General features: G+C 72.3%; 48 protein-coding genes, 2 tRNA genes and 1 pseudogene (2 of these 51 cut by a window edge). 9 read left to right on the top strand and 42 right to left on the bottom strand.

The window, feature by feature from the left end; translation table 11 throughout:
* The 5 genes from ACIBK8_RS05405 to ACIBK8_RS05385 all read right to left on the bottom strand — a co-directional run.
* Positions 1-159, bottom strand: the start of a protein-coding gene (locus ACIBK8_RS05405; protein WP_399040208.1) for an AAA family ATPase. It extends 645 nt beyond the left edge of the window; only the first 159 of its 804 coding nucleotides appear in the window; it begins with the start codon at positions 157-159; its stop codon lies off the left edge, out of view.
* Between the two features lie 113 nt (positions 160-272).
* Entirely contained in the window at positions 273-1,610 is a 1,338-nt protein-coding gene (locus ACIBK8_RS05400) for a hemolysin family protein (RefSeq protein ID WP_399040206.1), read from the bottom strand.
* Positions 1,611-1,623: 13 nt separating this feature from the next.
* Positions 1,624-2,121 (bottom strand): rRNA maturation RNase YbeY, encoded by a 498-nt coding sequence (ybeY, locus tag ACIBK8_RS05395; protein WP_393680189.1) that lies wholly within the window; start codon positions 2,119-2,121, stop codon positions 1,624-1,626.
* 51 nt (positions 2,122-2,172) lie between these two features.
* Entirely contained in the window at positions 2,173-3,180 is a 1,008-nt protein-coding gene (locus ACIBK8_RS05390) for a PhoH family protein (protein ID WP_399040204.1), read from the bottom strand.
* A gap of 151 nt (positions 3,181-3,331) precedes the next feature.
* The gene (locus tag ACIBK8_RS05385) at positions 3,332-4,480 is read right to left on the bottom strand and encodes a carbohydrate kinase family protein (RefSeq protein WP_399040203.1); all 1,149 of its coding nucleotides are present in this window, start codon (positions 4,478-4,480) and stop codon (positions 3,332-3,334) included.
* A gap of 66 nt (positions 4,481-4,546) precedes the next feature.
* Here ACIBK8_RS05385 and ACIBK8_RS05380 point away from each other — a divergent pair, with 66 nt between their 5' ends.
* On the top strand, positions 4,547-5,884 hold the full coding sequence (locus ACIBK8_RS05380) for a 6-phospho-beta-glucosidase (RefSeq protein ID WP_399040202.1): 1,338 nt from the start codon (positions 4,547-4,549) through the stop codon (positions 5,882-5,884).
* Between the two features lie 12 nt (positions 5,885-5,896).
* Here ACIBK8_RS05380 and ACIBK8_RS05375 read toward each other — a convergent pair whose 3' ends face one another.
* From ACIBK8_RS05375 to bla, 4 genes are all read right to left on the bottom strand, one after another.
* Entirely contained in the window at positions 5,897-6,526 is a 630-nt protein-coding gene (locus tag ACIBK8_RS05375) for an MBL fold metallo-hydrolase (RefSeq protein WP_399040201.1), read from the bottom strand.
* Complete coding sequence (locus ACIBK8_RS05370; protein WP_399040199.1) at positions 6,526-7,611, bottom strand: S-(hydroxymethyl)mycothiol dehydrogenase; 1,086 nt, start codon at positions 7,609-7,611, stop codon at positions 6,526-6,528. Before ACIBK8_RS05370 ends, ACIBK8_RS05375 begins: the two co-directional genes overlap by 1 nt.
* A gap of 149 nt (positions 7,612-7,760) precedes the next feature.
* Positions 7,761-9,119: an enolase C-terminal domain-like protein gene (locus ACIBK8_RS05365; RefSeq protein ID WP_399040197.1), complete on the bottom strand. Its 1,359-nt coding sequence runs from the start codon at positions 9,117-9,119 to the stop codon at positions 7,761-7,763.
* Positions 9,120-9,228: 109 nt separating this feature from the next.
* Complete coding sequence (bla, locus tag ACIBK8_RS05360) at positions 9,229-10,152, bottom strand: class A beta-lactamase (protein ID WP_399040196.1); 924 nt, start codon at positions 10,150-10,152, stop codon at positions 9,229-9,231.
* Positions 10,153-10,292: 140 nt separating this feature from the next.
* On the opposite strand from bla, the gene ACIBK8_RS05355 reads away from it, so the two are divergent.
* Positions 10,293-11,123 carry an HAD family acid phosphatase gene (locus ACIBK8_RS05355; protein WP_399040195.1) on the top strand — a complete coding sequence of 277 codons (831 nt, stop codon included), beginning with the start codon at positions 10,293-10,295 and terminating at the stop codon, positions 11,121-11,123.
* Positions 11,124-11,153: 30 nt separating this feature from the next.
* Here the strand turns inward: ACIBK8_RS05355 and ACIBK8_RS05350 are convergent, their stop codons facing one another.
* The 4 genes from ACIBK8_RS05350 to ACIBK8_RS05335 all read right to left on the bottom strand — a co-directional run bounded on the left by ACIBK8_RS05350 (position 11,154) and on the right by ACIBK8_RS05335 (position 15,582).
* Positions 11,154-12,320 (bottom strand): FHA domain-containing protein, encoded by a 1,167-nt coding sequence (locus ACIBK8_RS05350; protein WP_399040194.1) that lies wholly within the window; start codon positions 12,318-12,320, stop codon positions 11,154-11,156.
* A 34-nt stretch (positions 12,321-12,354) separates the two neighbouring features.
* The gene (locus tag ACIBK8_RS05345; RefSeq protein WP_399040193.1) at positions 12,355-14,193 is read right to left on the bottom strand and encodes a serine/threonine-protein kinase; all 1,839 of its coding nucleotides are present in this window, start codon (positions 14,191-14,193) and stop codon (positions 12,355-12,357) included.
* A gap of 108 nt (positions 14,194-14,301) precedes the next feature.
* Positions 14,302-15,207: a ribonuclease Z gene (locus ACIBK8_RS05340; RefSeq protein ID WP_399040191.1), complete on the bottom strand. Its 906-nt coding sequence runs from the start codon at positions 15,205-15,207 to the stop codon at positions 14,302-14,304.
* An 18-nt stretch (positions 15,208-15,225) separates the two neighbouring features.
* Positions 15,226-15,582 (bottom strand): histidine triad nucleotide-binding protein, encoded by a 357-nt coding sequence (locus tag ACIBK8_RS05335; RefSeq protein WP_393680211.1) that lies wholly within the window; start codon positions 15,580-15,582, stop codon positions 15,226-15,228.
* Positions 15,583-15,797: 215 nt separating this feature from the next.
* Between ACIBK8_RS05335 and ACIBK8_RS05330 the strand changes: the two genes are divergently transcribed.
* Complete coding sequence (locus ACIBK8_RS05330) at positions 15,798-16,226, top strand: OsmC family peroxiredoxin (RefSeq protein ID WP_393680212.1); 429 nt, start codon at positions 15,798-15,800, stop codon at positions 16,224-16,226.
* Positions 16,227-16,298: 72 nt separating this feature from the next.
* On the opposite strand, the gene ACIBK8_RS05325 is transcribed toward ACIBK8_RS05330, so the two are convergent.
* The 4 genes from ACIBK8_RS05325 to hrcA all read right to left on the bottom strand — a co-directional run bounded on the left by ACIBK8_RS05325 (position 16,299) and on the right by hrcA (position 20,425).
* On the bottom strand, positions 16,299-17,042 hold the full coding sequence (locus tag ACIBK8_RS05325) for a 16S rRNA (uracil(1498)-N(3))-methyltransferase (protein WP_399040189.1): 744 nt from the start codon (positions 17,040-17,042) through the stop codon (positions 16,299-16,301).
* A complete protein-coding gene (locus tag ACIBK8_RS05320) occupies positions 17,039-18,133 on the bottom strand; it encodes a nitronate monooxygenase (RefSeq protein ID WP_399040187.1) in 1,095 nt (364 codons plus the stop codon). The genes ACIBK8_RS05325 and ACIBK8_RS05320 overlap by 4 nt, the downstream gene beginning before the upstream one ends.
* A 138-nt stretch (positions 18,134-18,271) precedes the next feature.
* Positions 18,272-19,408, bottom strand: a complete 1,137-nt coding sequence (gene dnaJ, locus ACIBK8_RS05315; protein ID WP_393680218.1) for a molecular chaperone DnaJ — start codon at positions 19,406-19,408, stop codon at positions 18,272-18,274.
* Positions 19,409-20,425: a heat-inducible transcriptional repressor HrcA gene (gene hrcA, locus ACIBK8_RS05310; RefSeq protein WP_393680352.1), complete on the bottom strand. Its 1,017-nt coding sequence runs from the start codon at positions 20,423-20,425 to the stop codon at positions 19,409-19,411.
* A gap of 186 nt (positions 20,426-20,611) precedes the next feature.
* Here hrcA and ACIBK8_RS05305 point away from each other — a divergent pair, with 186 nt between their 5' ends.
* Both ACIBK8_RS05305 and ACIBK8_RS05300 read left to right on the top strand, forming a co-directional pair.
* Entirely contained in the window at positions 20,612-21,346 is a 735-nt protein-coding gene (locus ACIBK8_RS05305; protein WP_399040186.1) for an MBL fold metallo-hydrolase, read from the top strand.
* A 116-nt stretch (positions 21,347-21,462) separates the two neighbouring features.
* A complete protein-coding gene (locus ACIBK8_RS05300; RefSeq protein WP_399040184.1) occupies positions 21,463-22,296 on the top strand; it encodes a DUF3097 domain-containing protein in 834 nt (277 codons plus the stop codon).
* Here the strand turns inward: ACIBK8_RS05300 and ACIBK8_RS05295 are convergent.
* From ACIBK8_RS05295 to lepA, 5 genes are all read right to left on the bottom strand, one after another.
* Positions 22,274-22,861, bottom strand: coding sequence for a Uma2 family endonuclease (locus ACIBK8_RS05295; protein WP_399040183.1), 588 nt, complete (start codon positions 22,859-22,861; stop codon positions 22,274-22,276). The genes ACIBK8_RS05300 and ACIBK8_RS05295 overlap by 23 nt on opposite strands.
* Before the next feature lie 110 nt (positions 22,862-22,971).
* Positions 22,972-24,204, bottom strand: a complete 1,233-nt coding sequence (hemW, locus tag ACIBK8_RS05290) for a radical SAM family heme chaperone HemW (RefSeq protein ID WP_399040182.1) — start codon at positions 24,202-24,204, stop codon at positions 22,972-22,974.
* A gap of 103 nt (positions 24,205-24,307) precedes the next feature.
* The gene (locus ACIBK8_RS05285) at positions 24,308-26,482 is read right to left on the bottom strand and encodes a SpoIIE family protein phosphatase (RefSeq protein WP_399040181.1); all 2,175 of its coding nucleotides are present in this window, start codon (positions 26,480-26,482) and stop codon (positions 24,308-24,310) included.
* Positions 26,483-26,873: 391 nt separating this feature from the next.
* Positions 26,874-28,763 (bottom strand): AMP-dependent synthetase/ligase, encoded by a 1,890-nt coding sequence (locus ACIBK8_RS05280; RefSeq protein ID WP_399040180.1) that lies wholly within the window; start codon positions 28,761-28,763, stop codon positions 26,874-26,876.
* A gap of 344 nt (positions 28,764-29,107) precedes the next feature.
* Positions 29,108-30,979 (bottom strand): translation elongation factor 4, encoded by a 1,872-nt coding sequence (lepA, locus tag ACIBK8_RS05275; RefSeq protein WP_399040178.1) that lies wholly within the window; start codon positions 30,977-30,979, stop codon positions 29,108-29,110.
* Positions 30,980-31,203: 224 nt separating this feature from the next.
* On the opposite strand from lepA, the gene rpsT reads away from it, so the two are divergent.
* A complete protein-coding gene (gene rpsT / locus ACIBK8_RS05270) occupies positions 31,204-31,470 on the top strand; it encodes a 30S ribosomal protein S20 (protein ID WP_393680231.1) in 267 nt (88 codons plus the stop codon).
* Positions 31,471-32,025: 555 nt separating this feature from the next.
* On the opposite strand, the gene holA is transcribed toward rpsT, so the two are convergent.
* Positions 32,026-33,009: a DNA polymerase III subunit delta gene (holA, locus tag ACIBK8_RS05265; RefSeq protein ID WP_227044989.1), complete on the bottom strand. Its 984-nt coding sequence runs from the start codon at positions 33,007-33,009 to the stop codon at positions 32,026-32,028.
* Positions 33,010-33,143: 134 nt separating this feature from the next.
* Here holA and ACIBK8_RS05260 point away from each other — a divergent pair, with 134 nt between their 5' ends.
* Positions 33,144-33,389, top strand: coding sequence for a hypothetical protein (locus ACIBK8_RS05260; RefSeq protein WP_399040175.1), 246 nt, complete (start codon positions 33,144-33,146; stop codon positions 33,387-33,389).
* Positions 33,390-33,484: 95 nt separating this feature from the next.
* On the opposite strand, the pseudogene ACIBK8_RS05255 reads toward ACIBK8_RS05260, so the two are convergent.
* From ACIBK8_RS05255 to ACIBK8_RS05225, 7 genes and pseudogenes are all read right to left on the bottom strand, one after another.
* Positions 33,485-36,064, bottom strand: a pseudogene (locus tag ACIBK8_RS05255) (ComEC/Rec2 family competence protein); the annotation flags it as partial.
* Positions 36,061-36,804 (bottom strand): helix-hairpin-helix domain-containing protein, encoded by a 744-nt coding sequence (locus tag ACIBK8_RS05250; protein ID WP_399040174.1) that lies wholly within the window; start codon positions 36,802-36,804, stop codon positions 36,061-36,063. The pseudogene ACIBK8_RS05255 and the gene ACIBK8_RS05250, both read right to left, overlap by 4 nt.
* Positions 36,805-37,597: 793 nt before the next feature.
* Positions 37,598-38,443 (bottom strand): DegV family protein, encoded by an 846-nt coding sequence (locus ACIBK8_RS05245; protein WP_393680238.1) that lies wholly within the window; start codon positions 38,441-38,443, stop codon positions 37,598-37,600.
* A 99-nt stretch (positions 38,444-38,542) separates the two neighbouring features.
* Positions 38,543-39,298, bottom strand: coding sequence for a hypothetical protein (locus ACIBK8_RS05240; RefSeq protein WP_399040173.1), 756 nt, complete (start codon positions 39,296-39,298; stop codon positions 38,543-38,545).
* A gap of 280 nt (positions 39,299-39,578) precedes the next feature.
* Entirely contained in the window at positions 39,579-42,494 is a 2,916-nt protein-coding gene (locus ACIBK8_RS05235; RefSeq protein ID WP_399040171.1) for a leucine--tRNA ligase, read from the bottom strand.
* 255 nt (positions 42,495-42,749) lie between these two features.
* Positions 42,750-44,708, bottom strand: coding sequence for a protease pro-enzyme activation domain-containing protein (locus tag ACIBK8_RS05230; protein ID WP_399040170.1), 1,959 nt, complete (start codon positions 44,706-44,708; stop codon positions 42,750-42,752).
* A gap of 627 nt (positions 44,709-45,335) precedes the next feature.
* A tRNA-Ala gene (locus ACIBK8_RS05225) sits at positions 45,336-45,408 on the bottom strand.
* Positions 45,409-45,560: 152 nt separating this feature from the next.
* On the opposite strand from ACIBK8_RS05225, the gene ACIBK8_RS05220 reads away from it, so the two are divergent.
* Positions 45,561-46,931 (top strand): glycosyltransferase 87 family protein, encoded by a 1,371-nt coding sequence (locus ACIBK8_RS05220; protein ID WP_399040168.1) that lies wholly within the window; start codon positions 45,561-45,563, stop codon positions 46,929-46,931.
* A 381-nt stretch (positions 46,932-47,312) separates the two neighbouring features.
* Here the strand turns inward: ACIBK8_RS05220 and ACIBK8_RS05215 are convergent, their stop codons facing one another.
* The 9 genes from ACIBK8_RS05215 to ACIBK8_RS05175 all read right to left on the bottom strand — a co-directional run bounded on the left by ACIBK8_RS05215 (position 47,313) and on the right by ACIBK8_RS05175 (position 52,515).
* On the bottom strand, positions 47,313-47,546 hold the full coding sequence (locus tag ACIBK8_RS05215) for a hypothetical protein (RefSeq protein WP_393680246.1): 234 nt from the start codon (positions 47,544-47,546) through the stop codon (positions 47,313-47,315).
* A gap of 3 nt (positions 47,547-47,549) precedes the next feature.
* On the bottom strand, positions 47,550-47,795 hold the full coding sequence (locus tag ACIBK8_RS05210; RefSeq protein WP_393680248.1) for a hypothetical protein: 246 nt from the start codon (positions 47,793-47,795) through the stop codon (positions 47,550-47,552).
* Positions 47,796-48,133: 338 nt separating this feature from the next.
* Positions 48,134-48,206 (bottom strand) — tRNA-Ala (locus tag ACIBK8_RS05205).
* Positions 48,207-48,319: 113 nt separating this feature from the next.
* Positions 48,320-48,973, bottom strand: coding sequence for a histidine phosphatase family protein (locus ACIBK8_RS05200; protein WP_393680354.1), 654 nt, complete (start codon positions 48,971-48,973; stop codon positions 48,320-48,322).
* The gene (rsfS, locus tag ACIBK8_RS05195) at positions 48,970-49,404 is read right to left on the bottom strand and encodes a ribosome silencing factor (protein WP_393680250.1); all 435 of its coding nucleotides are present in this window, start codon (positions 49,402-49,404) and stop codon (positions 48,970-48,972) included. Before rsfS ends, ACIBK8_RS05200 begins: the two co-directional genes overlap by 4 nt.
* 185 nt (positions 49,405-49,589) lie before the next feature.
* On the bottom strand, positions 49,590-51,422 hold the full coding sequence (locus tag ACIBK8_RS05190; protein WP_399040167.1) for a LytR C-terminal domain-containing protein: 1,833 nt from the start codon (positions 51,420-51,422) through the stop codon (positions 49,590-49,592).
* A 24-nt stretch (positions 51,423-51,446) separates the two neighbouring features.
* Entirely contained in the window at positions 51,447-52,058 is a 612-nt protein-coding gene (gene nadD / locus ACIBK8_RS05185) for a nicotinate-nucleotide adenylyltransferase (RefSeq protein WP_227044962.1), read from the bottom strand.
* A gap of 45 nt (positions 52,059-52,103) precedes the next feature.
* Positions 52,104-52,253, bottom strand: coding sequence for a hypothetical protein (locus ACIBK8_RS05180; protein WP_393680253.1), 150 nt, complete (start codon positions 52,251-52,253; stop codon positions 52,104-52,106).
* A gap of 118 nt (positions 52,254-52,371) precedes the next feature.
* Positions 52,372-52,515, bottom strand: coding sequence for a hypothetical protein (locus ACIBK8_RS05175; RefSeq protein ID WP_393680254.1), 144 nt, complete (start codon positions 52,513-52,515; stop codon positions 52,372-52,374).
* Between the two features lie 131 nt (positions 52,516-52,646).
* Between ACIBK8_RS05175 and ACIBK8_RS05170 the strand changes: the two genes are divergently transcribed.
* Positions 52,647-53,762: a M48 family metallopeptidase gene (locus tag ACIBK8_RS05170; RefSeq protein WP_399040166.1), complete on the top strand. Its 1,116-nt coding sequence runs from the start codon at positions 52,647-52,649 to the stop codon at positions 53,760-53,762.
* Here the strand turns inward: ACIBK8_RS05170 and ACIBK8_RS05165 are convergent.
* The 3 genes from ACIBK8_RS05165 to ACIBK8_RS05155 all read right to left on the bottom strand — a co-directional run.
* The gene (locus tag ACIBK8_RS05165) at positions 53,725-54,843 is read right to left on the bottom strand and encodes a hypothetical protein (protein ID WP_399040164.1); all 1,119 of its coding nucleotides are present in this window, start codon (positions 54,841-54,843) and stop codon (positions 53,725-53,727) included. The two genes, ACIBK8_RS05170 and ACIBK8_RS05165, sit on opposite strands and share 38 nt — an antisense overlap.
* A gap of 165 nt (positions 54,844-55,008) precedes the next feature.
* On the bottom strand, positions 55,009-55,659 hold the full coding sequence (locus tag ACIBK8_RS05160) for a hypothetical protein (RefSeq protein ID WP_399040163.1): 651 nt from the start codon (positions 55,657-55,659) through the stop codon (positions 55,009-55,011).
* Between the two features lie 61 nt (positions 55,660-55,720).
* Positions 55,721-56,818: the 3' portion of a glutamate-5-semialdehyde dehydrogenase gene (locus ACIBK8_RS05155; protein WP_399040162.1), read on the bottom strand. The gene runs 171 nt beyond the window's last position; only the last 1,098 of its 1,269 coding nucleotides appear in the window; the start codon falls outside the window, past its right edge; the stop codon is at positions 55,721-55,723.

The following is a 56,818-nucleotide window of genomic DNA, read 5'->3' as shown; positions in this document are numbered from 1 at the left end:
CAGTCCGGAGACCACGACGACGGCGCCCGGCGGGTAGCTGAGGGTGGCCGGGACGGTGTCCGCGGCGCGCAGGTCCCGCAGGCCCTGCGGGCGGGCATCCGGCGCCGGTGACGCGGCGGCCCGCGAGTCTGCCGCGCCCGCTCCTTCGGTGCCCGCCACCTCGAACTCCCCCCGCTCGCGCTCCCCTTGCCCGCCTTCCCCCACCGCCAGCTTGGCACAGGCGCCCGCCCGGCCCCAGGCCCGCGTCCTGGCGCGCGCACCGTCCGCGCGGTTCAGCCGGCCGACGCCCCGCCGACCGTGCCGTGACGGCTGTCCGCGGTGGCGCGGACCGGCTCGCACAGCACGGTAATGATCTTGTTGCGGCGGCCGGCCGTCGACTCCGCGGTCAGCCGCAGCGCGGTCAGGTCCGGGTCGTACCTGTCGTCGGAGAGATCCACCTCGGCCGTCGCACCGGCGATCGGCACCCGGCCCAGCAGCTTGGCCAGCAGCCCGCCGACCGTCTCGACGTCCTCGTCGTCCAGCTCCGCCAGGCCGTACAGCTCGCCGAGGTCGCCGATGTCCAGGCGGGCGGTGACGCGGTAGCGGCCGTCGCCCAGCTCCTCGACCGGCGGCAGCTCCCTGTCGTACTCGTCGGTGATCTCGCCGACGATCTCCTCCAGGATGTCCTCGATCGTGACGATGCCGGCCGTGCCGCCGTACTCGTCGATGACCACCGCGACGTGGTTGCGGTCCTGCTGCATCTCGCGCAGCAGGTCACCGGCGTTCTTGGTGTCCGGCACGAAGACCGCCTGGCGCATCGCGGAGGAGACCAGCTCGGTCTCCGCGTCCCGGCTGATGTGCACCTTGCGGGCGAGGTCCTTGAGGTAGACCATGCCGACGATGTCGTCCTCGTTCTCGCCGGTCACCGGGATCCGCGAGAAGCCGGAGCGCAGCGCGAGGGTCAGCGCCTGCCGGATGGTCTTGTACCGCTCGACGGCCACCAGGTCCGTACGCGGCACCATCACCTCGCGCACCAGGGTGTCGCCGAGCTGGAAGACGGAGTGCACCATCCGGCGCTCCTCGTCCTCGATCAGCGACTCCTTCTCGGCGAGGTCGACCAGCGACCGCAGCTCCGCCTCGGAGGCGAACGGCCCCTTGCGGAAGCCCTTGCCCGGGGTGAGGGCGTTGCCGAGGAGGATCAGCAGCTGCGGGACCGGGCCCATGATCCGGGCCAGCGGCAGCAGGACGTACGCGGCGGCGGTGGCGGTGTTCAGCGGGTGCTGGCGGCCGATGGTGCGCGGCGAGACGCCGACCGCGACGTACGAGACGAGCACCATCACGCCGATGGCGACGGTCAGCGCCTCCCACGTCACCGCGAACGAGCGGACGCAGGCGTACGTCACCAGGACACCGGCCGCCATCTCGCAGCCGACGCGCACCAGCAGCGCGACGTTCAGGTAGCGGGTGGGGTCGGCGGCGACGGCGGCGAGCTTGGCGCTGCCGCGGCGGCCGGAGCGGACCGCCTCCTCGGCGCGGAAGCTGGTGGTACGGGCCAGTCCGGCCTCCGCGCAGGCGGCGAGCCAGGCGATCACGACGAGCAGTACCGCTACCGCGATCAGTTGGGTGGTCATTCCCGTCGCCCGGTCAGGTCAGGGTGGGGGCCGGGGACGGGCCGTCCAGGCCCCGCTCGGCGCGCCAGCCGTCGATGATGGCCGCCTGGAGGCCGAACATCTCCGCCTTCTCGTCCGGCTCTTCGTGGTCGTACCCCAGGAGGTGCAGCACGCCGTGGACGGTGAGGAGTTGGAGTTCCTCGTCCATGGAGTGCCCGGTCGGGGCCGCTTCGCCCTGCTGCTTGGCGACCTCGGGGCAGAGCACGATGTCACCGAGGAGCCCCTGCGGGGGCTCCTCGTCGTCCTTGGCCGGCGGACGCAGTTCGTCCATCGGGAAGGACATGACATCGGTCGGGCCGGGGAGGTCCATCCACTGGATGTGGAGCTGCTCCATGGCCTCGGCGTCCACGACGATCACGGACAGCTCGGAGAGCGGGTGGATGCGCATCCGGGCGATGGCGTAGCGGGCGACGTCCAGGACGGCCTGCTCGTCGATGTCCGTTCCGGACTCGTTGTTGACGTCGATCGACATGAGGGGGCTGACTTCTCGCTTCTCGTCCGCGGGCCGGACCGGCCCTGAGGGCTAGCCGCTGTTGCGGCTGTCGTACTTCTCGTATGCGTCGACGATACGGCCCACGAGTTTGTGCCGGACGACGTCCTGGCTGGTGAGGCGGGAGAAATGCACGTCGTCGACGTTCTCCAGGATCTCCTGGACCTGCCGCAGGCCGCTCTTGCCACCGCCTCCGGGAAGGTCGATCTGGGTGATGTCACCCGTGATGACGATCTTCGAATCGAAGCCGAGACGGGTGAGGAACATCTTCATCTGCTCGGGGCTGGTGTTCTGCGCCTCGTCGAGAATGATGAAGGCGTCATTAAGGGTGCGGCCCCTCATATAAGCCAGCGGCGCGACCTCAATCGTCCCCGCTGCCATCAGGCGTGGGATCGAATCCGGGTCGAGCATGTCGTGCAGCGCGTCGTAGAGGGGGCGCAGGTACGGGTCGATCTTTTCGTAGAGGGTGCCGGGGAGGAAGCCCAGGCGTTCGCCCGCCTCGACGGCGGGGCGGGTGAGGATGATGCGGTTGACCTGCTTGGCCTGGAGCGCCTGTACCGCCTTGGCCATCGCGAGGTAGGTCTTGCCGGTGCCCGCGGGGCCGATGCCGAAGACGATGGTGTGCTGGTCGATGGCGTCGACGTAGCGCTTCTGGTTGAGGGTCTTGGGGCGGATGGTGCGACCGCGGTTGGAGAGGATGTTCTGGGTGAGGACCTCGGCCGGTGTCTCGCCTTCGGTGCCCTCGCCGTTCTCCGCCGCGCGCAGCATCGCGATGGAGCGTTCCACGGCGTCCTCCGTCATCGGTTGTCCGGTGCGGAGCACCAGCATCATCTCGTCGAACAGGCGCTGGATGAGGGCGACTTCCTCGGCGTCGCCGACAGCGCTGACGTCATTGCCCCGGACATGGATGTCCGTCGCGGGGAACGCTTTCTCGATCACGCGCAGAAGCGAGTCTCCCGATCCCAGAACCGTCACCATGGGGTGCTTGGCCGGGACGGTGAACTGGGCGCTCGCCTGCGGTTCGCTGGGTGTCTGAGTCATGGGCCGGCGCTGTGGCCTGCTCAACCCCCGTCCTTTGCTGCTAAGAGGTGCCTGCGGCTCGACTCCTTGGATCTCCAGAGTACGACGGTGCACTGACAACCCCGAAAGTTTTTCCGGACCGCGGGGGAAACCGGCCCCGGGCGCCCCGCGTTCAGGCCGGCCGGCGGAAACCGATGGTCGGGACGGCGCGGGCCAGCGGTGAGCAGCGGTCGGCGGCGGGCAGCACCGCGTCCAGGAAGGCGTACTGGCGGCGCAGGGCGGCCGATGCGCCCGCCGTGCAGCCGCGCACCTGCTGCCACCAGGCGGCGATCTCCGCCCAGCCGGGTGCGGAGAGCGAGCCGCCGAATTCCTGCACGGACAGGGCGGCGGAAAGACCGGCGAAGGCCAGCCGGTCGGCGAGCGGCCACTCGGCGAGGGTGCCGGTGACGAAGCCGGCGACGAAGACGTCACCGGCGCCGGTCGGGTCCAGCGCCTCGACGGCGATGGCGGGTACCTCGGCGCTCTCGCCGGTGCGTCCGTCGACGGCGCAGGCGCCCTCGGAGCCCATGGTGACCACGGCGAGCGGCACCCGCTCGGCGAGCTTGCGGGCGGCGGCGCGCGGGTCGGATGTGCGGGTGTAGCGCATCGCTTCCTCGGCGTTGGGGAGGAACGCCTCGCAGTGTTCGATGCCGTCGAGGTCGGCGGGATCCCACCGGCCGGTGTCGTCCCAGCCGACGTCGGCGAAGATGCGGCTGCCGCGGGCGGCGGCGCAGCCGAGCCAGCCCTCCCGCCTGCCGGGCACCAGCGACGCGACGCAGGCGCGGGAGGCGGGCGGGCAGCCCGGGGCGTGGCCGCCGTCGAAGGCGTTCTCCGGCTGCGGTGCCTCGTGGCCGTGCGAGACCATCGTGCGCTCGCCCTCGTAGGCCATGGAGACGGTGACCGGGGAGTGCCAGCCGGGGATGGTGCGGGACAGGGTGAGGTCGATGCCCTCGCCCCGGTCGAGCGCGTCCCAGCAGTACTCGCCGTACATGTCGTCGCCGAACGCGGCGGCCAGCGAGGTCCGCAGGCCGAGGCGGGCCAGTGCGGTGGCCATGTTGGCGACGCCGCCGGGGCTCGATCCCATGCCGCGGGCCCAGGATTCGGTGCCGCGTACCGGCGCGGAGTCCAGTCCTGTGAAGATGATGTCGAGGAAGACCGTGCCGGTGAGGTAGACGTCGGTGGCGGGGTCGCCCGGGGTTCTCAGTGCGGCCAGCGGGTCGAGTGCCGCCGTGGCGGCTCCCGGCCGCGTGGGCTGCTGCTTCTGTCGTCGGCCACCGATCACCGTGCTCGCCCCTCTCGTCCCGGCAGGTGCCGCCAGTGTGCCTGATGCTGCGGTACGTTCCGCCCCATGAGGCTCACGATTCTCGGCGGTGGCGGTTTCCGGGTGCCGTTGGTGCACCGCGCGCTGCTGGACGACCCGGCGCACTCCGTCTCCGAACTGACGCTGTACGACACCGATCCGCGGCGGCTCTCGGTCATCGCCGAGGTGCTGGCGCGGCAGGCCGAAGGGCATCGGGCGCCGGTGCGGGTGCGGCTCGCCGACAGTCTCGACGACGCGTTGGCCGGGGCCGATTTCGTGTTCTCCGCGATCCGGGTGGGCGGCACCGCGGGGCGAGTGCGCGACGAGCGGATCCCGTTGGACGAGGGGGTGCTCGGGCAGGAGACGGTGGGCGCGGGCGGGGTGCTCTACGGGCTGCGGACGATCCCGGTGGCGCTGCACATCGCCGAGCGGGTCGCGGCCCTGGCGCCGCGGGCCTGGGTCATCAACTTCACGAACCCGGCGGGCATGGTCACCGAGGCGATGGCGCAGGTGCTGGGCGACCGGGTGGTGGGGATCTGCGATTCGCCGGTGGGTCTGGTGCACCGGGCGGCCCGCGCCGCGGGGGCCGATCCGTCGGCGTTCGGCACGCCGGGCCGGGTGACGTACGACTACGTCGGCCTCAACCACCTCGGCTGGCTGCGGTCGTTGGCGGTCGACGGCCAGGAGCTGCTGCCGGGGCTGCTGGGGGACGCGGCGGCGCTGGGGTCCTTCGAGGAGGGCCGGCTGTTCGGCGCGGACTGGCTGCGGGTCCTGGGTGCGCTGCCCAACGAGTATCTGCACTACTACTACTTCCGCCGGGAGACCCTGGCGTCGGTGCGCGGGGCGCGGGAGACCCGGGGCGAGTTCCTCGACCAGCAGCAGGGCGGCTTCTTCGAGCGGGCGGCGGCCGGTGGCCACGGGGATGCGCACGCGCTGTGGGAGCGGACCCGGCTGGAGCGCGAGGAGACGTATCTGGCCGACAGCCGCAAGGCGAGCGGCGGTTGGCAGCGGGACAGCTGTGATCTGGAGGGCGGCGGCTACGACCGGGTGGCGCTGGCGCTGATGCGGGCGCTGGTGGACGGCGGCGGCACCCGGCTGATCCTCAACGTGCGCAACCGCTCGACGGTGCCGCAGCTGGCGCCCGACGCGATCGTGGAGACGGTGTGCGAGGTGGGGGCCGACGGTCCGCGTCCGCTGCCCTGCGCGCCGCTGCGCGCGGACCAGTTGGGGCTGATGCTCCAGCTCAAGGCGGTGGAGCGGGCGGCGGTGGAGGCGGCGATGTTCAAGGACAGGGACGCGGCGCTGCGTGCGCTGGCGCTGCATCCGCTGGTGGACTCCCCCGCGGTGGCCGCCCGCATTCTGGAGCGGGCGGCCGGGGAGGCGTGAGCGGGAGCCGGCTCAGTGGCCGCGCTTGATCCACTCCTCCAGGTGCGGGGCCTCGTCGCCGATGGTGGTGGGGTCGCCGTGTCCGGTGCGGACGACGGTGTGCGGGGGCAGGGACAGCAGCCGGTCGCGGATCGAGCCGACGAGGGTCGGGAAGTCCGAGAAGGACCTGCCGGTGGCGCCGGGGCCGCCCTGGAAGAGGGTGTCCCCGGTGAAGACCGTCTCCAGGGCGGGTGCGTGCAGGCAGACCCCGCCGGGTGCGTGACCCGGTGTGTGCAGCACCGTCAGGTCCACTCCCGCGATGGTCAGGACCTGCCCGTCGGCGAGTTCGCGGTCCGGCGGGGTGCCGGGGTGGGTCTGCTTCCACAGCGGCAGGTCGTCCGGGTGCAGATGGATCAGGGCACCCGTACGGGCCGCGAGGGCGGGTGCCGCGTCGATGTGGTCGTTGTGCGCGTGGGTGCAGATGATCGCGCGCAGGGTGCGGTCGCCGAGGGCTTCGAGGATGGCGTCGGCGTCGTGGGCGGCGTCGATGACCAGCGCTTCGTCGTCGTCGCCGACGATCCAGACGTTGTTGTCGACGTCCCAGGTGCCGCCGTCGAGCGAGAAGGTGCCCGAGGTGACGAGGTGGTCGATGCGGGCCGTCATCAGAGCGTCACCACCGAGCGCAGGACGTCGCCCGCGTGCATCCGCTCGAATGCCTGCTCCACGCCGTCGATACCGATGGTCTCGGTGACGAAGGCGCCGAGGTCGATGCGGCCCTGCTGGTGCAGGTCGACGAGCATCGGGAAGTCGCGGGACGGCAGGCAGTCGCCGTACCAGGAGGACTTGAGGGCGCCGCCGCGGCCGAAGACGTCCAGGAGGGGGAGTTCCAGGGTCATCTCGGGGGTGGGGACGCCGACCAGGACGACGGTGCCGGCCAGGTCGCGGGCGTAGAACGCCTGCTGGTAGGTCTCGGGGCGGCCGACCGCCTCGATGACGACGTCGGCGCCGAAGCCGCCGGTCAGTTCCCGGATGGCTTCGACGGGGTCGGTGGTGCGGGAGTTGACGGTGTGGGTGGCGCCCATGGAGCGGGCGGTCGCCAGCTTCCGGTCGTCGACGTCCACCGCGATGATCTTCGCGGCGCCGGCCAGCCGGGCGCCGACCACGGCCGCGTCGCCGACGCCGCCGCAGCCGATGACCGCCACGCTGTCGCCGCGGCCGACGTTGCCGGTGTTGATGGCGGCGCCGATGCCGGCCATCACGCCGCAGCCCAGCAGGCCGGCGACGGCGGGCGAGACCTCCGGGTCGACCTTGGTGCACTGCCCGGCGGCGACCAGCGTCTTGTCGGCGAACGCGCCGATGCCGAGGGCCGGGCTCAGCTCCGTGCCGTCCTTCAGCGTCATCTTCTGCTTCGCGTTGTGGGTGTCGAAGCAGTACTGCGGGCGGCCCCGCAGGCAGGCACGGCACTGCCCGCACACCGCGCGCCAGTTGAGGACGACGAAGTCACCTGGCGCGACGTCCGTGACGCCGGCGCCGACCGACTCCACCACACCCGCGGCCTCGTGGCCGAGCAGGAAGGGGAATTCGTCGTTGATGCCGCCCTGCTTGTAGTGCAGGTCGGTGTGGCACACCCCGCACGCCTGGATCGCCACCACGGCCTCGCCAGGACCCGGGTCCGGGACCAGGATCGTCTCCAGCCGGACCGGCTCGTTCTTCCCTGGCGCAATGACGCCGCGCACTTCCTGTGCCATCGGTACAGCCCCTCTCAAAAGATCACGTACGGGACCACTGTGGCGTACCGCCACCGAGCCGCGCCACACCGTACGCGCGCGGCGGCCCCGCGCGCGAGATCACGGCCGTGATCACAGCCGTATCCATGATCCCCGGCTCCGGGCCGCGGTCACCAGCGCGGCACGGCGGGGGTGACCCAGGCGGGCTCGGCGACGCGCATCGCGGCGGCGTCGTCGCGGGAGCGCAGCCCGCCGTCGTCGGCCAGCCAGCGGCGGTGCAGCGCGGCCAGCCGGTCGCGGTCGACGGTGACGCCGAGCCCCGGCGCGTCGGACACGTCGAGCCCGCCGTCGCGGAAGGCGAGCCGCTCGGTGAGGACGTCTTCGGACTGCCACGGATAGTGGGTGTCGCAGGCGTGGCCGAGGGTCGGGACGGTCGCGGCGACGTGGGTCATGGCGGCGAGGCTGATGCCCAGGTGGGTGTTGGAGTGCATGGACAGGCCGACGCCGAAGGTGCGGCAGAGCGCGGCGAGTTCGCGGGTGGCGCGCAGCCCGCCCCAGTAGTGGTGGTCGCAGAGCACGATCTGCACGGCGCGGCGCGCGAAGGCCGTCTCGATCTCGTCGAACGTCGTCACGCACATGTTGGTGGCCAGCGGGAGGACGCGGCCACCGTGCCGGGTGTCGCGGAGCGCGGCGGCCACCTCGGCCATCCGGGCGGTGCCGCTCGCCGGGTCCTCCAGGTATTCCAGGACGTCGTGCAGCTCGGCGGCGACCGCGAGCGAGGTCCGTACGCTCCAGGCGCCGTTGGGGTCGAGCCGCAGCGGCTGCCCGGGGAACGCGGCGGCCAGCGCCCGGACGGCCGCGATCTCCTCATCGGGGGCGAAGACGCCGCCCTTGAGCTTGAAGGAGGCGAAGCCGTAGGTGTCGGCGAAGCGGCGGGCCTGGGCGACGATGCCCGCCGGGTCGAGCGCCGCGCCCCAGTCGTCGGGCTCGCCGCGGCCCTCCGGGTGGTGCGCCCAGCGGTAGAAGAGGTAGGCGCTGTAGTCGACGCGGTCGCGGACCTTGCCGCCGAGCAGCGCGTGGACGGGGAGCCCGGCCGCGTGGCCCCAGGCGTCCAGGCAGGCGACCTCGAAGCCGGAGAGCACGGAGAGCCGGAGCTTGTCCGCGGTCTGCACGCCGCGCAGCCCACCGGCGTCGACCGCCGCGGCGTCGGTGGCGGCGGGTGACGGACCGCAGACCCGGGCGGCGAGCGCGGGCAGCGCGTTCAGGTCGGTGACCCGGCGGCCGGTCAGCGCGGCGGCCAACGGGCGGGCCAGATCGAGGTAAGCGGTGTCGCCGTAGGTCTCGCCGAACCCGGTGGCGCCGCCCGCGGTGACCACCTCGATGATCAGCCGCGGGGTGTACGGCTGGTGCACTCCCTGGGTGTTCAGCAGCGGCGGGTCGGCGACCAGGATCGGGGTGAGGCGGACTTCGGTGATGGTCAGGCCCGTGGCGTCGGTGGCGGCCTGGCGCGTGGCGTCGGTGGTGACCAAGGGGACGCTCCTGTCTCCATATGAAGACGACCTTCATGGATGCAGCTGGAGGCTAGGAGGGCGGCACCCGGCCGTCAATACCGCCCAACGCCACGCGGCGGCCGGGGAGTTACCTCCGTACGAGCGCCTTCGCCAGCAGTTCGGCGGTCTTGGCCAGCAGCGGCTCGTCCACCGGTGCCGCGGCACCGGGGCGGGTGGTCAGGACGGCCAGCACGAGCGGCGCGCCGTCCGGTGTCCAGGCGATGCCCACGTCGTGGGCGGTGCCGTAGTCGCCGGTGCCGGTCTTGTCGGCGACCGTCCAATCGCCGGGGAGCCCGGCGCGGAGGCGTGCGCCGCCGGTGGTGTTGGCGCGCAGCCAGCCGGTCAGGCGCCGGCGGTCGCCGCGGGTCAGCGCGCTGCCGAGGGTCAGCTTCGCGTAGGTACCCGCGATGGCCGCCGGGCTGGTGAGGTCCGTGGTGCGCCAGGGTTCGGCGGAGTTCAGCTCGGGCTCCCAGCGGTCGAGCCGGGTGACCCGGTCGCCGATCGAGCGGCAGAAGCGGGTGACGGCCGTGGGGCCGCCCAGCTCGCGGAGCATGAGGTTGGCCGCGGCGTTGTCGCTGTAATCGAGGGCGGCTGCGCACAGTTCGGCGACGGTCATGCCGTGCGCGAGGTGCTCGGGTGTGCCGGTGACGGGCGCGTGGCCGGCACCGGCGACGTCCTGTTCGGTGTACCGGATGCGCCGGGCGAGGAATTCGCCGTTCCGGTCGAGGTCTCTCAGGATGGCGGCAGCGGCGGCCGTCTTGAACACCGAGCAGACCGGAAAGGTCTCGTCCGCGCGGTAGCGCACGGTGGCGCCGGTGACCGTGTGCCGCGCGAACACCCCGAGCCTGGCGCCGTGTTGCCGTTCCAGGTCGCGCAGTGCCCGCACGACGCCCTCGTCGGCGCGCGGGGTGGCCGCCTGCGCGGGGCCGCCCATCGACACGGCGGCGAGCGCAGCCCCGGCGCCCAGGGCGATGGCGGTGCGGCGGTCCGGACCGGTTTCGAAGGCCCTCATCAGCGCTTTCCCCTCTCTGTTGTGGCTCCCGCGCGCGGGAACCCTTTACCAACCGTTGAATCTTCGCGCGTAGAACCGGCGTTGCGCCTCTGTTAAACCTACGGGAGTCCCCTGCTCAGACTCCCTGAAGGAGCCGCGCCATGCCCCTCCCCGTCCTCTCCCGCCGTGCCCGCGTCGGCGCCGCGACGGTTGCCGCCCTCGTCGCCGGGACCGCGGTGTTCGGCGTGGGCCAGGCCACCGCCGAACACGCGGTGCCCCGCACCGACAAGGAGATCCCGAACCTCACGCAGGTCCAGGACAAGATCAAGGCGTACTACGGCGACACGGTGACCGCGGACGGCGAGCACTACGCGTCCCCGCACAGCAACTACGCGCGCCAGGTCCGCGGCATCGAGGCGAAGGCCCGCAGCTACCTGACCCGCGCGCTCGACCGGCAGCACGGCCACACCGCGCAGCCCGCCGACGCGAAGACCGGCAAGCACGCCAAGAAGCCCGCGATCGTCCTCGACATGGACGACACCACCCTGCTGACCTACAACTACGAGCTCCAGGTCGGCTTCCACCACACCGAGGAAGCCCAGGACAAGTACCTCGAATCGACCGACATGGACCCGGTCTTCGGCATGGACCGGCTGGTCAACTGGGCGCACGCACGAGGCGCCGAGGTCTTCTTCCTCACCGGCCGCAAGGAGGCGCAGCGGGACTGGAGCGTGCGCAACCTCAAGAACGTCGGCTACGGCGTCCCGCTGGACCGCTCGCACGTCTACCTGAAGGACAAGGAGCACCCGCCGGCGTACCTGCCCTGCGGTGCCACCTGCTCGACCGTCGAGTTCAAGTCGGGCACCCGCAAGCACATCGAGTCCCTCGGCTACCGCATCGTCGCCAACTTCGGGGACCAGTACAGCGATCTGCGGGGCGGCGCGTCCGACCGCACCTTCAAGCTGCCGAACCCGATGTACTACCTGCCGTAGGCCCTGTCCCCGCCCGGCCACCCGTCCCGCTCAGTGCCGTCGGGTGGCCGCGCGGGCCGGGCCTTCGGGTACCTGCCGGGCGGAGCGCTGCCAGGCCGCGGCGATCTCGGCGGGATAGCGCCGGGCGCTGCGGGTGAGGGTGACCCCCGCGGTGAGTTCGGCGACGTCGTTGACGCGGAAGGGGGCCGGTGTCTCGTCGCTCAGCGCGCTCCAGCTCTTCGCGCCGTGCCGCAGCAGCCGGGTGCCGTAGCCGCTGAGGTTGCGCAGCCGCAGGCCGTCCTCGTCGACGGTGGCGAGCACGTGCCGGCGGCTGACCCGGCGCAGCAGCGGGTCGGGCAGCAGCCCGTACAGCGTGATGCCGCCCTCGCCCGGCGCGCGGCCCAGGACGACGGTGGTGCCCGCGTCGAGGGTGAAGCGGTGCACACAGGCGTCGTCGACCAGCAGCTTGAGCTGGCTGACGGCGGTGCGCGGGCCGTCGTCGACGAGCGGGGTGCGGTGCAGCTCGCACAGCGGCACGTCGCGGCGCACGTACGGCAGCCGTACGGCGGTGCCGCGGCGGGTGTCGTAGAGCGTGCAGCCGCGTTCGGGGCAGCGCCAGGAGCGCTTGACGATCTCCGTCATCAGGAGGCGCTTCGAGCCCTTGAGGAGGCCGTGCGCCTTGAGGTCGGACTCCTCCAGCTTCCGCGAGATGTCCGCGGCGCTGCGGACGCCCATGTCGCGCTCGTGCAGGACGACGGCGCGGTCCGGTCCTGGCCGCATGCCGAGGAACTGCCCGGTGTTGCCCTGGATCCAGGGGTGGACGAGCCGGAAGTCCTTGAAGTCGTCGTTGGAGACGACCGGCAGGCCGGTGACGTCGGCCAGCGCGAGCAGCGGTTCGTCGGCGTCGTCCGCCTCCTCCACCAGGCCCTGTGCGATCCAGTCCGCCAGCAGCCAGGGCTCGTCGGGGCCCGGGTACTCGTGCACGCCGTGGCGCAGGCTGCGGTCGGCGACGGCGTACACCCGGACCTCGCGGTCGCTGGTGCGCCGCGCCAGCGCATCGACGACCTGCCGCAGGCGGTCCAGGGAACGCCCGTGGCGAGGGCCGACGCGGCTGTTGCGGACGACGTTGGAGAGGTCGATCAGCGCGTCGGCGTCCTGCGGGGTGGGGGCGAGGTGGCGGGCGAGGAACGCGAGGCGGTGGTCGGGGTTGTGAGGCATCGGAGAACTCTCCCGGTCCGAGGGCGGGTGGCCGCTACTGCTTCTTCCAGACCGTCAGGCGGCCGGAGACGTCGGGCAGATCGCCGTCCTGGGTCGGCGTGACCTTCGTGACCTTCAGCATGGCGAGGTTGTCCTTGTCGGTCACCGTGCACAGCAGGGTGCCGACGGGGATGGTCTCCTCGAACTCCTGGTAGTCGACGGAGCCGGGCAGCGCGTCGGACTGCGAGCCCTCCAGGCACTTCTCGGGGCTCTCGCCGGCCCCCTTGCCGAAGGGGGTCTGGAACTCCCAGCGGTCCTTGAGGACGCTGCCGATGATGATCTCGTCCTTGTCGAAGTCGACGGTGCGGGAGTTCACCCGCGGGATGTCCAGGTCGACTCCCGCGTCGTCGGAGTTCCGCGGCGACCGCAGCTCGAACGGGCGGTCCTTGACCAGCGTCGTGTAGGCGGGGCGCGCGGGCCCGGTCGGGTCCTTGACCGGCTTGCCGCCGCCGCTCGCCGTCGGGCCCGGCGTCGGATCGCCCGTCGGGTCAGGACCCGGGCCGGGCTTGCCGCCCGGCAGCATCGCCTTGACGGCGAAGGTCCCCGCCACCAGCACGACGGCAGCGGCCACGCCCATCAGGACCTTGCGGCGGAGACCGCCGGTGAACCCGGCGGGCGCGGACGGCGGCGGTACGGCGCCCTCGTGCGGGCCCGTTCCCGGAGCGGGTGCCCGGCCGGAGCCGGTTCCCTTGCCGTACGACGGCCCCGTGCCGTACCCCGTACCGGGCGGCGGCGTCCCCGGCGGCGCACTGGGCGGCGGCGGGATGCTCGTCGGGCGGCTCACCGGGCCCCACGGCGGCAGGGTGCCGCGCGCGGCTTCCGGCTCCGGCTCGATCACCGGCTCCCACAGGCTCTCCACCGCACGCGCCCGCCGTCCGACGGCCGCGTCGAGCGGCGCGGGCAGCCATCCTTCCGCGTCCCGCAGTGGCCGCCCGGCGCCCCGCTCGCACAGCTCGACGGCCTCGTCCGCGGTGATCCGGGCGGCCAGGTCCACGGTCAGGCACCGGTGCAGCAGCGGTTGCAGCTCCTCGGGGTAGCCGGACAGGTCGGGCGGGTGCTGCGCACTGTTGGCGATCTTCGTGGCCACGGTCATCCAGCCGCCCTCGCCGTACGGATGCCGCCCGGTCGCCGCGACCGCCGCGATCAGGCCGAGCGAGAAGAAGTCGCCCGCGTACCCCACCGTTTCGCCGAGCGCGTGCTCGGGCGACATGAAGTGCGGGGTGCCGATCCGCCCGCCGACGCTGGTCAGCTGGGTGGCGTCGGCGGCGCGGGCGATGCCGAAGTCGATGACGTACGGGCCGGACGCGGCCAGCATGATGTTGCTGGGCTTGAGATCGCGGTGCACGACATCGGCCGCGTGGACCGCCGCGAGCGCCCGCGCCGTGCGGCCCACCAGGTGGAAGACGGCGGGCAACGGCAGCGGCCCGAACTCCGCGAGCGCCGTGTCCAGCGGGATGCCGGGCACGAACTCCGATGCGATCCACGGGAGTTGACCGGTGGCGTCGTGGTCGACGACCGGCACGAGGTGATAGCCCTGCACCCGGCGGGCGGACCGCACCTCCTGCTCGAAGCGGAGCCGGAACGCCTCGTCCCGCCGGTACTGGGGCAGGATCAGCTTGAGCGCCACCGGCTGCCCACCGCGGGTCCGCGACAGGTAGACGGTGCCCATGCCGCCCTCGCCGACCCGGCCGAGCAGCCGGTATCCGGCGATCTCCCGCGGGTCCTCGGGCAGCAGCGGACCGATCCCCGCGTCGGCGCTGATATCGATGACGACCTCCCGTGATACTGCCGCGACGTCCCGGCGGCACGGTGCCGGATCCCCGGTATCCGGCATCCGCCGCCCACGGCGGATACCTCTCCGCACACCGCCGTCCATCACAGCACATCACCGGGGGCAGATCCCACCGCTTCCCACGATCAACGGCGGTGAAGTGCCGCCCCCTCAGCGCCTCTTGGGGACCGGCACCCGCATCAGGTCACGCGCGACGGTGAGTTCGCCGGTGAACCCGGCCTCCCGCGCCTGCCGTTCGAACTCGCCGGGGTCGCTGTAACGCTGCGAGAAGTGCGTCAGGACCAGATGCCGCACACCGGCCCGCACCGCCACCGCGGCGGCCTGTCCCGCGGTCAGGTGGCCGTGATCGGTGGCGAGTTGCACGTCCTCATCGAGGAACGTCGACTCGATGACCAGCATGTCGGCACCGTCGGCGAGCACGTGCACGCCGTCGCACAGCCGGGTGTCCATCACGAAGGCGAACCGCTGGCCGCGCCGCATCTCGCTCACCTCGTCGAGCGTCACGCCGTTCAGCTCACCCTCCCGCTGGAGCCGCCCGACGTCAGGACCTGCGATACCGCGCTCCGCCAGCAGCTCGGGCAGCATCCGCCGGGTGTCGGGCTCCACCAGCCGGTAGCCGTACGCCTCGACGGGGTGCGAGAGCCGGTGCGCCTCCAGGGCGTATGCGGCCGAGCGCTCCAGCTCGCCGTCGGTGGCCACCGGCCGCTCCACCAGCCGGACCGTCTCGCGGTACGCGGTGGAGTAGCGCAGCCGGTCGAAGAAGTGCTGCCCACTGGCCGGGTAGTGGGCGGTGACGGGATGCGGCACCCGGTCGAGGTTGATCCGCTGGATCACCCCGGCGAGGCCCAGCGAATGGTCACCGTGGAAGTGCGTCACGCAGATCCGGTTGAGGTCGTGCGCCGCGACCCCGGCGCGCAGCATCTGCCGCTGGGTGCCTTCGCCGGGGTCGAACAGCAGCCCCTGGCCGTCCCATCGCAGCAGGTAGCCGTTGTGGTTGCGGTGCCGGGTCGGCACCTGGCTCGCGGTGCCGAGGACGACCAGTTCGCGTACGGACAACTCGGTTCCCCGGCCTCGTCAGACCAGGCGCTGGAGGTCGCGGCCACCCAGCACGTGCGCATGGGCGTGGAAGACCGTCTGCCCCGCGCCGGGACCGGTGTTGAACACGATGCGGTAGCCGGTCGCGTCGACCTTCTCGTCACCGGCCACCCGGCCCGCCTCGCGCAGCACGTCACCGGCGATGGCCGGCTCCGCCGCCGCCAGTTCCAGGGCGTTCGCGTAGTGGACCTTGGGGATCACCAGGACATGGGTCGGCGCCTGGGGATTGATGTCGCGGAAGGCGACGGTGGTCTCGGACTCCCGGACGATGGTCGCCGGCACCTCCCCCGCCACGATCTTGCAGAACAGGCAGTCGGCCTGCGGTTCTCCCGCCACCGGTGGACTCCTCCCGGGTCTTCGCCCGCCGTCGGCGCCGGACGGACCGCGTCGGGCCGCGTCGTGGCCGCACCGGGTCGCGTCACGGCGTACGCGGCAGGCGCCGTACGCACCGTGCGTACGCACTCGGATGCTACCGGGCCGATCGGGCACCCCTTGTGTCCTAGGCTGACCCCGAAGACCGCATATCGCCCACAACCGGGAGTTAGTGCACCATGGCAACCACGCGCACCGCCAAGACCCACTGGGAAGGCAACCTCCTGGAGGGCAAGGGCACCGTCGCCCTGGAATCCTCCAAGGTCGGCACGTACGACGTGAACTGGCCGGCCCGCTCGGAGCAGCCGAACGGCGTCACCAGTCCGGAAGAGCTGATCGCCGCCGCCCACTCCTCCTGCTACTCGATGGCCTTCTCGCACGGCCTGGCGGGCAAGGGCCACACCGTCGAAGCCGTCGACACCCAGGCCGACGTGACGTTCCAGCCGGGCGAGGGCATCACCGGCATCGCACTGACCGTCAGGGCCCGCGTCCCCGGCCTGTCGGAGGCCGACTTCCAGGCCGCGGCCCAGGACGCCAAGGCCAACTGCCCGGTGAGCCAGGCGCTGGCAGGCGTCAAGAACATCACCATCGACGCACAGCTGATCTGACCCGTACGGGGGTGAACTGCGGTGCGCCGACGGGCCGTTGGGCCGGTCGGCGCACCTTTGTGTGGCGGCGGATCAGCTCCAGCGGCCGGTGCGTCCCAACAGCAGCGCGGTGGCCGCGGTACCCGCCGTGGAGGTGCGCAGGACGGTCGGGCCGAGGCGGTAGGGCCGGGCGCCCGCGTCGGCGAACGCGGCCAGCTCATCGGGCGCCACTCCGCCCTCGGGGCCGACGACGAGCACGATGCTGCCGGTGGCCGGCAGCGCGGCGGTGGCCAGCGGGGCGCTGCCCTCCTCGTGCAGTACGGCGGCGAGGTCCGCCTGCGCGAGCAGCTCCGCGACCTGCCGGGTCGTGCAGGGCTCCGCGACCTCGGGGAAGGCCAGCCGGCGGGACTGCTTACCGGCCTCGCGGGCCGTGGCCCGCCACTTCGCCAGCGACTTCGCGGCCCGCTCGCCCTTCCACTGGGTGACACAACGCGACGCCGACCAGGGGACGATGGCGTCCACGCCGGTCTCCGTCATGGTCTCCACGGCCAGTTCACCGCGGTCACCCTTGGGCAGCGCCTGCACGACGGTGATCCGCACCGCGGGCTCCGGCTCACGGCGCAGCTCGGTCACCGCGACCGTCAGCCGGTCCTTGCCCTCGACGGCGGCGACCGTGCCCCCGGCACCCGACCCGGCGCCGTCCGTCAGCACGACCTCCTCGCCGACCCGCAGCCGCCGCACCGATACCGCGTGCCGCCCCTCGGGGCCCGTCAGCGTCAGCGTGCCGCCGGTCCGCACGTCCGCGAGGGACTCCACCAGAAAGACCGGGGCCGTCATGCCGCGTCCCCCGCGCCGTCCCGGTCCAACCCGCCGCGCGCCGCGTCCAGTTCGGACATCAGCAGCTCCACCAGCTCGCCGGCCGGCAGCTCGCGCGCCATCCGGTGGCCCTGCCCGGCCCACAGTGCCATGCCCTGCGCGTCCCCCGCCTTCGCGGCGGCCTTGCGCAGCCCCGAGGTGAGCTGGTGGACGGCCGGGTAGGCGGCCGGCGCGTACGGTCCGTGCTCCCGCAGGAAGCGGTTGGCCAGACCACGGGCCGGACGGCCGGTGAACGCCCGGGTCAGCTCGGTGCGGGTGAACAGCGGATTGGTCAGCGCCCGCTTGTGCAGCTCGTGCGCGCCGGACTCCGGGGTGATCAGGAAGGCGGTGCCGAGCTGCACCAGGGTGGCGCCCGCGGTCAGCGCGGCGGCGATCTGCGCCCCGCGCATCAGCCCGCCCGCCGCGATGACGGGAATCTGCACGGCCTCGCGGACCTGCGCGATCAGCGAGAGCAGCCCGATACCTGCGCCGGTACCGTCGGCCTGCGGGTCGTCGCGGTGGGTGCCCTGGTGGCCGCCGGCCTCGATGCCCTGGACACAGACCGCGTCCGCGCCCGACCACTGCGCGGCCTGCGCCTCGGCGGGGGTGGTGACGGTGACGATGGTGTACGTGCCGACCGCGGCGAAGGCGTCCAGCACGGCGCGCGAGGGGCAGCCGAAGACGAAGGAGACGACCGGCACCGGGTCCTCGCGCAGAATCGCCAGCTTGGCCTCGAAGCCGTCGTCGGAGCCGCCGCACGCGTCGACCTCGCCGAGCGGCGTCTCGTACCAGGTGGCCTCACCGGCGAGCTGGTCGCGGTAGACGTCGACGGCCGCGGTGTCGGCGAGCGGCGGCTGCGGCATGAAGAGGTTCACGCCGAAGGGCCTGCCGGTCAGCCCGCGCAGCCGTTTGATCTCCTGGTACATGCCGTCGGCGGTTTTGTAGCCGGCGGCGAGGAATCCGAGGCCGCCGGCGTCACTGACGGCGGCGGCCAGCTCAGGCCGGGAGATGCCGCCGGCCATCGGGGCCTGCACGATCGGATGGCGGCAGAAATCGGTCAGCGCGGTGGACATGACCACATCGTGCCACGCCCACCGCGCCGCTCCGCACCGGGTCGGGCACACACCGTGCCCCGACCCCACGAGCCGTTGGCCCACCGCCTGTTGGCTGTGCCTGTCCGGGGGCGACCCCCGGACCCCCGGCACACGTACCTACCGCCCGTTGAACGCATCCTTCAGGCGCGAGAAGAGCCCCTGCTGCCCCGGTTGAAACTGGCCCGTGGGGCGCTCTTCACCACGGAGCTTGGCCAGCCGCCGCAGCAGCTCTTCCTGCTCGGCGTCGAGCTTGGAGGGTGTCAGCACCTCGACGTGGACGATCAGGTCGCCACGGCCGCCGCCGCGCAGGTGCGTCACACCCCGCTGGTGCAGCGGGATCGACTGGCCGGACTGGGTACCGGGCCGTACGTCGATCTCCTCCATCCCGTCCAGCGTCTCCAGCGGACACTTGGTGCCCAGGGACGCCGCGGTCATCGGGATGGTGACCGTGCAGTGCAGGTCGTCACCGCGCCGCTGGAAGACGGAGTGGGCCAGCTCGTGGATCTCGACGTAGAGGTCACCGGCCGGGCCGCCGCCGGGGCCGACCTCGCCCTCGCCCGCGAGCTGGATCCGGGTGCCGTTGTCGACACCCGCCGGGATCTTCACGGTGAGGGTGCGGCGCGAGCGGATCCGCCCGTCGCCCGCACACTCGGGGCACGGCGTCGGCACGACCGTGCCGAAGCCCTGGCACTGCGGGCACGGCCTGGACGTCATGACCTGGCCGAGGAAGGAGCGGGTGACCTGCGAGACCTCACCGCGACCGCGGCACATGTCGCAGGTCTGCGCCGAGGTACCGGGCGCCGCGCCCTCGCCGGTGCACGTGGTGCACACGATGGCGGTGTCGACCTGGATGTCCTTGGTCGTGCCGAAGGCCGCTTCGTTCAGCTCGATGTCGAGCCGGATCATCGCGTCCTGGCCGCGCCGGGTCCGCGAGCGCGGGCCGCGCTGCGAGGAGGCACCGAAGAACGCGTCCATGATGTCGGAGAAGTTGCCGAAGCCCGCGCCGAAGCCGCCGGCCCCGCCACCGCCGCCCGCCTGCGAGAGCGGGTCGCCGCCGAGGTCGTAGACCTGCTTCTTCTGCGGGTCCGACAGCACCTCGTAAGCGGCGTTGATCTCCTTGAACCGCTCCTGGGTCTTCGGATCCGGGTTCACATCCGGGTGCAGCTCACGGGCCAGCCGCCGGAAAGCCTTCTTGATCTGGTCCTGCGAGGCGTCGCGGCTGACACCGAGGACCGTGTAATAGTCCGTGGCCACTTACGACTCCGCCAGGATCTGTCCGACGTAACGTGCCACTGCGCGTACCGCTCCCATCGTTCCGGGGTAGTCCATGCGGGTCGGTCCGACCACGCCGAGTTTGGCGACTGCCTCGTCGCCCGAACCGTAGCCGACCGCGACCACCGATGTGGCCGCCAGCCCTTCGTGGGCATTCTCATGCCCGATACGTACGGTCATGCCCGAGTCTTTGGCCTCCCCGAGCAGCTTGAGCAGCACCACGTGCTCCTCAAGGGCTTCCAGCACCGGCCGGATGGTCAGTGGGAAATCGTGCCCGAAGCGCGTGAGATTGGCGGTCCCGCCGATCACCAGACGCTCCTCGGTCTCCTCCACCAAAGTCTCCAGCAGCACCGAGAGCACCGTCGAGACGGTACCGCGGTCCTCCTGCTCGAAGGAGTCCGGAAGATCCTGCACCAATTGCGGCACATCCGCGAACCGGCGGCCCACCACCCGGCTGTTGAGCCGGGCCCGCAGATCGGCGAGGGACGCCTCACCGAACGGCGCCTGGCAGTCGATCAGCCGCTGCTCGACCCGCCCGGTGTCCGTGATCAGGACGAGCATCAGCCGCGCGGGCGCCAGCGACAGCAGCTCCACGTGCCGGACCGTCGACCGGGTCAGCGAGGGGTACTGCACGACCGCGACCTGCCGGGTCAGCTGCGCGAGCAGCCGGACCGTGCGGCCCACCACGTCGTCGAGGTCGACCGCGCCGTCCAGGAAGTTCTGGATGGCCCGGCGCTCCGGGCTGGACAGCGGCTTGACGCCGGCCAGCTTGTCGACGAACAGGCGGTAGCCCTTGTCGGTGGGGATCCGGCCCGCGCTGGTGTGCGGCTGGGCGATGAACCCCTCGTCCTCCAGGAAAGCCATGTCGTTGCGGACCGTCGCCGGGGAGACGCCCAGCTGATGGCGCTCGGTCAGCGCCTTCGAGCCGACCGGCTCCTCGGTGCCGACGTAGTCCTGGACGATGGCACGCAGCACCTCAAGCCTGCGTTCACTGAGCATGGCGCACACCTCCAGTCCTGCCGTCCGGGCCGCCGCGTCCGCCTGGCACTCACCCGGGTCGAGTGCCAAACACCGCTCCAGTGTACGGCCGGGTAGCACGGCCGGGGCAAGGGCGCCCGCCCGGAACACCGACCGTGGCCCCTGATCCGCCGGGCAACGCTATCGCGATACCGATAGCGTCTCGGCATGCGCACGACTTGGGAAGAGGCCGGGTGGGAACGGCTCGGTGAGCACATCGCCAGACGCCGGATGCCGGGCTGGGACGAGACCGTCGGCGTCATCGCGGGGACCGAAGGCGTCCTGCTCGTGGACACCGGCGCGACCCTGCGCGACGGCGCCGCGCTGCGCCGCTCCGTCCGCGCGGTGCTCGGCCGCGACGTGACACATCTCGCGCTGACCCATCCGCACTTCGACCACGTCCTGGGCGCCGCCGCCTTCGCCGGGGTGCAGGTGTTCGCCGCGGCGGGGATGGACGAGCTGCTGGCGCGCGGCGGCGACGCCCTGCGGCTCGACGCGGTGCGGCACGGCGTCGACCCGGACGCGGCGGCGGACGCCGCCGACCTGCTGGTGCGCCCGCACCATCTCGTGCACGGCGAGCTGACCGTGGACCTCGGCGGCCGGCAGGTGCTGCTCGCCAACGTCGGCCCCGGCCACACCGCGCACGACCTGGCGGTACTCGCCGCCGACCGGCCCGGCGCCCCCGAAGTCGTCTTCTGCGGCGACCTGGTCGAGGAGTCCGGCGAACCGTCCGCGGGACCGGACGCGCTGGTGCGGCAGTGGCCCGCCGCCCTGGACCGGCTGCTGGCCCTGGGCGGCGATGACGCGGTGTACGTACCGGGGCACGGCGCTGTCGTGGATGCCCGTTTCGTCCGTGAGCAGCGCAACACGCTCGCCGCCCGTTTCGGCGTGTCCCCCGCCTGACCGGCGCCGCCCCCGTATCTTCCGCACCGCCCGCCGCGATGCCGGTACCTCCGCACCGCCCTCCCGTGCCCACCGGGCGCCCCGCGCCTTCGTCACAGAACAGGTCCGCAGACCCCATGCAGAGCAAGCGCTACAGCTCCGACCTCACCCCGCCCTGGAAGAAGCAGCGCCCCGCCCCCGAGGTGCCGGCCGACCCCGATCTGGTGGTCGAGGAGGTCACCACGGGCTTCTGCGGCGCGGTGATCCGCTGCGAGAAGTCGGCGCAGGGCCCGACGGTCACCCTGGAGGACCGCTTCGGCAAGCACCGCGTCTTCCCGATGGAGCCGCGCGGCTTCCTCCTGGAGGGCAAGGTCGTCACTCTCGTACGGCCCGCGGGCCGCCCCGCGCCGAGCGCGCCGGCCCGTACGGCGTCCGGCTCGGTCGCGGTCCCCGGCGCCCGCGCCCGGGTCGCGCGGGCCGGCCGCATCTATGTGGAGGGGCGGCACGACGCGGAGCTGGTGGAGCGGGTGTGGGGCGACGATCTGCGCATCGAGGGGGTCGTCGTGGAGTACCTGGAGGGCATCGACGACCTCCCGGCGATCGTCCGTTCCTTCTCCCCCGGCCCCGACGCCAGGCTCGGCGTCCTCGTCGACCATCTCGTGCCCGGCTCGAAGGAGTCCCGGATCGCGGCCGAGGTGACCGGTGAGCATGCGCTGGTGGTCGGCCATCCGTACATCGACGTGTGGGAGGCGGTGAAGCCGTCGTCCGTCGGCATCCCCGGCTGGCCGTCCGTGCCGCGCGGCCAGGACTGGAAGACGGGGGTCTGCCGGGCCTTGGGCTGGCCGGAGAACACCGGCGCGGCATGGCAGCGGATCCTGTCCGGCGTCCGCTCCTACCGCGACCTCGAACCCGCGCTCCTCGGGCGGGTGGAGGAGCTGATCGACTTCGTTACGGGCGGCGGTGACGCTTGACCGGGGGGAGGGTCTCGAACTCCGTGGTGTCCAGCTCGACGCCGAGCGGTTCCAGCGGCACCGGCCGGCCGAACTTCGTGGCCACGTCCACCTCGTAGTCAGCCTCCGGGCCGCTTCCCGACGGCTTGCTGAGCAGGACGCACTGGGCCTCCATGGGGTCGATGATCAGGTACAGGGGAACCCCGCCCGCTGCGTAGAGAGCACGCTTCTCGCCGTAGTCACGATCGACGCTGCTCTTCGACACGACCTCCACGAGGAGCGTCACCGCCGCCACGGGAACGAGGCGTCCCGGCCCCTCGAACGCGCCGCGTTCGAGCACGACGAGGTCGGGCTGAGGCTCGCTGGCCTCCTGTGGAATGGCGATGTCCTGTGTCTGCTTGCGGTGCCACCGGGCCCGCGGGATCTGGTCCACCACCCGCTCGATGATGTCGTTGTGGACCCAGTCGGGCCCGGCCATCATCACAATGTCCCCCCACAGGAGTTCCGCCTTGTAACCCTCGGGAACCTCCAGGTTCTCGAAGATTTCGGTGGCGTCGGTCGTCATCCGTTCATCCACAGCGGTCATCTCCGTGGCCCTCCACATCACGCCGCGTGCATTTAGCGGCAGCCCAGGGAGAGCGTAGGCGGGGGCGCAGCGCACCCGCATCGGTTCACTCGTCCGAGTCCTGACGCCTCCTAGTCCACCAGATCCCGCACCACCGCGTCGGCCAGCAGCCGCCCGCGGAGCGTCAGGACGGCCCGGCCTGCTTCGTACGGGGCCGCCTCCAGCAGGCCGTCGGCGAGCGCGCGGGCGGCGGCGCGGGCGCCCTGCGGGGCGAGCAGGTCCAGCGGGCAGCCGTCGGAGAGCCGCAGTTCCAGGAGGATGCGTTCGACGCGGCGGTCCTCGGCGGCGAGCACCTCGCGCCCGGCGCCCGGGGAGCGGCCTTCGGCGAGTGCCTGGGCGTAGGCGCCGGGGTGCTTGACGTTCCACCAGCGGACGCCGCCGACGTGGCTGTGGGCGCCGGGGCCCGCGCCCCACCAGTCGGCGCCGGTCCAGTACAGCTCGTTGTGGCGGCAGCGGGCGGCGTCCGTGGTGGCCCAGTTGGAGACCTCGTACCAGCGGAAGCCGGCCGCGGCGAGGCGTTCGTCGGCGATCAGGTAGCGGTCGGCGTGCACGTCGTCGTCGGTCATCGGGACCTCGCCGCGGCGGATCCGGCGGGCCAGCTGGGTGCCTTCCTCGACGATCAGGGCGTACGCGGAGACGTGGTCGGGTCCTGCGGCGAGCGCGGCGTCCAGGGTGGCGCGCCAGTCGTCGTCGCTCTCGCCCGGGGTGCCGTAGATCAGGTCGAGGTTGACGTGCTCGAAACCGGCCGCGCGGGCCTCCGCGACGCATGCCTCGGGGCGTCCGGGGGTGTGCGTGCGGTCGAGGATCTTCAGGACGTGCTGCCGGGCGCTCTGCATGCCGAAGGAGACGCGGTTGAAGCCGCCGTCGCGCAGCTCGGCGAGGTAGCGCGGGTCGACGGATTCCGGGTTGGCCTCGGTGGTGATCTCGGCGTGCGGGGCGAGGCCGAATTCCTCGCGGATGGCGGCGAGCATCTTGGCGAGGTCGGCGGCGGGCAGCAGGGTCGGGGTGCCGCCGCCGACGAAGACCGTCTCGACCCGGCGCGGGTCGTCGCCCAGCACCTTGCGGGCCAGCCGGATCTCCTCGACGACGTGGTCGGCGTAGTTGTCGCGGGAGGCCAGGGCGCCGCCTGAGCCGCGCAGCTCGCTCGCGGTGTAGGTGTTGAAGTCGCAGTATCCGCAGCGGGTCGCGCAGTACGGCACGTGCAGGTAGAAGCCGAGGGGACGGTCGGCGGCGGTGGCCAGCGCGTGGCCGGGCAGCGCCCCGTCATCGGGCATCGGCTCACCGTCGGGCAGTGCGGAAGGCATGGGGTCCATTGTCCGTCATGCGCGGGCGGGGTCGTTCCCGTCGGCCCGGGGCCGCCGTCGCGTACCGGCTCCGGGAGCCCGGCCCGATCCCGTACGACAGGCTCTACGGCGTGCCGTCCGCCGCCGCCTGGAGGACGAGAAGGGCCAGGTCGTCGTCGGGCGGGGTCGGTGAGAAGCCGTGGACGGTGCGGCGGATGCGTTCGGCGACGGCGCTCGCGTCCAGGCCCGCGCAGGCGGCCAGGGCGGTGGCCAGGCCGTCATCGTCGTCGAACTGGTTGCGGCCCGAGCGGCGCTCGGTGACGCCGTCGGTGACGCACAGCAGCGTCTCGCCCGGGGCGAGGTCGAAGGACTCGCTCTCGTACGTCGCGTCGCCGACCACCCCCAGCAGCATCTGCGGCGCGGCGACGACGCGCACCTCGCCGTCGGTGCCCAGCACCAGCGGCAGTGGGTGGCCCGCGCTGGCGAGGGTGCAGCGGGCGCCGCCGGTGCCGCCGGGGCGGGGCACGATCTCGCCGTAGAGGAGGGAGAGGAAGCGGGCCTGTTCGCCCTCGTCGCGGATCTCGACCGGGGTCTGGGCACCGGCTTCGGCGGCGACGGCGGCGGCCACCGCGGCGACGGAGTCGGCCGCCTCCCTGGCCATGGTCTTGTTGAGCCGGTCCAGCACCTCGGCGACGCCGAAGCCGTCGCGGGCCAGCAGCCGCAGCACCGGCCTGGCCAGTCCGGTGACCGCCGCCGCCTCCGGGCCGCTGCCGCAGACGTCGCCCAGGGCGAAGCACCAGCGGCCGTCGCCCGCGTCGAAGAGGTCCCAGAAGTCGCCGCCGGCCCAGGCGCCGGCGCGCGGTTCGTAGACCACCGCCGATGCGACGCCGGGGACCTGCGCGCGGCCGTGGGGCAGCAGCCGGCGCTGGAGCACCTGGCTGATGCGCTCCTGTGTGCTGTAGGCGCGTGCGGTGGCCACCGCGCGGGCGACCCGGCGGCAGAGGTCCTCGACCAGGCCGGTAAGGGCGGCGGGGAACGGCAGCGGTCCGGCCCGGCCGATCAGGACCGTGCCCAGCCGGCGTCCGCCGCTGACCAGCGGGCAGGCCAGGGCGGCGCCGCCGGAGCCGTAGCCGCTCGGTTCGCCCGGCCACGGCCAGGGGACGGCCGAGCCTTCGGTGCCGCGGTCGGCGGCCGGTGGCGGTGCCTTCTCCAGGACGAGCCGCAGGGCGTCGATCCGGCTCTCGCAGGAGTGCCACACGCCGGACAGCCGCGGCGGCCCGTCGCACCCCGGGGCGCCGGGTACCGGCCCGCCCGCTTCGCCGTCGTACAGCCACACCGCGCACCAGTCGGCGAGCCGGGGGACGGTCAACTGGGCGGCGAGTGAGGCGACTTGATCGGCGTCGAGGTGGCCGGAGAGCAGGTCGGACGCCTCGGCGAGGAAGGTCGGGGCGCCGTGGGTGAGCCAGTCGGCTGCGGGCCTCGGCGGGGCGCCGTAGGCCGCGCCGTAGCCGTATCCGTAGGCGTACGGGGCGTCGGGGTACGGGGCGTCGGTCCTGGCGCCGTCGGTGTCGTAGCGGTCGGTGTCGTAAGGGGCGGGTTCGTAGCGGTCGGCGCCGTAGGGGGCGGTCTCGTAGCGGTCGGTGGCGCAGCGGACCGGCTGGCCGCCCGGGGCGTCCGGGGCGAGGCGGGCCGCGGGGACGTGGCCGGTCAGCGGGGTGCCCGCCGCCCGGGGGCCGGATGCCGGGCCGCCGGTCTCCTGGCCTTCGGACGCGGCGCCCGGGGTGAGCCGGAACCATACGGTCTTCATCGCGCCGCGGTAGGTGATGCCCCAGGATTCGGCGACCGCGCCGACCAGTTGCAGGCCGTGGCCCGCCCCGTCGGGCAGCCCGGAGTGGCGGTGGCCGCGTACCGGGCGGGTGGGGTGGTGGTCGGACACCTCGACGACGAGGCCGCCGGCGCCGGGGGACGCGCCGTCGGGTGCGGCGTCCGCTTCGAGGCGGCAGTGCAGTTCCACGTCGGTGCCCGCGTGCACAACGGCGTTCGTGACCAACTCGCTGACCAGCAATAAGGCTTCCTCCGCCAGCCGGTCGGTGAGCGCTTCGGCGCCCGGCAGACGCTGCGCCTTCCAGTCGGAGAGCGTGCCGCGGACGAACCGGCGGGCGTCGGACGCGGCGCGCGGCGTGCCGGGCAGCGCGGCGCTGCGGGAGCCCGTGCCGTCACGGCCGGTGCCGGTCGCGGTGGCGCCCACCGCTTCGGTGTCCCGCTGGAATCCAGTTGCAGTCGCAGTAGTCGTCCTCATTCAGCAACTCCCGAGCAGCTCCGCCATCTCGCCGAATGCACCACCGACAGAGTGACAGACCGAGCGCAGGCATAAGCACCGAGTCACCGAAGAAGGTGGTCAAGTGGGGTGCTCCGTCGTTGCGGACGGTGAAGATGTATGGACAACCGGGGGGAGCGCGGCGGCACGGCACGCGCCCGCGCACGGCAGCGCGGGGCGGCGCGGAACGACGCCGGGGTGGCTCCCCGACGACCGCGGCGTCACTACCGCCACTGCCGTCCCGTCCGCCCCACGCCGTCCCGCACCGCCCCGCCCTGGAATCCGCGCACCGGGATCGGTCCGCGCCGGGCCCCGGCCGCTGTGCCCGCGTCCCCTCGCGCCCCGTGCGCTCCGTTACGCCTCGCGCCTCCCGCTACGCCTCGCGCGTCCCGGCGTACATCTCGTCCAGCAGGTCCTTGAACGCCCGCTCCACGACCGGCCGTTTGACCTTGAGGCTGGGGGTGACCTCGCCGTGCTCGATGTCCAGATCGCGCGGCAGCAGCCGGAACTTGCGGATCTGCTGCCAGCGCTGGAGCCCTTCGTTGACCCGCTCGACATAGCCGTCGATCAGCTCGCGGACCTGGTCGGTGGCGACGAGGTCCGCGTACGCCCTGCCCTTGAGGCCGTGTTCCTCCGCCCAGACCATGAGGGTCGGTTCGTCGAGCGCGATCAGCGCGGTGCAGAAGTTCCGGTTGGCGCCGTGCACCAGGACGTTGGAGACGAACGGGCAGACCGCCTTGAACTGCCCCTCGACCTCGGCGGGGGCGATGTACTTCCCGCCGGACGTCTTGATCAGGTCCTTCTTGCGGTCGGTGATCCGCAGGAAGCCGTCGGCCGACAGCTCGCCGATGTCGCCGGTGTGGAACCAGCCGTCGGACTCCAGGACTTCGGCGGTCTTCTCCGGCAGGCCGTGATAGCCCTGCATGATGCCGGGGCCGCGCAGCAGGATCTCGCCGTCCTCCGCGATCCGCACCTCGGTGCCGGGCAGCGGCTTGCCGACCGTCCCGGTGCGGTACGCCTCGCCGGGGTTGACGAAGCTGGCGGCGCTGGACTCCGTCAGGCCGTAGCCCTCCAGGATGTGGATGCCGGCGCCGGCGAAGAAGTAGCCGATCTCCGGCGAGAGGGCGGCGGAGCCGGAGACCGCGGCGCGCAGCCGGCCGCCGAAAGCGTCCCGCAGCTTTGCGTAGACGAGGGTGTCGGCGGCCTTGTGCTTGGCGGCGAGCCCGAACGGCACCGAGGCGTTGCCGGTGCGCCGGAAGTTCTCCTGCGAGACCTTGGCGTACTCGCGGGCCACCCCGGCCGCCCACTGGAAGATCTTGTACTTCGCGCCGCCGCCCTCTCTGGCCTTGGCCGCGACGCCGTTGTAGACCTTCTCGAAGATCCGCGGGACCGCCGCCATGTACGTGGGCCGCACCACCGGCAGGTTCTCGATGATCTTGTCGACCCGGCCGTCGACGGCGATCACGTGCCCGACCGTGATCTGGCCCGCGGTGAGCACCTTGCCGAAGACGTGCGCGAGCGGCAGCCAGAGGTACTGCACGTCGTCATCGGTGACCATGCCGGTGGCCTGGATGGCGCGTGCCATGTACGACCAGCAGTCGTGCGCGAGACGTACACCCTTGGGGCGGCCGGTGGTGCCCGAGGTGTAGATGAGGGTGGCGAGCTGGTCGGCGCGCAGGGCGGCGACCCGCTCGGTGACGCAGTCGGGGTTGTCCTCCAGGTGGGCGGCGCCGCGCTTCTCCAGGTCGGCGAGGGAGAGCACCCAGCCCTCCGGATCGCCGTCGGCGGGCTGCGCGTCCGCCTCGTCGATGACCACGACGTGGGCGAGGTCGGGCAGTTCGGCGCGCTTCTCACGGGCCTTGGCGAGCTGCGCGGCGTCCTCCGCGATCAGCACCCGGCTCCCGGAATCGGCGAGGATGTACGCGGTCTCGTCCGCGTTGGTGCTGGGGTAGACCGTGGTGGTCGCGGCGCCGGAACACAGCACGCCGAGGTCGGCGATGATCCATTCGACGCGGGTGGCGGCGGCCAGCGCCACCCGCTCCTCGGGCCGTACGCCGAGCGCGATCAGGCCCGCCGCCGTAGCAAGCACCCGCTGGGCGGCATCGCCCCAGGTCAGCGACTTCCAGTCGTCCGGCCCCTGCCCCGAGGCGGGCGGCACGGGATAGCGATACGCCTCCTTGTCGGGGGTCGCCGCGACCCGCTCCAGGAAAAGGCTCGCCACCGAAGGCGGCCGGTTGTCGATCAGCGTGTGGGTGTCCGTCACGGCATCCTCCGGGGCCCGCTTCATTGCTGGTGACTCGCGAGTAACCTTTGAGCAGTGATCAGAGTAGGCCCCGTTGCGCCGCCACGTAAGGGGCTTGGGCCCACCGGTTCACGTGGCGCTCCCGCCGTGCGTGCAGGGTGCACGCGACCGGTCACACGGCGCGGCGCCGGCACACCTCCGGACCCGCGCGCCAAGCGGATCCCGCACCCTGGGCCACCTGCCGCACCCCGGGGACGGCAAGGGCGCCGGCCCCTGAGGGACCGGCGCCCTGCCCGGTTACCTGACCGGGCGCCCCCGGAGAGAACGGCGCTCCCGGAGGCCGTCCGAAAGCCTCTCCCCCGGGGTCACTTCTTCGACTTGTCCCCGTCGGAGTCCGAGGACAGCACCGCGATGAATGCCTCCTGGGGCACCTCCACGCTGCCGACCATCTTCATCCGCTTCTTGCCTTCCTTCTGCTTCTCCAGCAGCTTCCGCTTACGGGAGATGTCACCGCCGTAGCACTTGGCGAGGACGTCCTTGCGGATCGCGCGGACCGTCTCACGGGCGATGACCCGGCTGCCGATGGCGGCCTGGATCGGCACCTCGAAGCCCTGCCGCGGGATCAGCTCGCGCAGCTTGGCGACCAGCCGCACACCGTAGGCGTACGCCTTGTCCTTGTGGCAGATCGCGGAGAACGCGTCGACCTTGTCGCCGTGCAGCAGGATGTCGACCTTCACCAGGTCGGCGATCTGCTCGCCGGTGGGCTCGTAGTCCAGCGAGGCGTAGCCACGGGTCTTGGACTTGAGCTGGTCGAAGAAGTCGAAGACGACCTCGGCGAGCGGCAGGGTGTAGCGGATCTCGACGCGGTCCTCGGAGAGGTAGTCCATGCCGAGCAGCGTGCCGCGGCGGTTCTGGCACAGCTCCATGATCGCGCCGATGAACTCGCTCGGCGCCAGGACCGTGGCCCGCACGACCGGCTCGTGCACCTTGTCGATCTTGCCCGTGGGGAACTCGCTGGGGTTGGTCACCTCGTGCTCGGTGCCGTCCTCCATGTCCACCTGGTAGACCACGTTGGGCGCGGTGGCGATCAGTTCGAGGCCGAACTCGCGCTCCAGGCGCTCGCGGATGACCTCCAGGTGCAGCAGGCCGAGGAAGCCCACGCGGAAGCCGAAGCCGAGCGCCGCCGATGTCTCCGGCTCGTAGACCAGCGCGGCGTCGTTGAGCTGGAGCTTGTCCAGCGCCTCGCGCAGCTCCGGGTAGTCCGATCCGTCCAGCGGGTAGAGCCCGGAGAACACCATCGGCTTGGGGTCCTTGTAGCCACCGAGCGCCTCGGTCGCCCCCTTGCTGAGCTGCGTGATGGTGTCGCCGACCTTGGACTGGCGGACGTCCTTCACACCGGTGATCAGATAGCCCACCTCGCCCACGGACAGGCCGTCGGCGGCCTTCATCTCGGGCGAGTTGGTGCCGATCTCCAGCAGTTCGTGGGCGGCGCCGGTGGACATCATCCGGATGCGCTCACGCTTGTTGAGCGTGCCGTCGACGACCTTCACGTAGGTCACCACGCCGCGGTAGGCGTCGTAGACCGAGTCGAAGATCATCGCGCGGGCGGGCGAATCCTTGACGCCGACCGGGGCCGGCACCTCGCGGACCACCTTGTCCAGCAGCTCGGGCACGCCGACGCCGGTCTTGGCGGAGACCCGCAGCACGTCGTCGGGGTCGCAGCCGACGAGGTTCGCCAGCTCGGCGGCGAACTTCTCGGGCTGCGCGGCCGGCAGGTCGATCTTGTTGAGGACCGGGATGATCGTGAGGTCGTTCTCCATCGCCAGGTAGAGGTTGGCGAGGGTCTGCGCCTCGATCCCCTGGGCGGCGTCGACGAGGAGGATGCAGCCCTCGCACGCGGCGAGCGAGCGGGAGACCTCGTAGGTGAAGTCGACGTGGCCAGGGGTGTCGATCATGTTGAGGATGTGGGTCGTCCCACTCTTCTCCTCGCCCTCGGAAGGCGACCAGGGAAGTCGCACCGCCTGGGACTTGATCGTGATGCCGCGCTCGCGCTCGATGTCCATGCGGTCGAGGTACTGCGCGCGCATCTGCCGCTGGTCGACGACACCGGTGATCTGGAGCATCCGGTCGGCGAGCGTCGACTTGCCGTGGTCGATGTGCGCGATGATGCAGAAGTTACGGAGGAGGGCCGGGTCGGTACGGCTCGGCTCCGGCACGTTCGTAGGGGTCGCGGGCACGCAGGGTCCATTCAGTGAACGCGGGTAGGCGGGACTCGGGTGTGACGTCCTCCCCATCGTCCCATGAGCGGCGCCGTCGGTCCGTTTTGGGCGGTGCTCCCGGGCGACCACGGCCCGGATTGGGATGCCGTGGGCGTGGCTGGTAGCCTGGTCCACTGCGCTTCGTGCCCTCTCAAAGTGCGCGGCGCAACTCGAAACTCCAACGAACCTGAAAAGGCTCTTTCGTGGCGAACATCAAGTCCCAGATGAAGCGGATCAAGACCAACGAGAAGGCTCGTCAGCGCAACAAGGCTGTCAAGTCCACTCTGAAGACCGCGATCCGTCGCACCCGCGAGGCCGTGGAGGCCGGTGACCTGCAGAAGGCCACCGCCGCCCAGGCCGCCGCTGCCAAGACGCTCGACAAGGCCGTCAGCAAGGGTGTCATCCACAAGAACGCCGCCGCCAACAAGAAGTCGGCGCTGGCCAAGAAGGTCGCCGGCCTCAAGGGCTGAACGATCTCCGTCTGACCTTGCAACACCCCGCCGTCGGGGATCCAGCGGCCCCTCTCTCCGCTCCCTGAACGGTGCACCACCGCGCCGCACACGGCCTGCGTTCGCCACGCGGGTGCGGCGCCCCCGGCTCGACCGGCGACTTCCGCCGGACGACCCGAAGACTGACAAGAAGCCCCGCCATCGCCCTTCCCCAGGGCCGGCGGGGTTTTTTGCGTGGTCTGGGGGGATCCGAACCGTCCCTATCCGCAGCCTCAGCCGCAGCCGTATGGTCAGGCGGTAGCCGTAGCCGGCCGGTGCCTGCGGCGGGGGCTGCTGCGCATACGGGTACTGCTGGGCCGACTCCGGATTGCGGGGGGGGCGCGGCATCCGCGATCCGGGCCTCGGTGATGTTCGCCACCGGCAGCTTCGGCAGCTCGGAGCCCAGCAGCCCGCCCAGCACGGGCGAGATCGCCGACATGCTAAAGGGCGGTGACCGGGGGACGTTGGGGAAGCTGCGGGGGTAGCTGGGTAGCTGTCCGGCTTCGTTCGGCCTCGGACTCGGACTCGCCAGCTGGTTCAGCGGGAGCGGGCCGCGCGGGCGATGGCCACCACGGCCTTCTCCAGGGCGTATTCGGGGTCGTCGCCGCCGCCCTTGACACCCGCGTCGGCGGCGGCGACAGCCAGCAGCGCCGTCGCCACGCCATCCGCCGACCAGCCGCGCATCTGCTGCCGCACCCGGTCGATCTTCCACGGCGGCATGCCCAGATCGCGGGCGAGGTCGCCGGGGCGCGCGCCGCGCGGGGCGGATGCCAGCTTGCCGATGGCGCGGACGCCCTGGGCCAGCGCGCTGGTGATCATGACGGGGGCGACGCCCGTCGACATCGCCCAGCGCAACGCCTCCAGCGCCTCGGCCGCACGCCCCTCGACCGCACGGTCCGCGACGGTGAAGCTCGACGCCTCCGCCCGGCCGGTGTAGTAGCGCGCCACGATCGCCTCGTCGATCGTGCCCTCGATGTCGGCGGTCAGCTGCGAACAGGCCGAGGCCAGCTCGCGCAGATCGCTTCCGATGGCGTCGACCAGCGCCTGGCATGCCTCCGGCGTCGCCGAACGTCCCACCGCGCGGAACTCGCCCCGGACGAACGACAGCCGGTCGGCCGGCTTCGTCATCTTGGGGCAGGCCACCTCGCGCGCCCCTGCCTTGCGGGCCGCGTCGAGCAGCCCCTTGCCCTTGGCGCCGCCCGCGTGCAGCAGGACGAGGGTGATCTCCTCCGCCGGGGATCCGAGATAGCCCTTGACGTCCTTGATCGAATCCGCCGACAGGTCCTGGGAGTTGCGCACCACCACGACCTTGCGCTCGGCGAACAGCGAAGGGCTGGTCAGCTCGGCGAGGGTGCCCGGCTGGAGCTGATCGGAGCTGAGGTCGCGCACATCGGTGTCCTCGTCCGCGGCGCGGGCAGCCTTCACCACCTGCTGCACGGCACGGTCGAGCAGCAGGTCTTCCTGGCCCACCGCGAGCGTGACGGGGGCGAGCGGATCGTCGTTTGCAGTCTTCCTGGCCATCGCGCTCCAGCATCCCACGCCCCACTGACAATCCCGTCCGTGCGGGCGGAAGGCCGGCCGCTCGTACGGGCCGAGTCCCACCCGCTCCGGTGCCCGCCCCGCCGCCCGCCGTTCCGTTGCCGGACAATGGTCCGGTGAACGATGCACGACACGTACTGGTACTGCCCGACCGCGACGCCGCGGAGGAGGTGGCCGAGACCCTGACCGAGCAATTCGGTCTCGTCGATGAACCGCAGCTCGTACGCGACGCCCTGGCCGGCGAGGTCGACGCCGAGGACGCCCAGTGGCTGGTGGTCGTCGAGGATCCCGACGGCGCGTACGACCCGCACCGGCTGGACGGCATCGCGGCGGAGCACGACGGCTGGCGCGAGGCCCAGTAACGGCTTGCCAGGGCTGCCGCCCGTCGGACGCGGGTGATGCGCCGACGTCGACGTGCCGCCGAGGTACGGGAGCGGCGCCGGGATGTGCGGCGGCCCCGGACCGTTGCGAACAGCTGGTTTCGCGTGCCCAGCACGGCGACCGCGCCGTCCGTATCGGTACGCAGCACCTTGGCCCCCAGCCGCCGCAGCGCGTCGACGGTACGGGGCGCCGGATGGCCGTAGGAGTTGTCGGCACCCACGGAGATCACCGCGAGCCGTGGCGCCAGCCGACGCATCAACTCGGGGTCCTGATGGGCCGAACCGTGATGGGCCACCTTGAGGACGTCGACCCCGGACAGCTCCGGGTGTCCCGTCAACAGCGCCTGCTGAGCGGGGGGTTCGAGGTCGCCGAGGAGCAGCAGGGTCAGCCCCGCGCTGTGGACGAGCAGCGTCACGCTGGCGTCGTTGGGTCCGTCCGGCGCGCCACCGGAACCGTCCGCGGGCGGCCAGAGGACGTCCCAGGCGAGAGGGCCCAGCCGACGCCGCTCCCCCGCTGCCGCACGGGTCACCGGCACCCCGGCCGCCGCGGCGGTGCGCCGGACGAACTCGGCCTGCTCCGGGGGGTCCTGGAGCGTCGTCGTCTCGATCAGCCCGACCGAGCGGCCGTGCAGCACCCCGGGCAGGCCGTCGACGTGGTCGGCATGGAAGTGCGTCAGCACGATCACGGGAATGCGGCGGACACCGAGGTCGGTCAGGCACCGGTCGATGGCGCGGGGTTCGGGGCCCGTATCCACCACCAGGGCCGTGCCGTCACCGGCCGCGAGTACGAGCCCGTCGCCCTGCCCGACGTCGCAGGCCACCGCCCGCCATCCCGGTGGCGGCCAGCCCGTCAGGACGCGGGTCAGCGGCGCCGGCCGCCACACCACCAGGATCAGGGCCAGCGCGCACAGGACACACAGCCACCGGCGGCGCAGCATCCGGCGGCCCACCGCCACCAGGACGAGGGTGGCCGCGGCGAGCGCCAGGCCGCCCGCCCAGCCGCCCGGCCAGCCGAACTCCGCGCCCGGCAGGGCGGCCCCGGTGCGCGCCACCCCGGCGATCCAGCCGGCCGGCCAGCCCGCGCACCACGCCAGGGCCTGGGCGGCCGGAGGTACGAGCGGGGCGGCGGCGAGGGCGGCGAAGCCCAGGACGGTCGCCGGGGCGACGGCCAGTTCGGCGAGCAGATTGCACGGCACGGCGAGCAGGCCGACCCGGGCCGCGAGTACCGCGACGACGGGGGCGCAGACCGCTTGGGCGGCGGCAGCGGCGGCGATCACCTCGGCGATCCTGGGCGGCACCCGGCGCCGCTGGAGCGCCGCACTCCAGCGCGGGGCGAGCAGCAGCAGCGCTCCGGTGGCCAGGACGGAGAGCAGGAAGCCGTAACTGCGCGCCAGCCACGGGTCGTAGAGGATCAGCAGCAGGACGGCGGCGCCGAGTGCGGGCAGCAGGGAGCGGCGGCGTCCGGTCCCGATCGCCAGCAGGGTGATCAGCCCGCAGGCCGCCGCGCGCAGCACGCTGGGGTCGGGCCGGCACACCACCACGAAGGCGAGGGCGAGTGCGCCGCCGATAACGGCGGTACCGCGCAGGGACAGTCCGATGCGGGGCGCCAGACCGCGGCGTTCGGCTCGTGAGGCGAGGTGCGGCGGGCCGATCAGCAGGGCGAGCACGATCGTCAGGTTGCTGCCGGATACGGCAAGCAGATGCGTCAGGTCCGTGGCACGGAACGCGTCGTCGAGATCCGGCGGCACCCGCGAGGTGTCCCCCACGACGAGGCCGGGCAACAGGGCGCGGGCATCGGGCGACAGGCCGTCGGTGGCGTCCCGGAGCCCGGCCCGCAGGCTGCCCGCCATCCGCTGGAGCGCCGACGGCTCGGCCACCCGACGGGGCGGTGTGTCGGCGGAGACCCGCAGTACGGCGGCGATCCGCCCGTCCGGTGGCGTCGGCGGGGCGGCACGGGCCGCGACCCGGATACGCGTCGAGGGCAACAGGCCGAGCCATCGGCCGCGCTGCGCCGCCGCGGAATCCTGCCCGCCGTGCTTTTCCGCATGCTGCTGCTGTGCGATGACCAGGGCAGGGGTGTGGGTGGCCGTCACCGAGCCGTCCGGTCCGGTGATGCGCACGACGTCCGCGATGAACACCAGGGACGGCGGCATGCGTGAGGAGCCATGTGCCTTGGGCCGGGTCATCCGCGGGTCTTCGGTCACCTCCAGCTCCACGGTGAGATGCGCATAGCGCTGCGCCCAGGAGGGCAGCGGCCCGCGCCGCGCGTCCGCCGCGTGCAGCGCCGCGGACACCGCGCCCGCCACCGCGCACAGCAGCACCGCCGCCGCGGCCACCAGCGACCCGGCTGACCACAGGCGCGGGGCGTGGCTCCGACGTCCCGGCGGTGTGGGCACGGCCCCCGGGGCGGGCTCCGAAGCGGCCTCGGCCCTGCGCCGTACCGCGGCCCGGCGCAGGGCCACCGCGGCGAGGGCGGCGGCCGCCACGCAGGAGTACGCCACCGCCGCACCGGGCGCCCCCAAGGCAAGCGCCGCCGCGACCCAGGCGGCCAGCGCCGGGGCGACGATACGCAGGTCGGCCGGTCCCTCCTGGCGCGGGTCCGAGGCGCCGTGGGGCGAGGCCGCCGCCGCGTGCACCGTGGTGCGCTCGGTGGTCATGGCTGGACCAAGGGGCGCAGGTCGGCGAAGCGACGTTCGCCGATACCGGTCACCTCGCGCAGTTGGTCCACCGATCTGAACCCACCGTGCCGGGTACGGAATTCGATGATGTGCCGGGCCAGTACGGGCCCCACTCCGGGCAACGCGTCGAGCTGCTGCTCGGTGGCCGAGCCGAGGCTGACCGGCTGCCCCGGCGCCCCTGGGCCGCCGCCCGACGCGCCCGCTTCGCCCGGCGGCCCGTTCGCGGCCTCCTCGGCCGTCGCTCCGCCACCGGCCGCCCCCGCACCGGCCCCACCGACGACGATCTGCTCCCCGTCGGCCAGCAGCCGCGCGCGGTTCAGCCCCTGGGTGCTCGCCCCGCGCAGCACACCGCCCGCCGCGTCCAGCGCGTCGGTCACCCGCGCCCCGGCCGGCAGACGGTGAATTCCCGGGTGCCTGACCTTCCCCTCCACATCGATCACCAGCTGCTTCCCAGGGCCATCGGCCGCCCCCGGCGAGGCCGATGCGGCCGATGCGGCCGACCCGGTCGAGGACGCACCGGAGGGCGGCAGGCCGGACGAGGGCGACGGCACGGACACGGCGTGCTCGGCCGCCGGAGCGCGCACCGGCTCGGGACCTGCGGCCCAGAAGTGCTGGACGGCGAGGACCACGGCCACGACCAGCACGAGCGCCAGCGCGGCCAGCGCCTTCGGATCGGTGGCGCAACGTAACTGCACCCACAGCGGCAGCCGTTCCCGCACCGCCAGCCGCGCCCGCTCCCAACGCCCCGGCCCCGTTTCACCTGTCCCAGCGCCCGGCCTCGCCCCCGCGCCCGGCCTCCCCTCCGTCTCTGCAACGGCGCCCACACCGGCACCACCGCCCACCCCCGGCCCAGCCGTCTCCCGTCCCACCACGTCCCGCCCTCCCTTTCGCTGCCCGACCGGCTCGTCCTGTGGCCGCTCGACAGACGGCGGATCGCGACGCCGCCGGGCATACGGACCACGAGGAGCCGGGAGCGGGGAACGGAAACGGGGACGGGAACGGACAGGAGAACGGCGGCGGAGACGATCTTGAGGAGAGGCTTGGGGACGGACTCGGAGCGGGGCTTGGGGACGGACTTGGGGCAGGGCTTGGAGCGAGGCTTGAGGCGGGACTTGAGGCAGGTCTCCGCCCGCATCCCCCTCCGGCGGACCGCTGAAGAGCGCCTCCGCTCTCGCCCGGATCAGAGCCGCGGTCTCGGCCCGGCGCGCAGCCGCGGCCCGGTGGCCGGGCCGCCCCCGCGCCGGTGACCGCACGTGGCGGGAACGGTCTGGACGCCTGCCGCGCTCGGGCTCGTGCGCCTCGGTGTCGGGGGCCGCGTCCAGCTCCGGGCCCGACCTCATGATTACGGACGGTGATTGAGTGCTCATGCCGACCGACGGTAGGCACTCCGCGCCGATCGCGCTGAGCAGGCTCAATTCCCGTGGATAACTGCCCTGTTGTGGATAACTACGTCACCCGAAGGGGAGCGTCCGCCCGTACAACCCGCTGAAAACGGACACACGCGGCACGCCCTCACCGAGGCGAGATCACTGCCCCCAGCAGCCCCGGCCCGGTGTGCGCGCCGATCACCGCGCCGACCTCGCTGACATGGAGTTCACGCAGGCCAGGCACCCTCTCCCGCAGGCGGTCGGCGAGGGCTTCCGCGCGTTCCGCCGCCGCGAGGTGGTGGACGGCGATGTCGACCTCGCCCTGGCCCGCGCGCTCCGCCGCGATCTCCTCCAGCCGTGCGATGGCCTTCGAAGCCGTCCGGACCTTTTCGAGGAGTTCGATGCGGCCTTCGGCCAGTTGCAGGATCGGCTTGACGGCGAGCGCGGAGCCGAGCAGCGCCTGAGCCGTACCGATCCGGCCACCGCGCCGGAGGTAGTCGAGGGTGTCGACGTAGAAATAGGCGGAGGTCCCGGCGGCGCGCTTCTCCGCCGCGGCGACCGCTTCGTCGGCGTCCCCGCCGGCCTCGGCGGTCTCCGCTGCGGCCAGGGCGCAGAACCCGAGTGCCATCGCGACCATGCCGGTGTCCACGACCCTTACGGGTACCGGCGCTTCCTTCGCGGCGAGGACCGCCGCGTCGTAGGTCCCGGAGAACTCCGAGGAGAGGTGGAGCGAGACGATGGCGGAGGCGCCGGACGCGGCGACCTTGCGGTAGGTGTCGGCGAAGGTGCTCGGGCTGGGCCGCGACGTCGTCACCGGCCCGCGCTTCTGAAGGGCTTGGGCGACGGATCTCGCCGAGATCTCGGTGCCCTCTTCCAGGGCCTGGTCCCCCAGGACGACGGTCAGCGGGACGGCCGTGATGCGGTGGCGCTCCAGTGCCACCGGCGGCAGGTAGGCCGTGGAATCGGTGACGATGGCGACATGGCGGGACATGACTGGGAGGCTATCCGGGGAGCCCGGCACCCGACAGTGCGGCCCCACTCAAGATCTTCCCGGTTCGGTAAGGGCTGTGCCAAGCGCCGCTCGCCACCGTCAGGTCGTGCCCTCGCCGTGCGGGGCCTTCTGCCACGGGTAGGACGGCCTGGCGCGCGGATCCCTGGCCGTTATCGCCTGGGGTTCGCCCGTCTCGGGGCCGCCCCAGGAGTACCCGTCACCGCCTGCTGCCCCGGAGGCGCCGCCGCTCCCGGATGCGGCCTGCCGGCCGGCAGTTGCGTCCCCGTCCGGTGCCGTACCGGTCGCCGGTTCCCTGGTCCAGTGCCGCAGCGCGCCCGCCTCGACGTCGATCTGGTCGTTCAGCGCGGCCAGGTCGTCGTCGGAGAACTTCCGCGCACGGTCCAGCGCCGCCCAGCGCAGCGAATCGGCGGACCGGGTGATGCGCTCGGTGCGCTCCCGCAGCTCCGGCATCCGGGCTGAGGTGGCGGCCCGGTCGGGCTCGCGCTCCAGCCGCCTCAGCTCGTCGTCCAGTTCGTGGCCGTGCGCGCTGAGCCGTTCGAAGAGGCCGAGCGCCTCGCTGAGCGAGGCGTCTTCGGTCACACCGCCGCGCAGGGCGTCCTGGGTGGCGCGCATCGAGGTCCGCAGCGACAGCCGGAGCTGTGCCAGCTCGCCGGCGACTCCGGGCTGGGCGAGCTTCCTCGCCCGCAGACCGGTGTCCTCCACGCTTCTCCGGGCCTGCGCGACCGTGCGGTCCACGCCGCGCTTGGTCGCCTGTACGGCCTTGACCGTCACGAACACTCCGGCGGCGACGAAGAGCAGGAAGAGCAGCCCGATGATGGCGATCGCGGCTTCCATGGACTCCCCCAGAGGATTCGGCGGCGCCGGTTCGGTAGCCCGCGCCCTGTCCCTCAACGGTAAACGGCTCGGGCAGGTCAGGGGTTCCATCGGAACCCCCAACCTGCCCGTAGGGGAAAGCACCCATGTCCCGCCCGGAACGACCTGATCACCCGCCCGGAGCGCCCCGATCACCCGCCCGAAGCGGCCGTCAGACGCCCCATGACGACACCGCCGCAGGGCCTGAGCCAATCGACTCCTGCCCTGCGGCGGCACCGTGCGGACACCCCGCCGACCGAGGTCAGGCAGGCACGATGTTGACCAGCTTCGGCGCCCGGACGATCACCTTCCGGATGCCCGCGCCGCCCAGTGCGGCGACCACCGCGGGCTCGGCCAGCGCCGCCGCCTCCAGGTCGGCGTCAGAGATCGACGGGGCGACCTCCAGCCGGGCCTTGACCTTGCCCTTGATCTGCACCACGCAGGTCACGGTCTCGTCCACGACATACGCCGGGTCGGCCACCGGGAAGTCCGCGTGCACCACGGTGTCGGTGTGGCCCAGCTTGCGCCACAGCTCCTCAGCGATGTGCGGGGCCAGCGGGGCGACCAGCAGCACCAGGCGCTCCGCGACCGTGCGCGACACCGGCCCCGCCGCCTTGGTCAGGTGGTTGTTCAGCTCGGTGACCTTGGCGATCGCGGTGTTGAACCGCAGGTTCGCCATGTCCTGGGCGACACCGTCGATGGCCTTGTGCAGGGCCCGCAGGGTCGCCTCGTCCGGCTCCGTGTCGACGACGGTGACCTCGCCCGTCGCCTCGTCCACGACGTTGCGCCACAGGCGCTGCAGCAGGCGGTACTGGCCGACGACCGCCCGGGTGTCCCAGGGGCGGGACACATCCAGCGGGCCCATCGCCATCTCGTACAGGCGCAGCGTGTCGGCGCCGTACTCGGCGCAGATCTCGTCCGGTGTGACGGCGTTCTTCAGGGACTTGCCCATCTTGCCCAGGACGCGGCTGACCTTCTCGCCCTGGTAGTAGTACGCGCCGTCGCGCTCCTCGACCTCGGCCGCCGGGACGGCGATGCCGCGGCTGTCCCGGTAGACGAACGCCTGGATCATGCCCTGGTTGTACAGCTTGTGGAACGGCTCGGACGACGAGATGTGCCCGAGGTCGTGCAGCATCTTGGACCAGAAGCGGGCGTACAGCAGGTGCAGCACGGCGTGCTCCGCGCCGCCGACGTACAGGTCGACGCCGCCGGACGGCTGCCCCTCGCGCGGGCCCATCCAGTACTGCTCGATGCCCGGGTCGACCATGGCGTCGGCGTTGGACGGGTCCAGGTAGCGCATCTCGTACCAGCACGAACCGGCCCAGTTGGGCATGGTGTTGGTCTCGCGGCGGTAGCGCTTGACGCCGTTGCCGTCGCCCAGGTCCAGCTCGACGTTGACCCAGTCCTCGTTGCGGGACAGCGGGGTCTCCGGGCGGGTGTCCGCGTCGTCCGGGTCGAAGGTGCGCGGGGAGTAGTCCTCGACCTCCGGCAGCTCCAGGGGCAGCATCGACGCGGGCAGCGCGTGCGCGACGCCGTCCTCGTCGTAGACGATCGGGAACGGCTCGCCCCAGTAGCGCTGACGGCTGAACAGCCAGTCGCGCAGCCGGAAGTTGACGGTGCCCTCGCCGATGCCGCGGTCCGCCAGCCACTCGGTGATCTTCGCCTTGGCATCGACGACACCCAGGCCGTCCAGGGAGATCTCCGCACCGGAGGAGTTGACCAGCTTCGCGTCGTACGAGGCGAAGGCGTCGTCCCAGGTCGCGGTGTCGGTGCCACGGTCGTCCGACGGCTGGACGACGCAGCGCATGGGCAGCTCGAAGGCGCGCGCGAAGGCGAAGTCACGGCTGTCGTGCGCCGGGACGGCCATGATCGCGCCGGTGCCGTAGCCCATCAGGACGTAGTCGGCGATGAAGACCGGGACCTGTGCGCCGCTGACCGGGTTGGTGGCGAACGCGCCGGTGAAGACACCGGTCTTGTCCTTGGCCTCGGCCTGCCGCTCGACGTCCGACTTGGCCGCGGCCTGCTTGCGGTACGCGGCGACGGCGTCGCCCGGGGTTGCGTGGCCACCGGTCCACACCTCGTGGGTGCCATCGGGCCAGGCGGCCGGGACGATGGAGCCGTCGCCGTTGCCCGCCACCAGCTCGTGCTCCGGGGCCAGCACCATGTAGGTGGCGCCGAACAGGGTGTCCTGGCGGGTGGTGAAGACGGTGATCTTGTTGTCGCCGACCGGGAAGTCGACGCGGGCGCCCTCGGAGCGGCCGATCCAGTTGCGCTGCTGGAGCTTGATGGCCTCGGGCCAGTCCAGCGCGTCCAGGTCGTCCAGCAGGCGGTCCGCGTAGGCGGTGATCCGCATGTTCCACTGGCGCAGCTTGGACTTGAAGACGGGGAAGTTGCCGCGCTCGGAGCGCCCCTCGGCGGTGACCTCCTCGTTCGCCAGCACGGTGCCCAGGCCGGGGCACCAGTTGACAGGCGCGTCGGAGGCGTAGGCCAGCCGGTACTCGCCCAGGACGCCGGCCTTCTCGACCGCGTCCAGCGCGCTCCAGGGGCGGCCGTCGGGCGTCGGGCGGGTGCCGGCCTCGAACTGCGCGACCAGGGTGTCGATCGACCGCGCGGCGTCCGCCTCCGGGTCGTACCAGGAGTTGAAGATCTGGAGGAAGATCCACTGGGTCCACTTGTAGTACGCCGGGTCGATCGTCTCGACCGACCGGCGCTGGTCGTGGCCCAGGCCCAGGCGGCGCAGCTGGCGCCGCATGTTGACGATGTTGGCCTCGGTGGAGACCCGCGGGTGGGTGCCGGTCTGCACGGCGTACTGCTCGGCGGGCAGGCCGAAGGCGTCGAAGCCCAGGGTGTGCAGGACGTTGTGGCCCGTCATGCGCTGGTGGCGGGCGTAGACGTCGGTGGCGATGAAGCCCAGCGGGTGGCCGACGTGCAGGCCCGCACCCGAGGGGTACGGGAACATGTCCATGACGAACTTCTTGGGCCGGGCCACCAGCGCGGGGTCGCCTGCCAGGTCGCCGCTCGGGTTCGGGGCCTCGTAGGTCCCGTCCGACTCCCAGAAGTCCTGCCAGCGTGCCTCGATGTCGGCGGCCAGCGCGGCCGTGTAGCGGTGCGGCGCTGCCACCTCGGCGGGGGGACCGCCCGCGCCCTCAGCAGCGGGGGAGGTAGTCGTCTCGCTCATCGTCCTCAAAGCTCCATCGATCGTCATCTGCCTGCGGCGGCTGCGGACACGGATTCTGCGGAAACAAAAATGCCCCTCGCACAGGAGGGGATGCCGCGCCGATGCCGACCCGGGCGGCCACAGCGAATGGCCCGGTCGGAACTGATCAGCGCGGCCCGCTAAGCAGAAGGCGTACGGCACGCATGGCGCCAGGGTACCGCAGGGGGCACAGGGCCCGCGCCGGGGATTCCCCCGACGCGGCCCCTACGGGAACGGTCAGGGACGGTACGAGCTGACGTAGCCCGCGCCCGGACTGCCGACGCCGGTGACGACGTCATAGCCGACGCCCGCGTGCAGCGAGCTGTCCTTGCCCAGGCTGCGCAGCGTGGTCGAGGTGCCCTTGCCGCCGTCGATGCCGTTGACGTAGTCGACCCGGACGACGGCCAGGTCGCGGCCGGCGCCCAGCGGGTGGTCGGTGACGTCGTGGTAGGCGGAGGTGCCGTAGCGCTGGTAGATGCCGGGGTTGGCGAAGCCGATGGGGACGCCGTGCCTGGCCTGCTGGGCCAGCGCCTGGACACCCGCGATCACCGGTGCGGCGAGCGAGGTGCCGCCGATGCGGTACTCGTCGTAGCCGAGCTTCCCGCCGGGCAGCGTCTGGGTCTGGCCGACCAGGAAGCCGGTGTTGGGGTCGGCGACCGCCGCGATGTCGGGGACGGTGCGCATGGCGCCGCCACCGTTCGCGCGGGCCAGCCCGTCCGGGACGATGCCGCGCTGGTAGAAGGGCTGCGCGACGGTCTTGCTGGTGCCGCCGCCCGCGCCGCCGTTGAACTCGCCGGGGAATCCGGTCCAGTCCTTGCCGTCCTTGGAGAGCACCGCCTTCTGGGTGCCCCAGCCGGTCTCCCACTGGTACGTGCGGTTCTTGCCGACGGCGAGCGAGGTGCCGCCGACCGCGGTGACCCAGGCGGAGTTCGCCGGGGTGTCCACCTGCTTCGTACCGGTATTGGCCACCTCGTCGCCGTTGTCGCCGGAGGAGAAGTAGAAGCCGATGCCCTGCACCGCGCCCTGCTGGAACACCTGGTCGTACGCGGCTGCCACGTCGGGGGTCTCGTTCGCCTCGATGTCGCCCCACGAGTTGGAGACGATGTCGGCGAGGTGCCCGTCGACGATCTTGCCGAGCGAGTCGAGCAGATCGTCGTCGTTGCAGGAGGCGGCGCCGACGTAGACGACGTCGGCGTCGGGCGCCACCGCGTGCAGGGCCTCGACGTCGAGGGTCTCCTCGCCGTACCAGCCGGCCGCGCCGCACTCCTCGATGCGCGAGTAGTCCGCGGGCAGCACCTGGGACAGCTGCCCGCGGCGGTAGCGCGCGTCGCCGTTACGGGAGGCGTACTTCTGCGCGTCACCGGCGATGGTCGGGGAGGCGTAGGCGTCGGTGATCGCGACGGTGACGCCCTTGCCGGTCCACTTCTTCGCCCCGTAGGCGGCGCGCAGTTCCTTGCCGGTGTAGCCCTTCACCGCGTACGACGCCTTGGCCCCGTAGGCGGACGGCAGGTGCTTGTCGGTCTTGGAGCCGAAGTACGAGGAGAACGGGCCCGCGTTGCGGAAGACGTCGGACGGCGGCGGCAGCTCGGTGGAGTGGTGCCGGGCGAGCCGGGGTGCGTTGTCCAGGCCGGTGACGGTCAGCACGGCGTCGGACAGCGCTCCGGGCGCGGAGGCGGTCGCCGACGGCGCGTGGTAAGTGTGGCCGTCCTTGCGGTAGTTGTGCAGGTCGGTGGCGAAGGCGCGCTCGGCGGCCGACGCGTCTCCCTTGACCGTCAGATAGCGGCTTCCGGTACCGGTGACCTTCAGACCCGACGATTTCAGCCAGTCGGTCACCTTGGCGATCTGCTCGTGCGTGGCGCCGTATCGGGCCTTCACCTGGTCAGGGCTCAGGTACTTCCCGTACGACGCGGAGTGCGGGTCGGACACGGCCCTGGCGTACGCGGCCAGGCCCTTGGCGTCCCGGCCCGCGAGGTAGACGCGGGCGGTGACGTCCGTGGAATCAGAGGTGGCGCCCCGGTCCGCCTGCCGGGTGGCCCAGGCGGGCTTGGTGCCCTGGAGCGTGTGCCGGCCGCCGTCGTGGCCCGCGGCGTCGGCGGCGGGCGCGCCGAGCGCGAGCGCCCCGGCGACCAGCGGCAGCGTCGCCGCCCAGGCCAGTCCGGTACGCGCGCGCAGTGCTCTGGTTCGGCTCGATCTCATGTAACCCCCTGCTGTGGCGATGCGGTGCGGTCGTGGTGGCGCGACGCACAGTGCCTCACGAGCGGTGAATGCGATGGATGTGACATTCACGCGATGCGCCACTCTTTCGGTGAACGATTCATGTCAGGGGCATGCGATCACCAAGAAGAGCCCAAGGAACGACAAGATAGCGCCAGAAATGCAGGGAATGGTGGGGTATTGGGCACCCAACACGGCATGTGACGCCATTTTTTGATCGGGAGTCAGCGAATGGCTGACCGGAACTGGGCACCGAAGCACCGCATTTCACCCTGCCCCGCCCGGCCCGGCCGGACCGCGGATCATCCGCGGCACAGGAGCCCCGAGCGAGACGGCTACGACCGCCCTTTCACCCGCACCACGACGCACCCCTCACGAGGCCACGGCGCCGACCACACCCCACCGCTCCCCCGGGGCCGATCCGGCACCCTTGACACCTGACGCCCCCCATGAGATCCACGCCACTCCACCCCACCTGTGACGCCTCTCACGCGAGCCACAGCGGCAAGGGCACTCCCCCGCTATGGCGCCGACGCTCACACCCGACTCTCCGCCCACAACGCACAACAGAGCGGGCCGTCCTCATCGGACGGCCCGCTCTGAATCCTGTGGAGCTAAGGAGAATTGAACTCCTGACCTCCTGCATGCCATGCAGGCGCTCTACCAACTGAGCTATAGCCCCAGGTCTTGCTCCGCTGCGGTCTCCCGCGGCGACATCGACTACATTACACGGCCCTCCCGGGCTTCTGCCAAATCGCTTCTCGCAGGGCCTCCGCCGGGGCGCGCGGTACTGTCGGCGAGCCGTGCCCGATTCGTCCTGGGGAGCCGTACGCCGTGACCACGCTGGAGCTGGAGCAGTCCACCGACCCCGGTGGTCCCGGCCCCCGCAAGGGTTTCATCCGCCGCCACCCGACGCTGTCGGCAGCGGTCGGCTGCACCCTCTCCTTCGCCGTCTTCTGGGTCGTACAGCGCCTCGCGCACGTGACCATGATCGACCTGATGGTCTACCGCGCCGAGGGCTGGACGGCCCGCAACGGCGGCAGCCTCTACGACATGGTGGCCACGTCGGCGCACCTGCCCAACACCTATCCGCCCTTCGCCGCGCTGCTGTTCACCCCCCTGACGCTGGTCGACGTGCCGACCATGCGCACCCTCGCCACGCTCGGCAACCTCCTGCTGCTGGTGGCCGTCGTCCATCTCTCGCTGCGCCTGGTCGGCCGGCCACGGCGCATGCCGCGCCCCGCGGCGGCGCTCGCCCTCTCCGCGCTGCTGGTCTGGTGCGAGCCGGTGTGGACGACGCTGCGCTACGGCCAGATCAATCTGCTGCTCGCCGCGCTGGTGCTGTGGGACCTGACCCGCAAGGACACCAACCGCTGGGCGGGCATCGGCATCGGCATCGCGGCGGGCATCAAGCTCACGCCCGCGCTCTTCGCGGTCTTCCTCGCCGTCGCCGGCACCGTGCGCGCCGTGCAGCAGCTGCGTTCCGGTGCCGGGGTGCGCGGGATCCGGAACCCCTGGCTGCGGCAGGCGGCCGTCGCCACCGCGACCTTCCTCGCCACCGCCCTCCTCTCCGCGCTCGCGCTGCCGCGCGACGCGCAGCGCTTCTGGACCGAGACCGTCTTCGCCGCCGACCGCGTCGGCGAGGTCGAGATCACCGCGAACCAGTCGCTGCGCGGCGCACTCGCCCGGCTGCTGCACACCCACGATCCGGGCTCCGCCTGGCTCGTGGCGGCCGTCCTGGCCACCGCGCTCGGGCTGACGCTCGCGGTGTGGGCGCTGCTGCGCGGCGACCGTGCCTGGGCCGCCGTCACCTGCGCGGCGACCGCACTGCTGGTCAGCCCGATCTCCTGGTCACACCACTGGGTGTGGTGCGTGCCGATGCTGATCCTGGCCGGATCCGAGGCCCTGCACCGCACCGGCGGCAGCGCCCGGCGCCGCGGCTGGGCGGCGACCGCGGTACTGGCCCTGCTGTTCTCCAGCTATGCCCTGTGGTGGGTGCCGCACCGCTGGCACCACCACGAGGAGCTGCACCAGAACACCCTCCAACTCCTGCTGTCCGACGTGTATCCGCTCGCGGGGCTCGCGCTGTTCGGAGCGGCGGCGCTCCGGCTGTGGCGGCGCGGCGGGCCGGGTGGCCGCGGGGCGCGTGGTCATGACCGCCGCCCGTCCGACGACGCGGGCGCGCCGGTGTCTTCGAAGGCGTGACGTCGAAGGGCCGCGGCACGTCGGCGTTCCGGCGCCGCGGACCGCGGCGTCCCGGTGCGGCAAACGGGCCGTCAGGCAGCCTTCCCCATCGGCTTCCAGAGCGCAGCCGAGGCGTAAAACCCCGGTGTGCTGCGCCAGTTCGGCGGCGGCTTCCCGCGCGCCCGGTTTCCACCGCGTCGGGCGCCCGGCGTCCTCGGGTGGTGTGGTGCGGTCAGGTGTGATGTCCGTAGCGCTCACGATGCGACCCCCGTGTCGCGTCCCCGTGCCGCCGGCCGCTTACGGCGGCGGCTCCTGTCCACGACAACGCCCGGGAAACGCCCCGGAGTTCCGCCCCGGCGGGAAAATACCGGACCGCGAGCAGACGGCGCACGAGGGCGGTGGTCAGGCCCTGGCGAAGGAGTAGAAACGCTTCAGCGTGCAGTGCTCGTCCAGGAGGCGCCCGTAGATCGGCTCCCCCTCCAACTCGCGGTAGGTCTCGATCGGATCGCCTTTTATGACCAGCGCGCGGGCGCATTCCTCGCACCAGTACTGGTAGTCGGCGTTGAGCGGTTCCATGTCACGGACGATCGGCGTACCGCTGCCGCACCAGTCGCATTTCCTGCTGTGAGCCCCCATCAGTCAGCTCCAACTGTGGCCGCAGGCCGTGCAGACGAACGAGACGCCGCCGTTGTCGCCCAGCATCTGGGCGACATGGGCCGAGCCGCAGGAGGGGCACTGGAGGGCGGGACCGCGGCCACGGCGGGTGTCGCCGGGACGGTCAACGGGGCAGGTGAAGCGGAGCGCGTATTCCGGCAGCCAGTCATAGCCCTGCGCCTCGGCCACATCGAGCAGGTCGTTGACCTCCTCGAGGATGCTCGTGGGCATCGCGTTTTCTCCTCCCCTGCCGGCGCCGTCCGATTCTGCCACGGACCGCCGAGCGGGGCAGTCCCGTCGTCGTCCGCGCCCACCGCCTCTCGGCGGCCTCGCGCCCACCGGGGCGGGCACCCTCATCGAACCTGCCCCCGGCGCCGCTCCCGAACCGTCCGTGGACGACCCTTTTCGGGAGCTGCATCCCGAAAAGTGGCGGCCTTCCGGGGCGGCACGGAGTTCCGGCCCGGCCCAGGGAGCCGGACGGGAGCAGAGTCCCCACACAGCAATGATCCCGCCTTCTCGTGATCCGGTGGCGGGCACTGGATCCGTGAGAGACGGGATCATCGGGGTTGTGGAGCTAAGGAGAATTGAACTCCTGACCTCCTGCATGCCATGCAGGCGCTCTACCAACTGAGCTATAGCCCCGGGTCTTGTTCCGCCCCTCCGGGTTTCCCCCGGTGGCGCCGCGAACAAGAAGAACTCTAGCCTGCGACCTGCCCAGATGTGAAATCCAGGTGTCCGGCCCGGCCCCCGGGCGGTCAGTCGTCGTCGCCCAGGACCGGTTCCGGCAGGGTGCCGGCGTTGTGCTCCAGCAGGCGCCAGCCGCGTGCGCCCTCGCCGAGGACGGACCAGCAGCAGTTCGACAGCCCGCCGAGGCCCTCCCAGTGGTGGGCTTCCAGGCCGAGCAGCCGCCCGATGGTGGTGCGGATCGTGCCGCCGTGGCTGACCACGACCAGGGTGCCGCCGTCGGGCAGCTTCCCCGCGTGTTCGAGTACCACCGGGGCGGCCCGGTCGGCGACCTCGGTCTCCAGCTCGCCGCCGCCGCGCCGCACCGGCTCGCCGCGCTTCCAGGCCGCGTACTGCTCGCCGTACAGGGTGACGATCTCCTCGTGCGTCAGCCCCTGCCAGGAGCCCGCGTAGGTCTCCCGGAGAGCCGCGTCGTGCGCCACGTCGAGCTGGGTGAGGTCGGCCAGCTCGCCGGCCGTCGTCGCGGCCCTCTGGAGGTCCGATGCGACGATGGCGTCCGGCTTCAGGGCGGCGAGCAGCCGGGCCGCGCGCCGGGCCTGGCCGACGCCGGTCTCGGTCAGCGCGATGTCCGTCGAGCCCTGGAAGCGGCGCTCCAGGTTCCAGGCCGTCTGGCCGTGCCGCCACAGGACGATGCGACGGCCGCGGCCCGCAGTGGTGCCGTTCAGTTGAACTCTCCCTCTCCGTCGTCCGCCGTGGACTCGGCGTGCGCGGCGGCCTTGCCGCGGGTCTCCTTGGCGTCCTCGGGGAGGTCGATCTCGGGGCAGTCCTTCCAGAGGCGTTCGAGCGCGTAGAAGACCCGCTCCTCGCTGTGCTGGACGTGGACGACGATGTCGACGTAGTCGAGCAGCACCCAGCGGGCCTCGCGGTCGCCCTCGCGGCGCACCGGCTTGGCGCCGAGGTCCTTGTTGAGCCGTTCCTCGATCTCGTCGACGATCGACTTGACCTGGCGGTCGCTGGGCGCCGACGCCAGCAGGAAGGCGTCGGTGATCGAGAGGACGTCGCTGACGTCGTACGCGATGATGTCGTGCGCGAGCTTGTCGGCCGCTGCCTGAGCGGCGGCGTTGATGAGCTCGATGGAGCGGTCCGTGGCGGTCACAAGCGGCTTTCGGGTCGAGGGAACGCCGTCCGGCCGGGGCCCTGGGCCCCTGGCGACGCCGCCCAGGAGGGCGGCCGGATCGGCTTCGTATACCCCTCAAGGGTCTCACGGCCCACCGACACTCCCGTCGGTGTTTTCGATTACCCCGGCCGGCTCCCGCGCGGGAGCCGGCCGTCCGCCCGCCGTCAGCCCTTGAAGTCCTTGCCCAGGAGGACGGTGATGTCCGCGTTGGCCGCACCCTTGGCCTTGGTGACGGCGCCGTCCGGGAGCCCCAGTGTCTTGGCGACCTCCGCGGCCTTCTCCTTGTCGGCGTCGTCCGCATAGGTCACGTCCGACGTGCTGCCCGGGGCCGCGGCCGTCCCGCCGTCGACGAAGGTGTAGCCGCCGTTGACCAGCGCGACCTGCGCCTTGCCGGTGGCCCTGGCGTCCCCGGTGGCGTTGCGCACCGAGACCCGCGGGGTCGCGTCCGGGTCGGTCTTCTTGACCGTGCCGCCGAGCACATCCTTGACGACGGTCTTCGCCGCCTCCGGGCTGAGCGTGCCGTTCTGCTGCACGGGCAGCAGCGTGGTCCCGTACGCCCCGGTCTTCGCCAGTTCGGCCCGCTGCGCGAGGGAGCTGCCCAGCTGGGCCTCGGTGAGCGGCGGGTCCAGTACCTGGAGGAGCGATTTCACCGTGGCGGTGGCCCCGTCGGCGTCGCTGGAGACCTTCTTCAAGGTGGCCTGCATGACCTGCCCGAAGCGCTCCAGTTGCTTGCCCTGACTCTCGCCCGGCCCCTGGTAGGTGGCGTACGCGACCGCGGACTGGCCGTTCAGCAGCCGGTCGCTGCCCGGCTTGACCAGCGGCGAGTCGCCCTTCTTGGCGCCCGGGACGGTGGCGTTCGTATCGACGCTGATGCCGCCGACGGTCTCGACGAGGTTCTCCAGATACGGGGTGTCAAGCCGCCAGCTGGCCTTGAGGTCGGCGCCCAGGAGGGTGTTCAGGGAGTCCCTGGTGGGCTCCGTCCCCTCGTCCTTGACGGACTTGCCGAGCGTGGTGGTGGTGCCGTCGTCCTTGGAGACGACCAGGTTGTTGGGCAGCAGGACGGTGGTGCCCTTGTCGGTGGTCTCGTTGTCCACCAGGAGGGCGGTCGAACTGTTGCCGGTCTTGGTGTCGCGCAGGTGGACGACGAGCACGTCGCGCTTCTGCCCCGCGCCCGCGGCCGTCCCGGCGCCGTCGGCACCGTTCAGCCCTGGCAGCTTGCCCGCCCACCAGAGGTAGCCGACGCCGCCGATCACCAGGAGGGCCAGCACCACCGTCAGCGCGACGACGCGGCTGCGCCCGCGGCGCTTGGCCTCCTCGCGCCGCTCGGTGCGGCTCTCGGTGAACTTCAGCCAGTCGATGACGTCTTCGGAGTCCTCGTCCGGCTCCTCGATGAACGAGAACTGCTCGGTGTGGTACTCCGGGCCCGCGGGACCTGAGGGCTCGGAAGGCGCCGGCGGGGCGTCCGTCACGGGGCCCGCGGCCTCCGGGGCGCGGCGCTGTTCCGGAGGCCGCGGCTGCGTCTCCTGGTGCGCCTGTTCGTAGCCGGTCGCCCGGTAGCCGGACACCTCGTCCTGCTGCGGCCGGCCGTAGTCCTGCTGCGGGTACCCCTGGCCCCCGTAGGGCTGCTGCTCGTACGGGGGCGGCGGGGGCTGCTGGGGGATCCACTCCTGCTGCTGTTGCTGCTGGTGGACCTGTTGCTGCTGTGGGTGGCCGTAGGGGTCGTACCCCTGAGGGTTGCCCGGCTGCGGCTGCCCGCCGCCGTACGGGTCGTAGCCGTACTCCTGCCGACCGCCGTAGGGGTCGTGGCCGTACTCGGGCGCGGGGGCGGGCGCGACGGGCTGTCCGTACTGGTCGTAGCGCTGCTCATAGGACTGCTGCGCGGCGTCGTGGTACACGGGCCGCCCGTAGGCGTCATAGGTGTACGCCTGCTGCCCCTGGGCGTAGGGATCCTGGGCATACGGGTCCTGCGGCCCGTAAGGATCCTGTCGGTCGCTCACCGGTGCCCCTTTCCGTCCGCCCCGTCAGCTGTCGTTGCGGTAGAGCTGCTTCTTGTCGATGTAGCGCACCACACCGTCGGGCACGAGATACCAGACCGGTTCGCCCTGGGCGACGCGTGCTCGGCAGTCGGTCGACGAGATGGCCAGCGCGGGCACCTCGATGAGGGACACCGCGCCCTCGGGCAGCCCGGGGTCGGCCAGTATGTGGCCGGGCCTGGTCACCCCGATGAAGTGCGCGAGCGAGACCAGTTCCTCGGCGTCGTGCCAGGTGAGGATCTGGCCGAGCGCGTCCGCGCCGGTGATGAAGAACAGGTCGGCGTCGCGGTGCAGTTCCCGCAGATCGCGCAGGGTGTCGATGGTGTACGTCTTGCCGCCGCGGTCGATGTCGATGCGGCTGACGGAGAACTGCGGGTTCGACGCGGTCGCGATGACCGTCATCAGGTACCGGTCCTCGGCCGGGGACACCAGCTTGTGGCTCTTCTGCCACGGCTGCCCCGTCGGGACGAATATGACCTCATCGAGGTGGAATTGGCTGGCCACCTCGCTGGCGGCGACCAGGTGTCCGTGATGGATCGGGTCGAACGTGCCGCCCATCACTCCGAGTCGCCGCTTCACGGGCCCTGTGTGCTCTCCCATGCGTGCAGACCCTACTGGGCGGCGCGCGATGCCGGGTGCCGGGGCTCAGCGGTCCCGGTTGAAGCGGGTGGTGATCCACAGCAGGAGAATCAGGACAACCAGGGCGCCGCCACCGGTGACGAACGGGCTGAGGCTGTTGTGCTGGCCACCCTCGGCGAGGGGAACCAGGGACTGTGCGGTGCTGTGCAGGGTCATCGTCGGCGGACCAATCCGGGCTGGGGGCGGGCAGAGACTTCCGCCACATCGTATGCGGCGGTCCCGCGCGACCTCACGCCGACTCCGCTCCGGAGCCGGCGGACCGTCGTCGGAGAGGTCAGTCCTGCTTGCCGTAGCCGCGCAGCAGGAACCAGGCCATCAGGGCCGCGCCCACGACACCGACGACGATCACGGTGCGCAGCAGCCACCCGGGGCCCTGGGTGTGGGAGGAGACGGCGAGCAGGACGCTCGGAATCGGCATGGCGGGTCGCTCCCCTTTGTGCGGGCCTGTCGGTCATGTGGTGCGCTCGCCAGCGTACGCCCGAGCATCCAATCGGGTGTCAGTGGCGTCCTCTAGTCTGAAACCACGCAGTCGAACAGGGGGAGGCCCCAATGACGGAGAGCCCAGACGGCGGCAGCGAACGCGTACCGAGCAGGGACCGCAGGCGGTTCCCCGGCATCTCGTCGCGGTCGTACGAGCACCCGGCGGACCGCTCGGCGCTGGTGGCGCTGCGCAAGCTGAGCGGGTTCGACACCGTCTTCAAGACGCTCAGCGGCTTGTTGCCGGAGCGCAGCCTGCGGCTGCTCTTCCTGTCGGACTCGGTACGGGTGAGCGAGCAGCAGTTCACGCACCTGAACGACATACTGCGCGACGCCTGTCACATCCTGGACCTGGAGAAGGTCCCGCCGATGTACGTCAATCAGGACCCGCAGCCCAACGCCATGTGCATCGGTCTGGACGAGCCGATCATCGTGGTGACCACCGGCCTGGTCGAGCTGCTGGACGAGGAGGAGATGCGGGCCGTGATCGGCCACGAGGTCGGCCACGCCCTGTCCGGCCACTCCGTCTACCGCACCCTGCTGCTCTTCCTGACGAAGTTCGCGCTGCGCGTCGCCTGGATCCCGCTCGGCAACGTCGCGGTGATGGCGATCGTGACGGCGCTGCGCGAGTGGTTCCGCAAGTCGGAGCTGTCGGCGGACCGCGCGGGCCTGCTGGTCGGGCAGGACGTCCAGGCGTCCATGCGCGGCCTGATGAAGCTGGCCGGCGGCAATCATCTGCACGAGATGAACGTCGACGCGTTCCTGGAGCAGGCGGAGGAGTACGAGTCGGGCGGTGACCTGCGCGACTCCGTGCTGAAGATCCTCAACGTCCTGCCGCGCAGCCACCCGTTCACCACGGTGCGGGCCGCCGAGCTGAAGAAGTGGGCGGCCAGCCGCGACTTCCAGCGGATCATGGACGGCCACTACCCGCGGCGCGACGAGGACAAGGACACCTCGGTCTCCGACTCGTTCCGCGACTCCGCTTCGCACTACGCCGACTCGGTGCGCAACAGCAAGGACCCGCTGATGGGCCTGGTGCGTGACATCGCGGGCGGCGCGGGCGATCTCGGCGGCAAGCTGCGGGACACGGTCTTCCGCGGCGGTTCACGGCCCGGCGATTCCGGCGGCGGCGCCGACGGCGCGGACGGTGCTAACGGGCCGGGTGGCTCGGGGCCGGCAGGGAAGTAGCGTCGAGCCGGCCGCAGAGCGCGGGGTTCGCCCGCTGGTGTGAGTAGGGGTCGGTGCCCGCCGGCCGGGCGTTTCCCGCGTCCTGGCCGGCCAGCAGCGGACGCAGCACACCGGCCTGGGCGGTGCAGGCCATCGGCCCTGCCTGCGTGCTGCTCTGGACGACCTCGAGCCGGTGGTCGTCGAGGTCGGCGCGGCTGAGGCGGAAGTGCATCTCGCGCCGGACGGTGAAGAGCGAGGTGGCGCCCGGTAGGGGCCGCCCGGTGCCGTTGTCCGCCCGCTGGGCGCCCTCGTGGGTGGCGCGCACGGCGTAGACGAAGGTGTAGTCGGCGGTGACGTCCAGCGCGTCGGGGCCGCTCTCCGACGCGGCGAGGGTGCCGTCGACGCGTACGTCCCGGTCGGCGAGCGCGGTCGTGCGGGGGTCGAAGCGCACCAGCCAGCCGGTCGCGGCGTGGTGCCCGTCGTCGGTGGGGCGGGCCAGGCTCCGGTCGAACTGGTCGAGCTGGCCGGTGTCCAGGAGGAGCCGCACGGGCCGTACGGATCCGCCGGTGAGGGTGGCCGGGTCGATCGAGGAGCGGACGAGGTAGTCCTTGGCGATGCTCATCGCGGTGACGATCTGGCTGTCGGAGAAGTGCCGGGTGCGCTCGACGGTGGGCAGGTTGACCCCCGCCGCGCCGACCCGGAAGTGCGCCGCCGGGCTGTGCGCGATGAGGTCATCAGGGGCGCCGCCCGGCACCTTGCCCGGCGGCGTGAGCGGGATGACGGCGGACCGCAGGGCCTGCACCTTGACCGGGTCGGGCGTCTTGTACGGGTGGCGTACGCCCATGTAGATGGCGGTGCCGAAGGCGAGCACGATCAGCAGCACCAGCAGCAGGGCCTGCCGGGATCCGGCGGCCCGCAGCCAGGGATGGCGGGGCCGGACTGCGGGCGCGTGGTGCTCGCCCAGTCGCTCGTCGGCGGAGAACTCCTGGAGTCGGGCAGCCCGCACGAACGACTCGTCGAAGACAACGGATCGGTATTCGTCCTCACCGCCTCCCGGGGCGCCGTTGGGCGTCCCCTCGGGAGGGTCACCTCGCCCGGTCATACAACAAGGGTAGGTCGGTGAGGCGGTGGGTAAACGCCCCGGGGCCCGGCAACTTCGGCGGACGGTGCGCCGCGACCTGCCGGGCGCGGCGCCCGCGGGCCGTGCGCGGGGGCCTGTGCGCCGGGGCGCGGCGCCTGCCGGGCCGCTCGTCGGCCGGGCGGTCGGTCAGTGCGGCCTGGGCACGGCGGAGGCGGACGGCGGGGCGGATCCGGCCGACGCGGAGGGGGGCAGCCCCGGGCGTCCGCTCGCGGTGGTGCCTCCGCCCTGGGTGCTGTCCACGCCGCTGGATGCGGGCCGCGGCGCCGGGTTCGGGGCCTTGCCCGAGGCTCCGCGGTAGACGGCGGCGAAGGCCAGCGCGACCAGACCGACGCCCATGACCAGCGCGAGCACCCAGGCCACCGGGCGGTGCCAGCGGGCGGTCCGGTAGGGGCGCAGCGCGCCGCCGTAGGGGCCGTACGGGTCGTAGGGCGCGTACTCGTCGTAGGTGTCGTAGTCGTCGGCTTCCGGGTCGAAGCCGTCCGGATCGCGGCGGGCGCGACGGCGGGCGCGGGTGCCCGGTCCGCCGTCCAGCCCCTCGGGGCCTTCGTGGTCGGGGCCGAGGCCGGGTCCGGGGCGGGCTTCCGCCTCGGCGCGGGCCTCGGCGGCGGCGAGCAGTCGCTCGACGGCCGAGGGTTCATGGATCTGCGCGGCACGGACGAAAGCCTCGTCGAAGACCACGGAGGCGAATTCTTCGTCCGCGCTTCCGTGGCTCCCGTGGTCGTGCTCGTCGGGCTGATCACCGTCCGGGAACGGCTTGCCCCCCACGTCGTCCGGCACCCGTCCAGGGTAGCCCCGGCGGGTCGTTTTGGGCAGGGATCGCGCGGAATCCGGCGGGCGGTCAGCGGGTGTGGCCGTCGCCGGTGACGATGTACTTCGTGGAGGTCAGCTCGGGCAGGCCCATGGGGCCGCGGGCGTGCAGCTTCTGGGTGGAAATGCCGATCTCGGCGCCGAAGCCGAACTGGCTGCCGTCGGTGAAGCGGGTGGAGGCGTTGACGGCGACGGTCGTCGCATCCACCAACTGGGTGAAGCGACGGGCGGCGGCCTGCGAGGTGGTGACGATGGCCTCGGTGTGGCCGGACGTCCAGCGGCGGATGTGTGCGACCGCCGCGTCGAGGTCGGGCACCACGGCGGCGGCGATGTCGTACGAGAGGTATTCGGTCGCCCAGTCCTCGTCGGTGGCGGGGGCGACCAGGCCGGGGCCCGCCTGCTGCCAGGCGGTGTCGCCGTGCACGATCACGCCGGCCTGGGTGAGCGCTTCGAGGGCGCGCGGCAGGAACGCGTCGGCGATCCCGGCGTGTACCAGGACCGTCTCGGCGGAGTTGCAGACGCTGGGCCGCTGGGCCTTGGAGTTGATCAGGATGTCGAGCGCCATGTCGATGTCGGCGGCTTCGTCGACGTAGACGTGGCAGTTGCCGGTGCCGGTCTCGATGACCGGCACGGTGGACTCCTCCACGACGGTGCGGATCAGCGAGGCACCGCCGCGCGGGATCAGCACGTCGACCAGGCCGCGGGCGCGCATCAGCTCGCGCACCGATTCGCGGCTCTCGCCGGGGACGAGCTGGACGGCGTCGGCGGGCAGCCCGGCGCTCTCGACGGCGTCGCGGAGCACGTCGACCAGGGCGCTGTTGGAGGCGTAGGCGGAGGACGAGCCGCGCAGCAGCACGGCGTTGCCTGACTTGAGGCAGAGGGCGGCGGCGTCCACGGTGACGTTGGGCCTGGCCTCGTAGATGATGCCGATGACGCCGAGGGGGACGCGGACCTGCCGCAGGTCGAGGCCGTTGGGGAGGGTCGAGCCGCGGACGACCTCGCCGACCGGGTCGGGCAGGGCGACGACGTCGCGCACGTCGGCGGCGATGGCGGCGATCCGCTCGGGGGTGAGGGTGAGCCGGTCGACGAGCGATTCGGCGGTGCCCGCCGCCCGCGCCTTGGCGACGTC

Source organism: Streptomyces sp. NPDC050161 (assembly GCF_044460025.1).
Lineage (GTDB): Bacteria > Actinomycetota > Actinomycetes > Streptomycetales > Streptomycetaceae > Streptomyces.
The sequence above is the reverse complement of the archived record's forward strand: the minus strand, read 5'-3'. Positions and strand labels throughout refer to the sequence as shown.

What these genes read in the sequence shown, in the direction of transcription:
- ACIBK8_RS05400 (WP_399040206.1), bottom strand. Translation starts at nt 1,610, where the DNA reads ATGACCACCCAACTGATCGCGGTAGCGGTACTGCTCGTCGTGATCGCC.
- ybeY (WP_393680189.1), bottom strand. Translation starts at nt 2,121, where the DNA reads ATGTCGATCGACGTCAACAACGAGTCCGGAACGGACATCGACGAGCAG.
- ACIBK8_RS05390 (WP_399040204.1), bottom strand. Translation starts at nt 3,180, where the DNA reads ATGACTCAGACACCCAGCGAACCGCAGGCGAGCGCCCAGTTCACCGTC.
- ACIBK8_RS05380 (WP_399040202.1), top strand. Translation starts at nt 4,547, where the DNA reads ATGAGGCTCACGATTCTCGGCGGTGGCGGTTTCCGGGTGCCGTTGGTG.
- ACIBK8_RS05375 (WP_399040201.1), bottom strand. Translation starts at nt 6,526, where the DNA reads ATGACGGCCCGCATCGACCACCTCGTCACCTCGGGCACCTTCTCGCTC.
- ACIBK8_RS05370 (WP_399040199.1), bottom strand. Translation starts at nt 7,611, where the DNA reads ATGGCACAGGAAGTGCGCGGCGTCATTGCGCCAGGGAAGAACGAGCCG.
- bla (WP_399040196.1), bottom strand. Translation starts at nt 10,152, where the DNA reads ATGAGGGCCTTCGAAACCGGTCCGGACCGCCGCACCGCCATCGCCCTG.
- ACIBK8_RS05355 (WP_399040195.1), top strand. Translation starts at nt 10,293, where the DNA reads ATGCCCCTCCCCGTCCTCTCCCGCCGTGCCCGCGTCGGCGCCGCGACG.
- ACIBK8_RS05350 (WP_399040194.1), bottom strand. Translation starts at nt 12,320, where the DNA reads ATGCCTCACAACCCCGACCACCGCCTCGCGTTCCTCGCCCGCCACCTC.
- ACIBK8_RS05345 (WP_399040193.1), bottom strand. Translation starts at nt 14,193, where the DNA reads ATGCCGGATACCGGGGATCCGGCACCGTGCCGCCGGGACGTCGCGGCA.
- ACIBK8_RS05330 (WP_393680212.1), top strand. Translation starts at nt 15,798, where the DNA reads ATGGCAACCACGCGCACCGCCAAGACCCACTGGGAAGGCAACCTCCTG.
- ACIBK8_RS05325 (WP_399040189.1), bottom strand. Translation starts at nt 17,042, where the DNA reads ATGACGGCCCCGGTCTTTCTGGTGGAGTCCCTCGCGGACGTGCGGACC.
- ACIBK8_RS05320 (WP_399040187.1), bottom strand. Translation starts at nt 18,133, where the DNA reads ATGTCCACCGCGCTGACCGATTTCTGCCGCCATCCGATCGTGCAGGCC.
- hrcA (WP_393680352.1), bottom strand. Translation starts at nt 20,425, where the DNA reads ATGCTCAGTGAACGCAGGCTTGAGGTGCTGCGTGCCATCGTCCAGGAC.
- ACIBK8_RS05305 (WP_399040186.1), top strand. Translation starts at nt 20,612, where the DNA reads ATGCGCACGACTTGGGAAGAGGCCGGGTGGGAACGGCTCGGTGAGCAC.
- ACIBK8_RS05300 (WP_399040184.1), top strand. Translation starts at nt 21,463, where the DNA reads ATGCAGAGCAAGCGCTACAGCTCCGACCTCACCCCGCCCTGGAAGAAG.
- ACIBK8_RS05295 (WP_399040183.1), bottom strand. Translation starts at nt 22,861, where the DNA reads ATGACCGCTGTGGATGAACGGATGACGACCGACGCCACCGAAATCTTC.
- hemW (WP_399040182.1), bottom strand. Translation starts at nt 24,204, where the DNA reads ATGCCTTCCGCACTGCCCGACGGTGAGCCGATGCCCGATGACGGGGCG.
- ACIBK8_RS05285 (WP_399040181.1), bottom strand. Translation starts at nt 26,482, where the DNA reads ATGAGGACGACTACTGCGACTGCAACTGGATTCCAGCGGGACACCGAA.
- holA (WP_227044989.1), bottom strand. Translation starts at nt 33,009, where the DNA reads ATGGCCAGGAAGACTGCAAACGACGATCCGCTCGCCCCCGTCACGCTC.
- ACIBK8_RS05245 (WP_393680238.1), bottom strand. Translation starts at nt 38,443, where the DNA reads ATGTCCCGCCATGTCGCCATCGTCACCGATTCCACGGCCTACCTGCCG.
- ACIBK8_RS05240 (WP_399040173.1), bottom strand. Translation starts at nt 39,298, where the DNA reads ATGGAAGCCGCGATCGCCATCATCGGGCTGCTCTTCCTGCTCTTCGTC.
- ACIBK8_RS05235 (WP_399040171.1), bottom strand. Translation starts at nt 42,494, where the DNA reads ATGAGCGAGACGACTACCTCCCCCGCTGCTGAGGGCGCGGGCGGTCCC.
- ACIBK8_RS05230 (WP_399040170.1), bottom strand. Translation starts at nt 44,708, where the DNA reads ATGAGATCGAGCCGAACCAGAGCACTGCGCGCGCGTACCGGACTGGCC.
- ACIBK8_RS05215 (WP_393680246.1), bottom strand. Translation starts at nt 47,546, where the DNA reads ATGGGGGCTCACAGCAGGAAATGCGACTGGTGCGGCAGCGGTACGCCG.
- ACIBK8_RS05210 (WP_393680248.1), bottom strand. Translation starts at nt 47,795, where the DNA reads ATGCCCACGAGCATCCTCGAGGAGGTCAACGACCTGCTCGATGTGGCC.
- nadD (WP_227044962.1), bottom strand. Translation starts at nt 52,058, where the DNA reads ATGGGAGAGCACACAGGGCCCGTGAAGCGGCGACTCGGAGTGATGGGC.
- ACIBK8_RS05180 (WP_393680253.1), bottom strand. Translation starts at nt 52,253, where the DNA reads ATGACCCTGCACAGCACCGCACAGTCCCTGGTTCCCCTCGCCGAGGGT.
- ACIBK8_RS05175 (WP_393680254.1), bottom strand. Translation starts at nt 52,515, where the DNA reads ATGCCGATTCCGAGCGTCCTGCTCGCCGTCTCCTCCCACACCCAGGGC.
- ACIBK8_RS05170 (WP_399040166.1), top strand. Translation starts at nt 52,647, where the DNA reads ATGACGGAGAGCCCAGACGGCGGCAGCGAACGCGTACCGAGCAGGGAC.
- ACIBK8_RS05165 (WP_399040164.1), bottom strand. Translation starts at nt 54,843, where the DNA reads ATGACCGGGCGAGGTGACCCTCCCGAGGGGACGCCCAACGGCGCCCCG.